Annotated in this window: 60 protein-coding genes and 2 tRNA genes (2 of these 62 running past the window's edge); 33 read left to right on the top strand and 29 right to left on the bottom strand. The window is 65.4% G+C overall.

The genetic code is table 11. The features are described from left to right. The 6 genes in view from LQ953_RS01175 to aroQ are tightly spaced (at most 37 nt apart) and all read right to left on the bottom strand, a layout consistent with a single transcriptional unit that may run on beyond the window. On the bottom strand, nucleotides 1-571 hold the 5' portion of the coding sequence (locus LQ953_RS01175; RefSeq protein ID WP_231028616.1) for a TIGR00266 family protein. The gene continues 263 nt to the left of window position 1, outside the view; the window shows 571 of its 834 coding nt (coding positions 1-571); it begins with the start codon at nucleotides 569-571; the stop codon falls past the left edge of the window. A 27-nt stretch (nucleotides 572-598) separates the two neighbouring features. After that, nucleotides 599-2,053 (bottom strand): phospholipase D-like domain-containing protein, encoded by a 1,455-nt coding sequence (locus LQ953_RS01170; protein WP_443026525.1) that lies wholly within the window; start codon nucleotides 2,051-2,053, stop codon nucleotides 599-601. Between the two features lie 10 nt (nucleotides 2,054-2,063). Then, nucleotides 2,064-2,399, bottom strand: coding sequence for an arsenate reductase (glutaredoxin) (arsC, locus tag LQ953_RS01165; RefSeq protein ID WP_231028615.1), 336 nt, complete (start codon nucleotides 2,397-2,399; stop codon nucleotides 2,064-2,066). Further along, the gene (accC, locus tag LQ953_RS01160) at nucleotides 2,396-3,748 is read right to left on the bottom strand and encodes an acetyl-CoA carboxylase biotin carboxylase subunit (RefSeq protein WP_231028614.1); all 1,353 of its coding nucleotides are present in this window, start codon (nucleotides 3,746-3,748) and stop codon (nucleotides 2,396-2,398) included. The genes arsC and accC overlap by 4 nt, the downstream gene beginning before the upstream one ends. 2 nt (nucleotides 3,749-3,750) lie before the next feature. Beyond that, nucleotides 3,751-4,233, bottom strand: a complete 483-nt coding sequence (gene accB, locus LQ953_RS01155) for an acetyl-CoA carboxylase biotin carboxyl carrier protein (RefSeq protein WP_231028613.1) — start codon at nucleotides 4,231-4,233, stop codon at nucleotides 3,751-3,753. 37 nt (nucleotides 4,234-4,270) lie between these two features. Next, nucleotides 4,271-4,705 (bottom strand): type II 3-dehydroquinate dehydratase, encoded by a 435-nt coding sequence (aroQ, locus tag LQ953_RS01150; protein WP_231028612.1) that lies wholly within the window; start codon nucleotides 4,703-4,705, stop codon nucleotides 4,271-4,273. Nucleotides 4,706-4,785: 80 nt separating this feature from the next. Between aroQ and thiS the strand changes: the two genes are divergently transcribed. The 3 genes from thiS to LQ953_RS01130 all read left to right on the top strand — a co-directional run bounded on the left by thiS (nucleotide 4,786) and on the right by LQ953_RS01130 (nucleotide 6,824). Beyond that, nucleotides 4,786-5,793, top strand: a complete 1,008-nt coding sequence (gene thiS, locus LQ953_RS01140) for a sulfur carrier protein ThiS (RefSeq protein WP_269141215.1) — start codon at nucleotides 4,786-4,788, stop codon at nucleotides 5,791-5,793. Continuing rightward, nucleotides 5,793-6,566 (top strand): alpha/beta hydrolase, encoded by a 774-nt coding sequence (locus tag LQ953_RS01135; protein ID WP_231028611.1) that lies wholly within the window; start codon nucleotides 5,793-5,795, stop codon nucleotides 6,564-6,566. The genes thiS and LQ953_RS01135 overlap by 1 nt, the downstream gene beginning before the upstream one ends. Nucleotides 6,567-6,653: 87 nt before the next feature. Next, the gene (locus tag LQ953_RS01130; protein WP_231028610.1) at nucleotides 6,654-6,824 is read left to right on the top strand and encodes a CsbD family protein; all 171 of its coding nucleotides are present in this window, start codon (nucleotides 6,654-6,656) and stop codon (nucleotides 6,822-6,824) included. Nucleotides 6,825-6,883: 59 nt separating this feature from the next. Here LQ953_RS01130 and LQ953_RS01125 read toward each other — a convergent pair whose 3' ends face one another. Further along, nucleotides 6,884-7,123 carry a hypothetical protein gene (locus tag LQ953_RS01125; RefSeq protein WP_231028609.1) on the bottom strand — a complete coding sequence of 80 codons (240 nt, stop codon included), beginning with the start codon at nucleotides 7,121-7,123 and terminating at the stop codon, nucleotides 6,884-6,886. A gap of 38 nt (nucleotides 7,124-7,161) precedes the next feature. After that, complete coding sequence (locus LQ953_RS01120; RefSeq protein ID WP_231028608.1) at nucleotides 7,162-8,814, bottom strand: thiamine pyrophosphate-binding protein; 1,653 nt, start codon at nucleotides 8,812-8,814, stop codon at nucleotides 7,162-7,164. 106 nt (nucleotides 8,815-8,920) lie between these two features. On the opposite strand from LQ953_RS01120, the gene LQ953_RS01115 reads away from it, so the two are divergent. From LQ953_RS01115 to nadC, 17 genes are all read left to right on the top strand, one after another. Next, nucleotides 8,921-9,628, top strand: a complete 708-nt coding sequence (locus LQ953_RS01115; protein ID WP_231028607.1) for a CoA transferase subunit A — start codon at nucleotides 8,921-8,923, stop codon at nucleotides 9,626-9,628. Continuing rightward, on the top strand, nucleotides 9,625-10,689 hold the full coding sequence (locus LQ953_RS01110) for an HAD family acid phosphatase (protein ID WP_231028606.1): 1,065 nt from the start codon (nucleotides 9,625-9,627) through the stop codon (nucleotides 10,687-10,689). Before LQ953_RS01115 ends, LQ953_RS01110 begins: the two co-directional genes overlap by 4 nt. After that, nucleotides 10,689-11,324 carry a CoA transferase subunit B gene (locus LQ953_RS01105; protein ID WP_231028605.1) on the top strand — a complete coding sequence of 212 codons (636 nt, stop codon included), beginning with the start codon at nucleotides 10,689-10,691 and terminating at the stop codon, nucleotides 11,322-11,324. The genes LQ953_RS01110 and LQ953_RS01105 overlap by 1 nt, the downstream gene beginning before the upstream one ends. 151 nt (nucleotides 11,325-11,475) lie before the next feature. Further along, nucleotides 11,476-11,778 (top strand): putative quinol monooxygenase, encoded by a 303-nt coding sequence (locus LQ953_RS01100; protein WP_231028604.1) that lies wholly within the window; start codon nucleotides 11,476-11,478, stop codon nucleotides 11,776-11,778. Between the two features lie 62 nt (nucleotides 11,779-11,840). Further along, nucleotides 11,841-13,283 (top strand): 3-isopropylmalate dehydratase large subunit, encoded by a 1,443-nt coding sequence (leuC, locus tag LQ953_RS01095; RefSeq protein WP_231028603.1) that lies wholly within the window; start codon nucleotides 11,841-11,843, stop codon nucleotides 13,281-13,283. A gap of 175 nt (nucleotides 13,284-13,458) precedes the next feature. Next, nucleotides 13,459-14,088, top strand: a complete 630-nt coding sequence (gene leuD, locus LQ953_RS01090; protein WP_231028602.1) for a 3-isopropylmalate dehydratase small subunit — start codon at nucleotides 13,459-13,461, stop codon at nucleotides 14,086-14,088. Next, nucleotides 14,051-15,049: an NADPH:quinone oxidoreductase family protein gene (locus LQ953_RS01085; RefSeq protein WP_231028601.1), complete on the top strand. Its 999-nt coding sequence runs from the start codon at nucleotides 14,051-14,053 to the stop codon at nucleotides 15,047-15,049. The genes leuD and LQ953_RS01085 overlap by 38 nt, the downstream gene beginning before the upstream one ends. A gap of 73 nt (nucleotides 15,050-15,122) precedes the next feature. Further along, nucleotides 15,123-15,446 carry a DUF1476 domain-containing protein gene (locus tag LQ953_RS01080; protein WP_231028600.1) on the top strand — a complete coding sequence of 108 codons (324 nt, stop codon included), beginning with the start codon at nucleotides 15,123-15,125 and terminating at the stop codon, nucleotides 15,444-15,446. Continuing rightward, nucleotides 15,447-15,686, top strand: coding sequence for a BolA/IbaG family iron-sulfur metabolism protein (locus tag LQ953_RS01075; RefSeq protein ID WP_231028599.1), 240 nt, complete (start codon nucleotides 15,447-15,449; stop codon nucleotides 15,684-15,686). 5 nt (nucleotides 15,687-15,691) lie between these two features. Then, nucleotides 15,692-16,024, top strand: a complete 333-nt coding sequence (gene grxD, locus LQ953_RS01070) for a Grx4 family monothiol glutaredoxin (RefSeq protein WP_231028598.1) — start codon at nucleotides 15,692-15,694, stop codon at nucleotides 16,022-16,024. Between the two features lie 492 nt (nucleotides 16,025-16,516). Next, nucleotides 16,517-16,885: a BlaI/MecI/CopY family transcriptional regulator gene (locus LQ953_RS01065; RefSeq protein ID WP_231028597.1), complete on the top strand. Its 369-nt coding sequence runs from the start codon at nucleotides 16,517-16,519 to the stop codon at nucleotides 16,883-16,885. Further along, a complete protein-coding gene (locus tag LQ953_RS01060; RefSeq protein ID WP_231028596.1) occupies nucleotides 16,882-18,492 on the top strand; it encodes a M56 family metallopeptidase in 1,611 nt (536 codons plus the stop codon). Before LQ953_RS01065 ends, LQ953_RS01060 begins: the two co-directional genes overlap by 4 nt. Nucleotides 18,493-18,642: 150 nt before the next feature. Next, the gene (locus tag LQ953_RS01055; protein WP_231028595.1) at nucleotides 18,643-19,500 is read left to right on the top strand and encodes an MBL fold metallo-hydrolase; all 858 of its coding nucleotides are present in this window, start codon (nucleotides 18,643-18,645) and stop codon (nucleotides 19,498-19,500) included. Next, complete coding sequence (locus LQ953_RS01050) at nucleotides 19,482-20,189, top strand: DUF4230 domain-containing protein (protein WP_231028594.1); 708 nt, start codon at nucleotides 19,482-19,484, stop codon at nucleotides 20,187-20,189. The genes LQ953_RS01055 and LQ953_RS01050 overlap by 19 nt, the downstream gene beginning before the upstream one ends. Before the next feature lie 70 nt (nucleotides 20,190-20,259). Further along, nucleotides 20,260-21,264 carry a quinolinate synthase NadA gene (gene nadA / locus LQ953_RS01045; protein WP_231029221.1) on the top strand — a complete coding sequence of 335 codons (1,005 nt, stop codon included), beginning with the start codon at nucleotides 20,260-20,262 and terminating at the stop codon, nucleotides 21,262-21,264. 60 nt (nucleotides 21,265-21,324) lie between these two features. Continuing rightward, a complete protein-coding gene (locus tag LQ953_RS01040; RefSeq protein WP_231028593.1) occupies nucleotides 21,325-21,879 on the top strand; it encodes a DUF1003 domain-containing protein in 555 nt (184 codons plus the stop codon). Nucleotides 21,880-21,910: 31 nt separating this feature from the next. Then, nucleotides 21,911-22,756: a carboxylating nicotinate-nucleotide diphosphorylase gene (gene nadC, locus LQ953_RS01035; protein WP_231028592.1), complete on the top strand. Its 846-nt coding sequence runs from the start codon at nucleotides 21,911-21,913 to the stop codon at nucleotides 22,754-22,756. Here nadC and LQ953_RS01030 read toward each other — a convergent pair. Continuing rightward, complete coding sequence (locus LQ953_RS01030; RefSeq protein ID WP_231028591.1) at nucleotides 22,743-23,168, bottom strand: DUF4112 domain-containing protein; 426 nt, start codon at nucleotides 23,166-23,168, stop codon at nucleotides 22,743-22,745. The genes nadC and LQ953_RS01030 overlap by 14 nt on opposite strands. Before the next feature lies 1 nt (nucleotide 23,169). Continuing rightward, the gene (locus tag LQ953_RS01025) at nucleotides 23,170-24,609 is read right to left on the bottom strand and encodes an ABC transporter substrate-binding protein (RefSeq protein WP_231028590.1); all 1,440 of its coding nucleotides are present in this window, start codon (nucleotides 24,607-24,609) and stop codon (nucleotides 23,170-23,172) included. A gap of 193 nt (nucleotides 24,610-24,802) precedes the next feature. On the opposite strand from LQ953_RS01025, the gene LQ953_RS01020 reads away from it, so the two are divergent. Beyond that, entirely contained in the window at nucleotides 24,803-25,036 is a 234-nt protein-coding gene (locus LQ953_RS01020) for a hypothetical protein (RefSeq protein WP_231028589.1), read from the top strand. A 13-nt stretch (nucleotides 25,037-25,049) separates the two neighbouring features. Here LQ953_RS01020 and LQ953_RS01015 read toward each other — a convergent pair. Further along, nucleotides 25,050-25,135, bottom strand: a tRNA-Leu gene (locus tag LQ953_RS01015). Between the two features lie 337 nt (nucleotides 25,136-25,472). Between LQ953_RS01015 and LQ953_RS01010 the strand changes: the two genes are divergently transcribed. Further along, complete coding sequence (locus LQ953_RS01010; protein ID WP_231028588.1) at nucleotides 25,473-28,526, top strand: TonB-dependent receptor domain-containing protein; 3,054 nt, start codon at nucleotides 25,473-25,475, stop codon at nucleotides 28,524-28,526. Nucleotides 28,527-29,252: 726 nt separating this feature from the next. Here the strand turns inward: LQ953_RS01010 and ihfB are convergent. The 4 genes from ihfB to aroA form a co-directional block, all read right to left on the bottom strand. Beyond that, the gene (gene ihfB, locus LQ953_RS01005; protein WP_231028587.1) at nucleotides 29,253-29,534 is read right to left on the bottom strand and encodes an integration host factor subunit beta; all 282 of its coding nucleotides are present in this window, start codon (nucleotides 29,532-29,534) and stop codon (nucleotides 29,253-29,255) included. A 160-nt stretch (nucleotides 29,535-29,694) separates the two neighbouring features. Then, on the bottom strand, nucleotides 29,695-31,407 hold the full coding sequence (rpsA, locus tag LQ953_RS01000; protein ID WP_231028586.1) for a 30S ribosomal protein S1: 1,713 nt from the start codon (nucleotides 31,405-31,407) through the stop codon (nucleotides 29,695-29,697). Between the two features lie 274 nt (nucleotides 31,408-31,681). Then, nucleotides 31,682-32,299, bottom strand: a complete 618-nt coding sequence (cmk, locus tag LQ953_RS00995) for a (d)CMP kinase (RefSeq protein WP_231029220.1) — start codon at nucleotides 32,297-32,299, stop codon at nucleotides 31,682-31,684. 5 nt (nucleotides 32,300-32,304) lie between these two features. Beyond that, nucleotides 32,305-33,639 (bottom strand): 3-phosphoshikimate 1-carboxyvinyltransferase, encoded by a 1,335-nt coding sequence (aroA, locus tag LQ953_RS00990; protein WP_231028585.1) that lies wholly within the window; start codon nucleotides 33,637-33,639, stop codon nucleotides 32,305-32,307. Nucleotides 33,640-33,740: 101 nt separating this feature from the next. On the opposite strand from aroA, the gene LQ953_RS00985 reads away from it, so the two are divergent. The 5 genes from LQ953_RS00985 (at nucleotide 33,741) to LQ953_RS00965 (ending at nucleotide 36,623) form a co-directional block, all read left to right on the top strand. Further along, nucleotides 33,741-34,064: a TIGR02300 family protein gene (locus tag LQ953_RS00985; RefSeq protein ID WP_231028584.1), complete on the top strand. Its 324-nt coding sequence runs from the start codon at nucleotides 33,741-33,743 to the stop codon at nucleotides 34,062-34,064. A gap of 86 nt (nucleotides 34,065-34,150) precedes the next feature. Continuing rightward, a tRNA-Ala gene (locus tag LQ953_RS00980) sits at nucleotides 34,151-34,226 on the top strand. A 131-nt stretch (nucleotides 34,227-34,357) separates the two neighbouring features. Next, nucleotides 34,358-34,621: a hypothetical protein gene (locus LQ953_RS00975; protein ID WP_231029219.1), complete on the top strand. Its 264-nt coding sequence runs from the start codon at nucleotides 34,358-34,360 to the stop codon at nucleotides 34,619-34,621. A 45-nt stretch (nucleotides 34,622-34,666) separates the two neighbouring features. Next, entirely contained in the window at nucleotides 34,667-35,470 is an 804-nt protein-coding gene (locus tag LQ953_RS00970) for a transglutaminase-like domain-containing protein (protein WP_231028583.1), read from the top strand. A gap of 145 nt (nucleotides 35,471-35,615) precedes the next feature. After that, a complete protein-coding gene (locus LQ953_RS00965; protein WP_231028582.1) occupies nucleotides 35,616-36,623 on the top strand; it encodes a LacI family DNA-binding transcriptional regulator in 1,008 nt (335 codons plus the stop codon). A 555-nt stretch (nucleotides 36,624-37,178) separates the two neighbouring features. Here the strand turns inward: LQ953_RS00965 and LQ953_RS00960 are convergent. Then, on the bottom strand, nucleotides 37,179-39,116 hold the full coding sequence (locus LQ953_RS00960) for a beta-N-acetylglucosaminidase domain-containing protein (protein ID WP_231028581.1): 1,938 nt from the start codon (nucleotides 39,114-39,116) through the stop codon (nucleotides 37,179-37,181). 196 nt (nucleotides 39,117-39,312) lie between these two features. Between LQ953_RS00960 and LQ953_RS00955 the strand changes: the two genes are divergently transcribed. Continuing rightward, a complete protein-coding gene (locus LQ953_RS00955) occupies nucleotides 39,313-39,480 on the top strand; it encodes a hypothetical protein (protein WP_231028580.1) in 168 nt (55 codons plus the stop codon). On the opposite strand, the gene LQ953_RS00950 is transcribed toward LQ953_RS00955, so the two are convergent. Further along, on the bottom strand, nucleotides 39,477-40,769 hold the full coding sequence (locus LQ953_RS00950; RefSeq protein ID WP_231028579.1) for an MFS transporter: 1,293 nt from the start codon (nucleotides 40,767-40,769) through the stop codon (nucleotides 39,477-39,479). The two genes, LQ953_RS00955 and LQ953_RS00950, sit on opposite strands and share 4 nt — an antisense overlap. 116 nt (nucleotides 40,770-40,885) lie before the next feature. Here LQ953_RS00950 and pgsA point away from each other — a divergent pair, with 116 nt between their 5' ends. From pgsA to LQ953_RS00935, 3 genes are read left to right on the top strand one after another with little or no spacing between them, the layout of a single operon-like run. Then, a complete protein-coding gene (gene pgsA, locus LQ953_RS00945) occupies nucleotides 40,886-41,440 on the top strand; it encodes a CDP-diacylglycerol--glycerol-3-phosphate 3-phosphatidyltransferase (protein ID WP_231028578.1) in 555 nt (184 codons plus the stop codon). Next, nucleotides 41,440-41,691, top strand: a complete 252-nt coding sequence (moaD, locus tag LQ953_RS00940; protein ID WP_231028577.1) for a molybdopterin converting factor subunit 1 — start codon at nucleotides 41,440-41,442, stop codon at nucleotides 41,689-41,691. The genes pgsA and moaD overlap by 1 nt, the downstream gene beginning before the upstream one ends. Beyond that, a complete protein-coding gene (locus LQ953_RS00935; protein ID WP_231028576.1) occupies nucleotides 41,688-42,128 on the top strand; it encodes a molybdenum cofactor biosynthesis protein MoaE in 441 nt (146 codons plus the stop codon). Before moaD ends, LQ953_RS00935 begins: the two co-directional genes overlap by 4 nt. Nucleotides 42,129-42,137: 9 nt before the next feature. Here LQ953_RS00935 and LQ953_RS00930 read toward each other — a convergent pair whose 3' ends face one another. The 4 genes from LQ953_RS00930 to LQ953_RS00915 form a co-directional block, all read right to left on the bottom strand. Then, on the bottom strand, nucleotides 42,138-43,037 hold the full coding sequence (locus tag LQ953_RS00930; RefSeq protein WP_231028575.1) for a hydrogen peroxide-inducible genes activator: 900 nt from the start codon (nucleotides 43,035-43,037) through the stop codon (nucleotides 42,138-42,140). A gap of 129 nt (nucleotides 43,038-43,166) precedes the next feature. Then, nucleotides 43,167-44,744, bottom strand: a complete 1,578-nt coding sequence (gene ahpF / locus LQ953_RS00925; RefSeq protein ID WP_231028574.1) for an alkyl hydroperoxide reductase subunit F — start codon at nucleotides 44,742-44,744, stop codon at nucleotides 43,167-43,169. 91 nt (nucleotides 44,745-44,835) lie between these two features. Then, nucleotides 44,836-45,399, bottom strand: coding sequence for an alkyl hydroperoxide reductase subunit C (ahpC, locus tag LQ953_RS00920; RefSeq protein WP_231028573.1), 564 nt, complete (start codon nucleotides 45,397-45,399; stop codon nucleotides 44,836-44,838). Nucleotides 45,400-45,530: 131 nt separating this feature from the next. Beyond that, nucleotides 45,531-46,310 carry a sulfite exporter TauE/SafE family protein gene (locus LQ953_RS00915; RefSeq protein ID WP_231028572.1) on the bottom strand — a complete coding sequence of 260 codons (780 nt, stop codon included), beginning with the start codon at nucleotides 46,308-46,310 and terminating at the stop codon, nucleotides 45,531-45,533. A 154-nt stretch (nucleotides 46,311-46,464) separates the two neighbouring features. Between LQ953_RS00915 and epsC the strand changes: the two genes are divergently transcribed. Then, entirely contained in the window at nucleotides 46,465-47,160 is a 696-nt protein-coding gene (gene epsC / locus LQ953_RS00910) for a serine O-acetyltransferase EpsC (RefSeq protein WP_231028571.1), read from the top strand. Between the two features lie 48 nt (nucleotides 47,161-47,208). Then, the gene (locus LQ953_RS00905; protein ID WP_231028570.1) at nucleotides 47,209-47,544 is read left to right on the top strand and encodes a DUF2794 domain-containing protein; all 336 of its coding nucleotides are present in this window, start codon (nucleotides 47,209-47,211) and stop codon (nucleotides 47,542-47,544) included. A 113-nt stretch (nucleotides 47,545-47,657) separates the two neighbouring features. Here LQ953_RS00905 and LQ953_RS00900 read toward each other — a convergent pair whose 3' ends face one another. The 8 genes from LQ953_RS00900 to LQ953_RS00865 form a co-directional block, all read right to left on the bottom strand. Then, a complete protein-coding gene (locus LQ953_RS00900; RefSeq protein ID WP_231028569.1) occupies nucleotides 47,658-48,014 on the bottom strand; it encodes a hypothetical protein in 357 nt (118 codons plus the stop codon). 74 nt (nucleotides 48,015-48,088) lie between these two features. Further along, nucleotides 48,089-48,781, bottom strand: coding sequence for a phosphate regulon transcriptional regulator PhoB (gene phoB / locus LQ953_RS00895; RefSeq protein ID WP_231028568.1), 693 nt, complete (start codon nucleotides 48,779-48,781; stop codon nucleotides 48,089-48,091). Nucleotides 48,782-48,790: 9 nt separating this feature from the next. Further along, on the bottom strand, nucleotides 48,791-49,480 hold the full coding sequence (gene phoU / locus LQ953_RS00890; protein ID WP_231028567.1) for a phosphate signaling complex protein PhoU: 690 nt from the start codon (nucleotides 49,478-49,480) through the stop codon (nucleotides 48,791-48,793). Further along, on the bottom strand, nucleotides 49,480-50,247 hold the full coding sequence (pstB, locus tag LQ953_RS00885; RefSeq protein WP_231028566.1) for a phosphate ABC transporter ATP-binding protein PstB: 768 nt from the start codon (nucleotides 50,245-50,247) through the stop codon (nucleotides 49,480-49,482). The genes phoU and pstB overlap by 1 nt, the downstream gene beginning before the upstream one ends. After that, nucleotides 50,247-51,488 carry a phosphate ABC transporter permease PstA gene (gene pstA / locus LQ953_RS00880; protein ID WP_231028565.1) on the bottom strand — a complete coding sequence of 414 codons (1,242 nt, stop codon included), beginning with the start codon at nucleotides 51,486-51,488 and terminating at the stop codon, nucleotides 50,247-50,249. Before pstA ends, pstB begins: the two co-directional genes overlap by 1 nt. Nucleotides 51,489-51,546: 58 nt before the next feature. After that, the gene (gene pstC, locus LQ953_RS00875; RefSeq protein ID WP_231028564.1) at nucleotides 51,547-52,923 is read right to left on the bottom strand and encodes a phosphate ABC transporter permease subunit PstC; all 1,377 of its coding nucleotides are present in this window, start codon (nucleotides 52,921-52,923) and stop codon (nucleotides 51,547-51,549) included. Nucleotides 52,924-52,933: 10 nt separating this feature from the next. Then, entirely contained in the window at nucleotides 52,934-53,959 is a 1,026-nt protein-coding gene (locus tag LQ953_RS00870; RefSeq protein ID WP_443026534.1) for a substrate-binding domain-containing protein, read from the bottom strand. A gap of 79 nt (nucleotides 53,960-54,038) precedes the next feature. Next, on the bottom strand, nucleotides 54,039-54,959 hold the 3' portion of the coding sequence (locus LQ953_RS00865; RefSeq protein ID WP_231028563.1) for an ATP-binding protein. 288 nt of this gene lie beyond the right edge of the window; only the last 921 of its 1,209 coding nucleotides appear in the window; the start codon falls outside the window, past its right edge — the gene reads right to left on this strand; its stop codon occupies nucleotides 54,039-54,041.

Below are 54,959 nucleotides of genomic sequence, written 5' to 3'. Positions count from 1 at the left end.
CATGGAGTTCCTCCCCAGCCTCTAGCACACGCTCTACTACAGTGCCGCCCATCTGGACGAACACCCAGCCATCGCCCTCCAGCCGCTGCATGACGAAGCCTTCGCCGCCGAACAGGCCGGTCATGATCCGGCGCTGGAAGTGGATGCCGATCGACACGCCCTTGGCGGCGGCCAGGAAGCTGTCCTTCTGGCAGATCAACGCCCCACCCAGCGTATCCAGCTTGATCGGCAGGATCGCGCCCGGCGTGGGCGAGGCAAATGCCACGCGTGCCTTGCCGCGCCCTTCATGCGTAAAGACGGTGGTGAACAGGCTCTCGCCGGTGACCAGCCTTTTCCCGGCGCCCAGCAGCTTGCCCATGAAGCCGCCGCCCTGGCCGCCGCTGCCGTCGCCGAACACGGTGGCCATGGTCACCGGCGCGTCTTTCCACACCATGGCCCCGGCTTCCGCCACGGCGCTCTCGCCCGGATCTAGTTCGATCTCGACGAACTGAAGCTCCTGTCCCTTGATCTCGAAATCGATATCGTCGGCCAGACCGGTGTTGCGATGATGCTGCCAGGGACTCGGGGGCATTCAGAGGCTCCTTGTTGGTGCCCCTTCTTACCTCGGCTTGCGCAGGCGACGAAAGAGGCCGCCGCTCGCCACCGGCTCGAACAGGTCGTCCGGGTTTTCAGGGTCGAGCGCCTCGTTCTCCGCAAGCCAGCCGGAAACGGCGGTGAGGTCGGGCGTCTCGTACGGGCGCAGCGTGCGCCCCGGGCGGGTTCGCAGTGCCTCGATCGCTGCGACCAGCGACCCCCTGGCCTCTATCGTCGCGGCGACTTCCTCCGGCGTGGTGCCGAGATGCTCGGCGAGCAGACCGTCGCGGATACCCTGAATGCTCGTTCGCATGTCCGCATCGCGGGCCTCGACCGTCACATCGCATTCGGTATCCAGGCGGAGCGAGCGGTTGTTGAAGTTGGATGAGCCGATGCGGAGCACCTGATCATCGACCACCAGCACCTTGGCATGAACGTAGATGGACTGCCCGGCCGCGGTGAAGGGATGATAGAGCCTGAAGCGGCCGTGGCGATCACGCTGGCGCAGTGCCTCGAACAGCCGCGCGCGCGCCGTGTCCATGGCGAGTTGTTCGAGCCAGCCGTCCGCCTTTTCCGGATTGACGATGACGATCTCCGGGCCGTCCGGCTCGTCCAGTCGGCGGGCGATCGCCTCGGCGATGCGGCGGGAGGCGAAATACTGGCTCTCGGCGTAGATCGTGCGCCGCGCGCTGGCAATCAGCGCAAGGTAGAGGCGCTCGATCTCGTGGACGGGCGTCTCTCCGTCCATTTCGGGTTGGGTACGCGAGATACCGGCCTGGATGTTCTCGAAATGCGGAGTGAGCCGTTCGGGCCAGCACAGATCGGTCTTGGGCGGCTCGGGGATCTCAGGCCCTCCGGAGAGCGACCAGCGGGTGCGGGCGAGTTCGCCCAAAGCCTTGGCGATCGGTCCCTGGAGCGCAGTGGTCGCGTCGTGCCAGGGCCCATGCTGCCGCCATTCCGGATTGGCCCGTCGCGGATCGTCGTCGCGATGCTCGCGCGTGTCCCAGCGGCCAATGGTCATGTCGATGCCGCCGCAAAAGGCGAGGCAATCGTCGATCACCACGATCTTCTGGTGATGCGAAGCGCCTGGTGGATGGTGGCCGTCCAGCCGCGGATGTATGCGCGGGTGCAGCATCCAGCGCGCAATGGTCGCTACGGTCTTTGGCCGCAGGAGGGACTTTAGCGCACCCATGTCCCATCGCAGCAGGTAGATGTTCAGCGACGGTGTCCGCCTGGCGAGCCAAGTGAGGAACGGGCCGACCTGCTCTGGCGCATCGGGCGCCTCTTCGCATGCCTGGGCTAGCCGGATACGCGCATCGAAGTCCCAGCCGATCAGCAATATCTGGTGCTTGGCCTCGAGCATCGCGTCGCGGACGGCACGGAAATAATCCTCCGCATCCACGATCACCGACACGCGAGTCGCCTGTTCGATCCGCCAGGCGGTATCGCCAGGCCGTGCGATCGCCTCGGGCTGACTCACCGCAGCGCGATCACAGGATTTCGCGCACCTTTTCAGGAGGCCGGCCGAGACGCACGCCCTTTTCGGTTTCCACCAGCGGCCGCTCGATGAGCATCGGATCGACGGTCATCGCGTCCAGGATGGTGTCGGCGCCTGCATTCTTCAGCGGCCGTGCAGCATCCTCCGCCACGCGCAAGCCAGCCCGGGGCGTCATGCCCGCGCGGGCATAAAGCTCGGCCAGCTTGGCGCGGCTGGGCGGGGTCTTCAGATACTCGATGACCTCCACCTCGGCGCCGGCATCCTGGAGGATTCCCAGCGCCTCGCGCGACTTGGAGCATCGCGGATTGTGATAGATGCTGGCCTTCACGCGTCCTGCTTCGCCAGCCACTCTTCCAGCCACTTGATCGTGTAGTTGCCGGACTGGAAGTCCGGCTCGTCGAGCAGCGCCTGGTGGAGCGGGATGGTAGTCTTCACGCCTTCGATAACGAACTCCTCGAGGGCGCGGCGGAGGCGGCGGATACAGCCTTCGCGAGTGCGGCCGAAGACGATCAGCTTCGCGATCATCGAGTCGTAATAGGGGGGGATTTTATAGCCGGCATAAATGCCGCTATCGACGCGCACGTGCATGCCGCCCGGCGCGTGGAACGCAGTGATTTTGCCAGGTGAGGGCGCGAAGGTCTTCGGGTCCTCGGCGTTGATGCGGCACTCGATCGCGTGGCCGCGAAACTCGATTTCATCCTGCGTGACGGAGAGCGAGTGGCCCTCGGCGACGCGGATCTGTTCGCGGACCAGGTCCATGCCCGTGATCATCTCGGTCACCGGATGCTCGACCTGAAGCCGCGTGTTCATCTCGATGAAATAGAACTCGCCGTCTTCCCACAGGAACTCGATCGTGCCCGCGCCGCGATAACCCATGTCGGCCATCGCCTTGGCGACGATCGCGCCCATACGTTCGCGATCTTCCGGCGTGATGACCGGCGACAGCGCTTCCTCAAGCACCTTCTGGTGACGGCGCTGAAGCGAGCAGTCGCGCTCACCCAGGTGGATCGCGTTGCCGTTGCCGTCGCCAAACACCTGAAATTCGATGTGCCGCGGGTTGCCGAGATATTTTTCGAGATAGACCGTGGCATCGCCGAACGCGGCTTTCGCCTCGCTGCCCGCCTGGAGCATCTGGGTCTCAAGCTCGGCAGGATCGTGCACGACCTTCATGCCGCGCCCGCCGCCGCCCGAAGCCGCCTTGATGATCACCGGATAGCCGGCCCGTTCGGCAATGGCCTTGGCTTCCGCAATGTCGCTGATCGCGCCATCCGAACCGGGGACAAGCGGCAGGCCAAGTGCACCCGCGGTGCGCTTGGCTTCGATCTTGTCGCCCATGGTGCGGATATGCTCGGGCTTGGGCCCGACGAACCTGATCCCGTGCGCTTCGACGATCTCGGCGAACTGGGCGTTCTCGGACAGGAAGCCATAGCCCGGGTGGATCGCGTCGGCGCCCGAGATTTCGGCGGCCGAGATGATGTTCGGGATGTTGAGATAGCTCTCGCCCGCGGGGGGCGGCCCGATGCAAATTGCCTCATCCGCCAGCCGCACATGCATGGCGTCCGCATCGGCGGTGGAGTGCACCGCGACCGTCTTGATCCCCATTTCATGGCAGGCGCGATGGATGCGCAGCGCGATCTCGCCGCGATTGGCGATCAGCAGCTTCTTGATCTGCGGCATGCTTACTCGACGACCACGAGCGGCTGGTCGAACTCGACGGGCTGGCCGTTCTCGACCAGGATCGCGCGGACCGTGCCGGCGGCAGGCGCGTTGATGGTGTTCATCACCTTCATCGCCTCGATGATCAGCAGCGTGTCGCCGGCCGCGACCTTGTCGCCCACGCCGACAAACGCCTTCGCCTCAGGATTGGGCTTCAGATAGGCAGTGCCGACCATCGGCGACTTCACTGCGTTCTGCGTCGCAGCAGGGGCAGGCGCGCCGACTTCGCTCGGAGCGGCAGCAGGCGAGACTGGTGCCGGCATCGCCACGGGCGGCGCCATGTGCATCATCGCCGGTGCGGCCTGCACCTTGCGCGCGACGCGGACGCGGCGGGTGCCGTCCTCCACTTCGATTTCGGTGAGTTGCGTATCGTCGAGCACGGCAGCGAGTTGGCGTACCAGCTCGATATCTACCTGCATTGCCCCGCTGTTGTTGTTCTCGGCCACAGACGACCCTTCTGTACGAATTAAACCGCGCCCTCTGTCAGAGTCGCGCGGCGGCTTCAAGCGCGAGCATGTAGCTGAGCGCGCCAAAGCCGGCGATGGTTCCGCGCACGGCACGTCCGACAAGGCTGATGTGCCGGAAGTCCTCGCGCGCATGCGGATTGGAGAGGTGCACCTCGATCACTGGCGTTTTGATGCTCTTGATGGCGTCATGAAGTGCGACCGAAGTGTGGGTAAAGCCGCCGGCGTTGAGCAGAACAGCCCTGGCGCCGCGCGCCTGCGCTTCGTGCAACCAGTCGATCAGATGCCCCTCGTGGTTCGACTGGCGCAGGTCGATCTCAAGGTCCAGTTCGCGCGCCCGGTCCTCCAGCTGACCGGCAATGTCATCCAGCGTGTCATGGCCATAGATCTCCGGCTCGCGCAGCCCCAGCAGATTGAGGTTGGGACCATTGAGGACGTAGATCGTGTCGGCCAAGAACATGCCTTTCGGTTGCGGCGTCAGCGCGGGGGACCCTATATGACCCGGCGTCCCCGATCAAATTTCAAGGCTGGTTCATGCACACCGACGGTACCGTCTCCATCAGCGTCAATGGCGAGCACAAGCGGGTGACCGCCGGGCTTACGATCCTCAAGCTTGCCGAGGAGTTGGGGCTGGTGCCCGAAAAGATCGCCGTGGAGCGCAACCTGGAGGTTGTGCCGCGCTCGACCCTGGGTGAAGTGCTGGTCGAGGACGGCGACGAGCTGGAGATCGTGCATTTCGTCGGCGGTGGTGACCATGCCGGCGCGGTGACCGCGGACGACAGCTGGAGCGTGGCGGGCAAGACCTTCCGCTCGCGGCTGATCGTCGGCACCGGCAAGTACAAGGATTTCGCGCAGAACGCCGCGGCGGTGGAGGCTTCCGGCGCCGAGATCGTCACTGTGGCGGTGCGCCGCGTGAACGTCAGCGATCCCACTGCGCCGATGCTGACCGACTATATCGATCCCAAGAAGATCACCTACCTTCCCAACACCGCCGGCTGCTTCGACGCCGACAGCGCGATCCGCACGCTGCGACTGGCGCGTGAGGCTGGCGGCTGGGAACTGGTAAAGCTTGAAGTGCTCGGCGAGGCGCGCACGCTCTATCCGGACATGGTCGAAACACTGCGCGCGACCGAGATCCTGGCCAAGGAAGGCTTCAAGCCGATGGTCTATTGCGTCGACGATCCCATCGCCGCCAAGCGGCTGGAGGATGTCGGCGCGGTGGCGATCATGCCGCTGGGTGCGCCGATCGGGTCAGGGCTGGGCATCCAGAACCAAGTGACGATCCGCCTGATCGTTGAGGGTGCCAAGGTGCCGGTGCTGGTCGATGCGGGCGTCGGATCGGCATCGGACGCAGCGGTCGCGATGGAACTGGGTTGCGACGGCGTGCTGATGAACACTGCCATTGCGGAGGCCAAGGACCCGATCCTGATGGCGTCGGCGATGAAGGCCGCGGTCGAGGGGGGGCGGCTGTCTTACCGGGCCGGGCGCATGGCCAAGCGCCGCTATGCCGATCCGTCGAGCCCACTTGCCGGCCTGATCTGATGCGCGCGGCGGTGCTCGCCGGGCTGCTGGCGCTCGGAGGCTGTGGGCCTCCGGGGCAGAGCACCGCCAATCAGGCATCGCCCGGCCGCATCTCCGCCGAGCCTGTCACGCTCACCACCGCAGACGGCGTGAAGATCGACGGCGTCTACACCCAGGTCGAGCATCCCCGCGCGCTGATCCTGCTGTTTCACCAGGACCGGTCGGGCAAGGACGAATACGCGCTGATCGCACCGCGACTAGCCCAGGCGGGCTATGCCTCGCTGCGCATCGACCAGCGCGTGGGCGGCGACTTGTTCGGCGGCAATCTCACTGCCCAGCGACTTGGCAAACGCGTCGGTTATCTCGAGGCGAAGCCGGACCTGATCGCGGCGCTGGACTGGGCCAAGACGAAGAAGTTGCCGGTGATCCTGTGGGGCAGCAGCTATTCGGCATCGCTGGCGCTGCTGCTTGCGAGCGAGCGGCCGCAAGAGGTCGCGGCGGTGCTGGCCTTCTCGCCGGGCGAGTATTTCGATGACAGGCAATTGCTCGCACGCGCCGCGGCGAAGATCCGTGTACCGATCTTCGTCACTTCGGCGCAGGACGGGCGGGAGATCGATGCGGCACGCGCGGTGATCGATGCTGCCCCGGCTGAAACGGAGGTCCACTTCGTCCCGAAGCTTGGCGGCGTGCATGGCTCCTCCACGCTGTTGCGCGAACGCAATCCGGAAGGTGCGGAGCCGACTTGGAAGGCCGTGCTCGCTTTCCTGGACGATGTGCCGGCACCGACGCGTTAGGAACCCCGCGCATCGCGGGCCGTTATCTTCTGCAACGGGATGCAAGAGCGCCGACACGGTGCCGGCCCCGCAGCCAGGAGAACGAGCATGGGTGAACTTACCGACAAGATCAAAGGCAATGTCAACGAGCTCACCGGCAAGGTGAAGCAGCAGTCGCCGAACCCGGCCACCCGCGACGAAGGTGCCGCGCAGGAGCTCAAGGGCAAGGGCGAGCAGTTCGTGGGCAAGGTCAAGGGCGCGCTCGGCAACGACATCTGAGCCGATACAAGCTTACGCAGGGGAAGGGGCGGTTCGGAAACGGGCCGCCCCTTCTCGTTTCAGTCGTTTACGTAGAACGCCCAAAGCCGGCTCGGCAGCCGCGCGGCGGCAAAGCGCACCGGGCTGCGCGTCGAACCGACTTCGCATACTGAGAACGACTCGGTCTGCGACGAATCGAGCGGGTTGGGCAGGCGCACGGTCTGGCCGTTGATCCAACGCCATTCCTGCTGCCACACCTTCACGCCCTTCAGCGCGAACTGATCATTTTCCTTGCCGATATGTACGCTACGCCACGACATGCGGATCTCCTTCCGCGCGCACTGTAGCGACCGAGGGTTCAGCGATTCCTAATGGCAGTGATCGTGGTCGCCGCAGTGATCACTTCCACATCGGTCTTGAGGTGGAGCAGTCGGACGCCGCTTTTGTTCAAGGCGCGGCCGAGCGCAGGCGCGAAATCCTCGGTTCGCTCGACTGTTCCCGCCCAGCAGCCAAAGGCCCGCGCCAGTGCGGCGAAGTCCGGATTGTGCAGCGTCGTGCCCGACAGGCGCGCGGGAAACTCGCGCTCCTGGTGCATGCGGATCGTGCCATAGGCGCCGTTATCCACAACGATCACGATCAGATTCGCGCCGTGCTGCACGGCCGTGGCAAGTTCCTGCCCGTTCATCAGGAAATCGCCATCGCCCGCCACCGCGACCACCTGGCGATCCGGCGCGCGCAGCGCCGCGGCGACTGCGGCAGGCACGCCATAGCCCATCGCGCCGGCGGTGGGCGCAAGCTGAGACGGCTGCACCCCGTAATGCCAGTAGCGATGCCACCAGCCCGAGAAATTGCCCGCGCCATTGCAGATGAGCGTGTCGCCCGGCATCAGCTCGCGCATCGCCCCGACGCACATGCCCAGGTCCAGCATCACGCCGTTGCGCGGCTTGGGGGTGGACCATTCGAGCCATTCCGCGTGCGCTTCGGCAGCGTCGGGCCGCGGCTGCTCGGGATGATCGGCGCAGGCGAGCATGTCGGCGAATTCATAGACTCCGGCGCACACCGGTATGTCCGCGCGGTAGACCCGGTTCAGCTCGTTGGCGTCGGGATGGACATGGATCAGCGTCTGCCCCGGATGATCCGGCGTGATCAGGCTATAGCCATCGGTGGTCGCTTCCCCCAGCCGCGCGCCGACAACCAGCAACAGATCCGCTGATTTGATCCGCTCCACCAGCTTCGGGTTTGGTCCATAGCCGAGATTGCCCGCCCAGACCGGCGAGTGATTGGGAAGCGCGTCCTGCCGGCGAAAGGCGCCCGCCACCGGAATACCCCAGTTCCGTGCGAAGGCATTGAAGGCGCCCGCGGTCGAGCGGCTCCAACCAGCGCCACCAACGATCGCTACCGGCCGCTCGGCGCTACGCAAGCATTCGAACACCGCGTCATAGGCAGCCTTGCCAAGCTCGCCGGTCAAGCGTTCGATCCTCGGCCGATCGACTGCTGCCACCCTGTCGCACAGCATGTCCTCGGGCAGCGCGATCACCACCGGCCCGGGACGGCCACTGGTTGCGACGCTCCATGCCCGCGCGACATATTCCGGAATGCGCGCGGCATCCTCGATCCGTGTTGCCCACTTCGCCAGCGGCGCGAACATCGCCGGCAGGTCGACTTCCTGAAAGCCCTCGCGATCGCGCATGCCCCGGTCGACATCGCCGACGAACAGGATCATCGGCTGCGAATCCTGCATCGCGACATGAACGCCGATGCTGGCATTGGTCGCGCCCGGCCCCCGGGTGACGAAGCAGATGCCCGGCCGCCCGGTTATCGCACCGTCGGCGCAGGCCATGAACGCGGCTCCGCCTTCCTGACGGCAAGTCACCAGGTCGACCTGCGGCATGTCGTGCAGCGCGTCGAGCACCGCCAGGAAGCTCTCGCCGGGCACATGGAAGATGCGGTCGCACCCCTGCGCCACCAGATTGTCGAGAAGGATGCGGCCGCCGGTGCGAAGCTCAGTCATGCCCCTTCCTAACCCGCACCCCCTGCGAAACGGAAGGGGGCGTGCCGTCGCTTGACGCTGGCTTGGGCGGGGGCTTATCGCCGCCTGAGTTCAGGAGACGATGGCGATGAAGAAGCTTTACCCGGACGCAGCCGCCGCGCTGGAAGGGGTGCTGTTCGACGGCATGACGATCTGCGCGGGCGGGTTCGGCCTGTCGGGCATTCCCGAGCGGCTGATCGACGCGATCCAGGCAAGCGGGGTGAAGGACCTCACCATCGCCTCCAACAATGCCGGCATCGACAATGAAGGCCTGGGGAAGCTGCTGCGCTCGCGCCAGGTCAAGAAGATGATCTCGTCCTATGTCGGCGAGAACAAGGAGTTCGAGCGGCAATATCTGAGCGGTGAGCTGGAGGTGGAATTCTGCCCCCAGGGTACGCTGGCCGAGCGTTGCCGCGCAGGCGGGGCAGGGATCCCCGGCTTTTACACCAAAACCGGCGTCGGCACCCTGGTGGCCGAGGGCAAGGAAGTGAAGACCTTCGACGGCGAAGACTATATCCTTGAACGCGGCATCCGCGCCGACCTGTCGATCATCAAGGGGTGGAAGGCCGACGAAAGCGGCAACCTCCTGTTCCGCAAGACCGCGCGCAACTTCAATCAGCCCATGGCGACCGCCGGCAAGATCTGCGTTGCCGAGGTGGAGGAAGTGGTGCCGGTCGGCAGCCTCGATCCCGACGCGATTCACTTGCCGGGCATCTATGTGAAGCGGATGATCGTCGGCGCGCCCTACGACAAGAAGATCGAGTTCCGCACCGTGCGGCCGCGTGAGGCGGCATGAACGTAGTTCGACTTTCAGCGCTGCTGGCCAGCGCCGGGTTCGTGTTGTCGGGCTGCATCGCGGCGGCAGTGCCCGTCGCGGCGGCTGGTGGGCTTTACAAGGCGCAGCAGGACGGATCGAATAAGCGCGAGCGCCGCGCCAAGGGTGATCGCAAGGCGCAGGCGTCACAGCCCGGCCAGATCGTCACGACGCCCGATGGGCAGCGCGTGACGGTCACCAGCCTTAACCAATTGCCAGCGCCCGACGGCAGCGTCGCGGCACCTGCCGCGTCAGGCAAGGTCCCGCCGGAAATGCAGTTCCTCTACGGCTCGGGCGAGGCGGCGGCGCTCAGCTACCAGGCCTATCAGGCGCTGTGGAATTATCTGCGGGTCGAGATCAGCTATCTTCGGGACAAGACGCAGGCCAGGTCGGTGATGCTCTCGCCCGGCTCCACGCTGGACAATCCCAAGTTCGAGACCTGCGGCAAGCGGCCCCAAGCGGTGGTGCTCGATGTCGACGAGACAGTGCTTCAGAATCTGGGTTACGAGGCGGACGCTGCGCAGCGCGGCAACGACTTCGACGCCGGGCGCTGGGCGCGCTGGGAAGAAACCGGCGTGACGCAGGTGCTTGCGGTGCCTGGTGCTGCCGAGGCTTTGGCCGCCGCGCGGCGCGAAGGCTTCACCGTGATCTTCAATTCGAACCGCTCCACCGCAACCGCGGCGCAGACGGCCGCGGCAATCAACCATGCCGGCCTGGGGCCGGCGGTGCTGGGCGAGACGCTGTGGCTGCGCGGGCAGGGCGAGCCGAGCGGGAAGGACGCGCGGCGCGCGCAAATCTCACAACGCTACTGCATCGTCGCCATGGCGGGCGACCAGTTGGGCGACTTCAGCGACTTGTTCAACGCGCCTGAACTGGGCGTGCAGGCCCGCCGCAGCAGTGCGGGCGCCAGCCTGATCGCGCCGCTCTGGGGCGCCGGCTGGTTCATGCTGCCGAACCCAGTTTATGGCACGGGCCTGAAGGGCGGCATGGACGACGTGTTCCCGCCCGCCGTGCGCTGGACCGACCCACAGGAGAAGAAGTGATGCCCTGGACGCGGGACGAAATGGCGGCGCGCGCCGCGCGCGAGCTGCAGGACGGCTTCTACGTCAATCTCGGCATCGGCATTCCGACGCTGGTCGCCAACCACATTCCGCCAGGCGTGGAGGTGACGCTGCAGTCGGAAAACGGCATGCTCGGCATCGGCCCTTTCCCGTATGAGGGCGAGGAGGATCCTGACCTGATCAACGCCGGCAAGCAGACGATCAGCGAGCTGCCGCAATCGGCCTATTTCGGGTCGGAGCAGAGTTTCGCGATGATCCGCGGCGGGCATATCGACCTGACCGTGCTCGGCGCGATGGAAGTCAGCGAAAGCGGCGACATCGCCAACTGGATGATCCCGGGCAAGATGATCAAGGGCATGGGCGGCGCCATGGATCTGGTGGCGGGCGTCAAGAAGATCATCGTGGTGATGGAGCATACCTCCAAGAACGGCGACCCCAAGTTCATTCCGGCCTGCACGCTGCCGCTGACGGGGAAGAATGTGGTCGACATGATCATCACCGACCTGGCCGTCTTCCAGCGCACCGACCACGACAGCCCGTTCCGCCTGATCGAACTGGCGCCCGGCATCACGCCGGACGAAGTGGCCGCCAAGACTACCGCGCACTACGTCGCCTGATCGTGCCTTTGCAGGCTCTGGAAAGTGGCCTTCCTGCCCAGCCAGTTTCCGGTAGAGTGAAGCCATGGGCATAGAGCGACGCGCTTTCCTGGCCGGAACGGCGGCGTTTGCCGCTGTTGGGCCGGCAGCAGCAATGGACAAGGGACCCGCGATGTACGGCCTGATCGGGAAGATGACCGCACAACCTGGCAAGCGCGATGCGCTCGCCGCCATCCTTGTCGACGGCGTGGCGGGCATGCCAGGCTGCCTGAGCTATGTGGTCGCCAACGATCCTGCCGATGCTGAGGTCATCTGGATCACCGAAGTGTGGACGTCGAAGGACGCGCATCAGGCATCGCTCGCGCTGCCTTCCGTGCGCGAAGCGATCAGCAAAGGTCGACCGTTGATCGCGGGCATGGAGCGGATCGCGGAAACCGTGCCGATTGGCGGCTCGGGCCTCACTGCCGGAAAATAGCTTTATCGGCAGAAAGTTGCGTAGCGGCTTGCCCTAACGATCTTTTCTATTAAAGCGCGCGCATGTCTAATGCACCGCGCACCTTGTACGAGAAGATCTGGGCCAACCATGTGGTCGAGCGCCGGGATTACGGCACCTGCCTGATCTATATCGACCGCCACCTGGTCCATGAAGTGACCAGCCCGCAGGCTTTTTCCGGGCTCCGTGCCGCCGGGCGCCGGCTGCGCCGCCCCGACCTTACCCTTGCGGTGCCTGACCACAACCTGCCGACCACCGCGCGGGTCGATGCGTCGGGCCAGCCGCTGCCGATCTCCGATCCGGCGAGCGCGGGCCAGCTTTCCGCACTGCGTGCCAACGTCGCCGAGTTCGACGTCCCGTATATCGACGCGCTCGATGCCCGGCAGGGGATCGTCCATGTCGTGGGGCCCGAGCAGGGCTTCACCTTGCCAGGCACGACGCTGGTCTGCGGCGACAGCCATACCTCGGCGCATGGCGCGCTGGGCGCGCTGGCGTTCGGCATAGGCACGTCCGAGGTCGAGCATGTCATGGCCACCCAGACGCTGCTGCTCGCCCAATCAAAGACGATGGAAGTTCGCGTCGACGGCACGCTGGGCTTCGGCGTCAGTCCCAAGGACGTGGTGCTTGCGATCATCGGCAAGATCGGCGCAGCCGGCGGCACCGGCTATGTGATCGAATTCACCGGCGAGGTGATTCGCAGCATGTCGCTCGAGGGTCGGCTGACCGTGTCCAACATGTCGATCGAGGGCGGCGCCCGCTCAGGCCTGATCGCGCCCGACGACACGACCTTCGCGTACCTCAAGGGCCGGCCGATGGCGCCCAAGGGTGCGGCATGGGACAAGGCCCTCGCCTATTGGCGCTCGCTGCCAAGCGATCCGGGTGCCCGCTACGATGCCACCGTGCAGCTTCAGGCGAGCGACATCGCGCCGTCGCTGACCTGGGGCACCAGTCCCGAGGACGTGGTGCCGATCACCGGCGCGGTCCCGGACCCGGAGAGCTTCGCCGATCCTTCCAAGCGCGTCGCAGCCCAGAAGTCGCTCGACTATATGGGTCTGACGCCCGGCATGCGCATGCAGGATGTCGGCATCGAGCATGTCTTCATCGGATCGTGCACCAACAGCCGCATCGAAGACCTGCGCGCCGCTGCGGCTGTGGTGAAGGGACATCACGTTGCCGACCGCATCCGCCAGGCGCTGATCGTGCCGGGCTCGGGGCTGGTGAAGCGCCAGGCCGAGGCCGAGGGGCTCGACCGCATCTTCACCGAGGCCGGCTTCGAATGGCGCGAGCCGGGCTGCTCGATGTGCCTGGCGATGAACCCGGACAAGGTGCCGGCCGGCGAACGTTGCGCTTCCACTTCGAACCGCAATTTCGTAGGGCGGCAGGGTCCGGGCGCGCGGACGCACCTCGTCTCGCCGGCCATGGCCGCGGCGGCGGCGGTGACCGGGCGCTTGACCGACGTCAGGGACTTGATGGCGGCGGACGCGTGAGGGGGTTTAATCATGAAGCGGGCGCTGTACGCACTCATCATCGGCACCGTGCTGAGCGGCTGCGCCGCGGCCTATGCCTCGGCGCAGAGCAAGCGGGCACCCGCACCCTCGGACACGTCCGCCATTCGCTGATTTCCGTCGGGCTTCGCGCCACGGCGCTTGCAGGAGCCTGACCATGGAACCCGTTCGCCAGGTCGAGGGGCGCGCCTATCCATGGGGCGCTAAGAATATCGACACCGACATCATCATCCCCGCGCATTGGCTCAAGACCACGACGCGCGAGGGGCTGGGCAGGGGCGCATTCGAAACGGTGCGCGCGCAGCCGGGCAATGTGTTCGACGATCCGCGCTATGCCGGCGCGCCGGTGCTCGTCGCCGGCGACAATTTCGGCTGCGGGTCCAGCCGCGAGCATGCCGCCTGGGCGCTGGCCGACCTGGGTATCAAGGCCGTGATCGCGCCCAGCTTTTCCGACATCTTCTCGGGCAACGCCTTCAAGAACGGCATCGTGCCGGTGGTGCTGCCGCAGGACGCGGTGGACCGGCTGGTCGAGGTCGCAAAAACTGATCCGATCACCGTCGATCTGGAGACGATGACCGTCACCACGCCCTATCAGGACCGCTTCACCTTCACGCTCGATCCGTTCCGCCGCCAATGCCTGCTGGAAGGGCTGGACGAGATCGGCCTGACGCTGGCACAGGATACCGCGATTTCGAAATATGAGTCCGGTGTCGCGCAAGCGCGGCCCTGGACCAGCGTAGGAGCGGGCGATGAAGGCGTTGTTGTCGAAGGCACCGGGCGGACCTGAAACTCTAACGCTGGACGAGCTGCCAGATCCGATGCCTGGAAAAGGGCAGGTGATCGTTGCCGTCCATGCCTGCGCCATCAACTATCCCGACGTCCTGATCATCGAGGACAAGTACCAGTTCAAGCCGGCACGCCCCTTTGCACCCGGCGGCGAGATCGCCGGGGAGATCGTTGCGCTCGGCGAGGGCGTTACGGACTGGGCAGTGGGCGACCGCGTCATCGCCGTCACCGGTCATGGTGGCCTGGTCGAGAAGATCGCGATCGACGCCGCGCGGCTGTTCCGTCTTCCCGAAGGCCGCAGCTTCGAGGAGGGCGCTGCGCTGCTGCTGACCTACGCCACCACCATTCACGCACTGCTCGACCGCGGGCATTTGGGCGAGGGGCAGACGCTGCTGGTGCTCGGCGCCGCAGGCGGGGTCGGGCTTGCCGCGATCGAGTTGGGCAAGGCGTTCGGCGCCACCGTGGTGGCGGCGGTATCCTCGGACGAAAAGGCCCAAGCCGCGCGCGCGGCCGGTGCCGACACGACCTTGGTTTACCCTCGGGCTCCCTTCGACAAGGAGGCGTCGAAAGCACTCAGCGAAAGCTTCAAGGCGGCGGTCGGCCCCGCCGGTGCGCAGGTGATCTTCGACCCCGTCGGCGGCGACTATGCCGAGCCGGCGCTGCGAGCCGTCGGCTGGGAAGGGCGCTATCTGGTGGTCGGGTTCCCCGCAGGAATTCCCAAGCTGCCGCTCAACCTGACGCTCTTGAAGAGCTGCGACGTCTGCGGCGTGTTCTGGGGCGCCTTTGCCGCACGCGATGCCCGGGCAAACGCCGCCCATGTCGAGCACCTGTTCCGGCTGTGGGAGGAAGGGCGGATCGCCCCCAAGGTGACGGAGGTGTTCGCACTGGCCGACGCCGGCCAGGCAATAGCCCGGATGGCGGCGCGCCAGGCGATCGGCAAGCTGGTGGTGCGCCTGGCCTGAGTGCAACGCCGGTTGCCTTGGTCTCGCCCCGCTCCTATCTCGAACGAAACAACCGTTTAGGGGCTACAAGGCAATGACCACGTTCGACAACCGCGAACAGGCGTTCGAAGCGAAGTTCGCGCGCGACGAGGAAATGGCTTTCCGCGTCATCGCCCGCCGCAACCGGCTGGTCGGCCAGTGGGCCGCCGCCAAGATGAAGCTGACCCCGGCAGAGACCGATGCCTATGCCAAGGCGGTGGTGCAGGCCGATTTCGAGGAAGCCGGCGACGAGGACGTGATCCGCAAGCTGATGGGCGACCTGCTGGCGGCTGGAATCGAGACCGACGAGGCGGAGGTTCGCCGGGCGCTGGAGGAGCAGACCGTCGAGGCGCGCCGCCAGCTGATGGAAGCCCAATAAATGGGCATGGCCGCGACTGAAATCGAAGCGCTGATCGTCGCGGGCATCCCCGACGCGCAGGTCGAGATCACCGATCTTGCCGGCGATGGCGACCACTATGCAGCGCGGGTTGTCGCCCCCATGTTCAAAGGGATGCCGCGCGTGCGCCAGCACCAGGCGGTTTATGCGGCGCTGGGCGGGCGCATGGGCGGCGTGTTGCACGCGCTCCAGCTGACCACCGAAGCGCCTGTCGAGGAGTGAAACAAGTGACTGATGACGTACAGGGCCGGCTTGCAAGCCTGGTGAGCCAGAACGACGTGCTGCTGTTCATGAAGGGCAGCCCGCTCTTCCCGCAATGCGGCTTCTCCAGCCGGGCGGTGGCGATCCTCAACCATCTGAACGTCGAGTTCGAAAGCGTCGACGTGCTCCAGGACCAGGGTATCCGCCAGGGCATCAAGGCGTTCTCGGACTGGCCGACCATCCCGCAGCTCTATGTGAAGGGCGAATTTGTCGGCGGATCGGACATCATGATGGAGATGTACGAGAGCGGTGAGCTCCAGCAGCTGCTGAGCGAAAAGGGTCTGGCCGCACAGGCCTGAATCACCGCTTCCTCTTTCCGTGCACCCCGGCGCCGCGCCGGGGTCACTTCATGCTTCGCTCTGCCGCTAGAACATGGCAGCTGCCCCGCCACGCCGGGGACTGCGAGCGCCAAGACTCCCCCTTCGTCATCCCGGCCTTGAGCCGGGATCCCGCTTCTTCTTCTGCTGATTGAATGCAGCGCCATGCAACCCTGCACACCCGCCGAGTCGCGCATCACCAATGTGGAAACCCGGGGCGGGTGGGCCGACGCGAAACCGGAGAGCTGGTCGACCCACCCTATTGAAGCGTTGAACGCTCGGGTGCCTTCTTCTCTGCACGCGCCGTGCCAACTCGCACAACCTACGCTTTTTCTAGGGGGTTAGTAGTTAACGGGTTCTTACCCGAATGCTCGCTTGTAAACTGCACCGACATATCGCCGCGCCGGCTGCAAAAATCCTGCTTGACTACGTCTGTAATCGTGGTTGATTACACGTGTAATCAAAGAGGGTGCCATGACCGAGCGTATCAGCGAAGCCGAACATGCCGTGATGGAGGTGTTGTGGGAGGAAGCCCCGCTCACCGCCCAGGAAGTCGCCGAGCGCGTTCCCGACGCACGCGGCTGGAGCGCGAACACGGTCAAGACGCTGCTCGGTCGCCTGCTCGCGAAGAACATCATCGCGCATGAAGAGGATGGCCGCCGCTACCGCTATCGCCCGCTGGTGGTGCGCGGCGATTATGTCGCGGGCGAATCGCGCCGCTTGATGGACCGGCTGTTCGGGGGCAAGCTGACCCCGCTCGTCGCGCATCTGGCCGAGCGCGACCAGATCACCGACCAAGACATTGCCGAGATCGAAGCCCTTTTGAAGGAGCTGAAGTCATGATCGCCTGGGCTCTTGAAACCTTTGTCGCCACGACCCTGCTGATGCTGCTGGTGCTGGGCCTGCGCGGCCCGGTGCGACGGCATTTCGGACCTCACATGGCCTATGCCTTGTGGGTGCTGCCAGTCGCCCGGCTGGCGTTGCCCCCGCTGCCGGGCGATTGGCAGCTGACCCGCCTGTTCGCGCCGCTCATGCGCCAGGCCGAAGCGGCGCAGGGCGTGACGGTAGGCCTGATCAACCCGGAGACACTGCCTCCCGAACTCGTCCCTGACATCACAACGGCGACGCTGGAGGTCGGCAGCCATTCTGCGTCGCTGGCATTCGTGCCGCCGAGCGTGGTCGCCGGCGGGCCGAACCCGCTGCTCCTGCTGCTCGGCCTGTGGGCCCTCGGCGCTCTCGCGTTCCTCGTCTATCATCTCGTCGCGCACAGCCGCTATTGCCGCCACTTGCTCGCCCGCGCGCGGGTCGATCGCACCGTGGCGCAAGGCAAGGTGCGCGTGGTCGAAACCGACGCGGCGCACGGGCCGCTCGCCTTTGGCGTGTTCCGCAAATATGTCGCTTTCCCGCGCGACTTTGCCGAGCGCTATGACGAGCAGGAGCGCGATCTGGCGCTCGCCCACGAGCTTGGCCACCATGCCCGCGGCGACCTGCTCGCCAACTGGGTCGCGCTGATCGTGCTCGCGCTGCACTGGTTCAATCCGGTCGCCTGGCGGGCGTTCCGCGCCTTTCGCGCCGATCAGGAAATGGCCTGCGACGCCCTGGTGCTCGCCGGCCGCGCCCAGGCGCTGCGCCACGCCTATGGCCGCGCCATCGTCAAATCCGCCCATGGCGGCGCCGTCTCTGCGGCGTGTCACCTGCACACCATCAACGAAGTCAAAGGGAGGCTCAGAATGCTTGCGAAGACGCACGAATATTCTTCACGCCGCATTGCGAGCGGTGTCGCGGCGATGGGCGTAATCGGCCTTAGCGCGCTCGGCCTCACGGCGTCGGGCACGGCTGCCGCGACACGGATCACGGAGAAAGTGACCTCGGTGACCGGCATCACACTGGATCAGGACGCGCCCGTACCACCGGTTCCCCCCGCGGCACCTGCCGCGCCTGAGGCTCCGGAAGCTCCGGAAGCACCCGAAGCGCCGACCCCGCCCGCTGCACCTGAAGCGGGCCCCGGCAAGTCAAACCGCCAAGTCTACCACTATAGCAGCACCAAGGACGGCAAGCGTATCCAGAAGGTCGTCGTGACGCAGGCTGACGGCACCGAGCACGTGGCGATGGTGCCCCCCATTCCTCCGATCCGCGTCGACATTCCCGAGATCCGCGAAGGCAAGTGCGGCACCGGGGGCGACCGCGACACACTCGTCCAGCGCCAGGAGAATGGCCGCAGGATGACGATCATCTGCACTGACCGGATCGCAGCGATCACCGAAAACGCGACCCGCATGGCGATGCACAGCAAGCGCATGGGCCTGGAGGGTGCGCGCATGGGCATCGAGACCGCCCGCCGCGCCATCCAGCGCGACCGCAACATCGGTGAGACGGAGCGCGCCAACGCGCTTAGGGAACTCGACGAAGCCATGGCAGAAATTACCAAGGAGTTCGCCAGCAAGGATTGAGTTGGGGGAGGGGCGGTGCGCGGCTTGCCTGCGTTCGCCGCGCATCGCCCTTCATTGGGGGCCGGCCGCTTACTCCTTCGCGGTCGGCCCTTTTTGCCTGCGAAGTCGGCCGCTCTTGCGTTCGCGCCGCCCGCCCGCCACATCGCGGCGATGAACGAGGCAGCAACCGGGGTCGCGATGGCGGTCGATCCGCTCGTCACGCGGATCCTGGCACCGAACTCGTCGCCCTATACCCACACCGGCACCCAGAGTTACCTGGTCGGCACCACCGATCTGGCGGTGATCGACCCCGGCCCCGACGATCCCGCCCATGTCCAGGCGCTGCTCGACGCGATTGCCGGGCGCCCAGTCGTCGCGATCCTGTGCACCCACACCCATCGCGACCACAGCCCCGCCGCCGCCTCGCTCAAGACGGCGACCGGCGCACCCGTGATCGGTTGCGCCCCGCTCACCATGGACGATGCCGGCCCTCGCGCCGACGCCGCCTTCGACACTGCCTATGCCCCCGAGCGGATCCTGCGCGACGGTGAAAGCGTGACCGGCACCGGCTGGACCCTGGAAGCCATCGCCACACCCGGCCACACCTCCAACCATCTGGCCTTTGCGCTGCCAGAGGCGCAGGCGCTGTTCAGCGGCGATCATGTCATGGGCTGGTCGACCACGGTAGTGGCGCCGCCGGACGGCGACATGGGCGCCTACATGGCCAGCCTGGAAAAGCTCATGGCCCGCAATGACCGCATTTATTTCCCCGGCCACGGGGACGCGGTCGAAAACCCGCAGCGTTTCGTCCGCGGCCTGCTCGGCCACCGCAAGCAGCGCGAAGGCCAGATCCTGCGCCTGCTGCGCCAGGACGTACACCGCGTCGATGCGATGGTCGCACGCATGTATGTCGGGCTCGATCCCCGCCTGACCGGCGCCGCCGCCCGCTCGGTGCTCGCCCATCTCCTCGACCTGCAAAGCCGCGGAAGCGTGGAAGAGGAGGCCGGCCAGTGGAAGATCGCCGCGTAAGAAACTGGGGCTGCGCGAAGTTCGCCGCGCTGCTGATCACCCTGTTGCTCGCGGTCGGCGCCGGCTTCTGGTTCCTGGGTCAGAGCGTCAAACAACAATTCACCGGCCCCGATCCGGTCACCGTCGCCCAAGCCAGCCTCCAGGGCCTGCGCGAGCAGAACCGCCTGTCTACGTTCGCGGCGCGCTATGTCGCGGTGGTAACCTCCAAGCAGAGCCGGTTGGGCATGAGCGCGCAGAAGACGCTGATCATGCCCGGCATGGTCCGCTACGAGATCGACATGGCCAAGCTCGAGCAGAAGAACGTGCAATGGGACGCCAACGCCAAGCGGCTCACGGTGACGCTGCCCCCGGTCGAGATCGTCGGCCCTGAGATCGACCTCAACGCCATGCGCGAATATGACGCCGGCGGCCTCCTGATGCGCTTCACCGATGTCGAGGATCGCCTCGATGCTGCCAACCGCAAGGCCGGGCAAGCCGAACTGGTCCGCCAGGCACGCGAGGCCACGCCGATGAAGCTCGCCAAAGACGCCACCCGCCGCGCGGTGGAGCGAAGCTTCACCATGCCCCTGGAAGCCGCCGGCATCGACGCCAGCGTGCAGGTCCTTTTCCCCGACGAACGCACCGACACCCGCCGCGAGCGCTGGGACAGCTCGCGCAGCCCCGCAGAGGTTGTCGGCAACCGCTGGTAACCGCGCGGGCTTGATCCCTGCCGCGCGCAGGGCCATGTCGCCCCCGAACACCACGGGGTTGAACAAGCACATGGACGCACGGCTGGGGCAGGGGATGGCAGGGCTGGACCTGCGCGCGGAGATCGAGCGGCTGCGCAAGGAGCGCAACGCCGTCATCCTGGCGCATTATTACCAGAAGCCCGAGCTTCAGGACCTGGCAGATTTCGTCGGCGACAGCCTGGACCTCAGCCGCAAGGCCGCTGAAACCGACGCGGACGTCATCGCGTTCTGCGGCGTCCGCTTCATGGCCGAAACCGCCAAGATCCTGTCGCCCGACAAGATCGTCGTGCTGCCCGACATGAACGCGGGGTGCAGCCTGGAAGACAGCTGCCCGCCCGAGCAGTTCGCCGCCTTCCGCGCGCAGCACCCCGATCACATTGCGCTCACCTACATCAACTGTTCGGTGGAGGTGAAGGCGCTCAGCGACATCATCGTCACCAGCTCCTCGGCCGAGCGCATCCTCGCGCAGATCCCGCCCGAGCAGAAGATCATCTTCGGCCCCGACCGCAACCTTGGCGGCTACCTCACGCGCGTCACCGAGCGGGAGATGCTGCTGTGGCCGGGCGTCTGCATCGTGCACGAGGCGTTCAGCGAGACCGAACTGCTCAAGCTCAAGGCGCAGCACCCCGGCGCGCCGATAGCCGCGCACCCCGAATGCCCGCCGCACATCCTCGACCATGCCGATTATGTCGGGTCGACCCGCGGCATCCTGGAGTTCGCGCAGAGCTTCCCCGGCGACACGCTGATCGTCGCGACCGAGCCGCACATCATCCACCAGATGGAAAAGGCGCTCCCGGGCAAGAACTTCATCGGCGCGCCGGGCGCGGACGGCAACTGCAACTGCAACATCTGCCCCTTCATGGCGCTGAACGACATGGAAAAGCTGTACCTCGCGCTGCGCGACTTGAACCCGCGCATCGAGATTGAGGAAGACATGCGTCTGAAGGCCAAGAAGAGCCTCGACCGCATGCTCGAACTCGCCAGCTCCAGCGTCGGATATGGCGACCTCGGGCCGGTGCGCGTCACGGGCGATTAAGGATCTGAACGCGCGGGCTGCTCGTGCGTTGCCGCCGCTTACCCTTTGAGGAACAAGCGGTTGCAGCAGGAAGATCATCCAAACGGCCCCGCGCGGCTTCGCTCCGGCACGCTTAACAGCGCGCTTCTGCGCAACATCGAAGTGTTGACCGAGCGCCGCCATGCCGAGGCGGCGCAGGCCGGCCTGCAGGAACGGATTGCCGACAGGATCACCGGCTTCACCGGATCGATGGCGTTCGTCTACCTGCACCTCGTTGTCTTCGGCTTCTGGATTACGGCCAATCTCGGCTGGATACCGGGCGTGCCGCAATGGGACCCCAGTTTCGTGGTGCTGGCGATGGAAGCATCGGTGGAGGCGATCTTCCTCTCCACCTTCGTGCTCATCAGCCAGAACCGGATGATGACCGCCGCCGACCGCCGGGCCGATCTGGACCTCCAGATCAACCTGCTGACCGAGCATGAGGTGACCAAGCTTGCCGGCATGGTCCGCGCCATCGCCGAGAAACTCGACATCGCGCAAGCGCATGACGACGAAGTGCGCGAGATCGAACGCGATGTGGCGCCAGAGGCCGTGCTCGACGTTATGGACGGAAAGCAGGAGGGCCAGCCGGGCTGACAAGCGCCCGGCCGCCGATTAGGAGGGCACCATGACCTTCCAGCTCGACCGCTTCAATCTCGACGCCTTCCTGCGCTCCACCCTGGACGAGGATCTGGGGGATGTCGGCGATATCACCTCCGCCGCAATTATCCCGGAGGATGCGGTGTTCACCGGCGTGATGGACAGCCGCGACGCGATCACGGTGGCCGGGCTGCCGATCGCCGAAGCGTTCTTCCGTGCGCTCGATCCCGAAGTACGGCTGGAGCGGCTGGTGGAAGATGGCGACCAGGTGCCTGCGGGTACCGAACTGCTGCGCCTCCACGGTCGCGCCCGCGCCATGCTGACCGCCGAGCGATCGGCACTCAACACGGTGCAGCATCTCTCGGGCATCGCCACGCTGACCGGCCTCTATGTCGATGCAATCACGGGCACCGGCGCCACCTTGCTCGACACCCGCAAGACCCTCCCGGGCCTTCGCGTACTGGAGAAATACGCCACGCGCATGGGCGGCGCGAAGAACCACCGCATGGGCCTGTGGGACGCGGCGATGATCAAGGACAATCATGTCGCAGTCGCAGGATCGGTGGGGGAGGCGGCCCGCCGTGCCGCCGCCGCCGGCATCGCTACCATCATCGTCGAAGTCGATCGGCTGGACCAGATCGCCCCCGCGCTCGACGCCGGGGCTACGCACTTGCTGCTCGACAACATGGACCCTGCCACACTGCGCCAGGCGGTGGAGCAGGTCGCCGGCCGCGTGCCGACCGAAGCCTCGGGCGGCGTGCGCCTCGACACGATCCGCGCCATCGCGGAGAGTGGCGTCACCTATGTCAGCGTCGGCCGGCTCACCCAGTCCGCGCCAGCCGCCGATATCGGGCTCGATTTCAGCGCGGGGTGATCGTCACCGTCGAGGGGTGATGCTTGTCCAGGTGCCGCCGGATGATCTTCAGGTTGCGCGTGTTGGAACGGAAGAAGAAGTCCGGAATGGCGCCTACCCAGGGGATCAGCCCCAGCGCCCAGTCCACGCCGACGTTGCCGGCCATTCGCGCGATCGCGGTCTTGGACATGCCGAGATTGCGCGCCTCCCACGCCATGTAGAGGCCCATCCCCGCCGCGACGGTGGTGCCGATGCCGGGGATCAGGTCCAGCATCACGTCCAGGCCAAAGGTCTGCTTGGTACCGGGAATGGTGAAGCCGCGCTCGAGCACCTTTTCCATCGCCTCGACACGCGCACGCACGGCGGCGGGATCCTTGCCGATCGGCACGCGGCCCATGCCGCTGGGATCCATCCGCGTCGTCTTTGGCACCATGCTACTCCTTGTCGTTGCGCAGATGATTCAACGGGTGCCATGCGCGCGTGTTCCTCTGCCAGGCGTCGAGCCGCAGCGCCACCGCCGACCAGCGCAGCGGCTGGGCGAGCGGGATAAACGCCGCGTCGCGGGTAAGCTCGGCATCGGCTTCGGCGATACGCTGCGCCCGCTGCGCAAGATCGGGTGCCTCGCGCCCTGCCGCGATCAGCGATTCCGCCTCAGGGGAGCAAGCCGCGCAAGCCGTGTTCACATACCAGCGTCCGCTGTCATAGGGCGCCACTTCGTCGATCAGCCGCAACTCGGCCTGCGCATCGGCGGCGACGCGCACCGGTGACAGCCCGATCCGCAGCATCGCTTCGGCCAGGTGTCCCCAGACCAATGTGGCGCCAGGACCGGAGGGAAGGGCGATGCGGATCGTCACAGGTCCTGCATGCATCTGCTGCCACAACCGGACACGCGCCCGCGCCGCCTCGCGTCGCGCGTCGAGCGACATGATGCTCCAGGTCGGCAATGCCGGCGGCACCGCCGAGTCGAGCTGCGCTGGCAGCAGGGTTTCAGTGGGGGCCCAATCGGGCATCACTGCGCTGGTAAGCCGAGCGCGGTCCACTGCCATGGAGATCGCGGCGCGATTGCCTGCGTCGGCCAGGAACCCTTCACGGCGCACCACTGCCAGCCCGAACAGCCCTCGCGCGGGATCGATGTGGAGATTGGCCGGGTTGATACCAACGCCCGCAGTAATCGGCCAATCGCGGAAGCTCCCGCCCAGGATCAGGTCGGACTGGCCGGCGCGAAAGCGTGCGATCGCCACTGCCGCGCGCTCGCCAAACAGGCGCAGGCTGTTTTCCGGCGTGGCATTGGCATCATCGTCGCCGGGGCCCGGGATGGCGCGCAGCATCACCCCGGCGCGCGTTGCCTCCGCCCGAAATGGGCCGCTGCCGCTCAGCGAGCTTGCGCGAAGCACTGCCAGCTCTGGCTGCGCAAACAGTTTCAACAGATCGGGGCGCGGCCGTTTCAGCCGCACTTCTATGATTTGCGGCGTCATCTCAACGATTTGGTCAATCACAGCAAGATAAGGCGTGAGCGCATTGCGGCTCCCCGCCGCCGCCGCGCGGCGGAGCGACCGGACTACTTCGTCGGCACTCACGGGGCTGCCATCGGACCAATAGGCCTCGCGCAGGCGAAAGATGTAGCTGCGCCCGTCGTCGATCACGATCCAGCGCTCGGCCAACCCCGGCTCGATCCCGCCTGCGGCATCGAAGCGCACCAGCCCCTGCGCCGTCGCATCCACCAGCACGCGCTGCGCAAAGTCGAGCCTGCCACTGCTGGGGTCGCGCAGCGCCGCCGCGCCGCCAATCGTGCTCGCGACCACCGGCACATTCCCCTGCCGCCGCGGCGCCTGGCCGCAGCTTGGCAGCGTCAGCAGCAGCATCAAGGCAGGCACAATGCGGATGATCTACGCTCCGGGCGGTGAACGCTTTGTCGTCTATGGTGCTCCGATGCCCGTGCCAACCCCAGACCTAGGTTGACGACCCCAGGTGTTAGGCCGATAATTACTGCGGCGCACCAATATTTGCCGGAACTGTTTACCGGGGGATGGGTTGTGCGCTTGGCTTAAGCCCCAAGGGAGTTACTCCATGCGTATGATTTCTAAGACTGCTGCAGCTGTTGCAGCCCTCACGCTTGCTGCGGCGCCTGCCGTTGCAGCTGGCAACGCTTCGAAGCTGTCGCTTCGCAGCTCGACCTCGTCGGAAGAGTCGGAAGGCCTCGTTGCCGGCGCTCCGATCATCGCCGTCCTGGGCGTTGCCGCCGTTGTGGCTGGCGTCGTTGTGGTCGCGACCGAGAACGACGACGAGCCCGACAGCAACTAAGCTTCGGCTCGGCTGGTACGGACGGCGGGACTCGAACCCGCACGCCCCGAAGGGCAGGGGATTTTAAGTCCCCGGCGTCTACCATTCCGCCACGTCCGCACGCGCGTACGGACAAGCGCATGGCGGGGCTGTCGTCAAGCCAGTGAATTGGGAAAGCCCGGCAAGGACGTCCTTGCCGGGCTTTTCTGTGCGCGCTCCGGGCAATGCGACATGATGGCGGTGCCCATCAGCCACAATCAGAAACATTCGCGTACCAATGCGACGAAGAGGTATTGTTTTGGTGACCTCTTTATGACAGCATCAATATTACCGGCGTTGGGGAACGGTGTGCGCGGAATTGGACAGGTAGCCAAACGCGTGTGTAGCGGTTTGATCGCATAAGAAGCGGCCAACCGATTTGATCCCCGGCGCTCTGGGAGCGAGATAAGGGGACGTAATGATGTTGCTGAAGGAATTACTGGCCACGACGTGTTGCGTGGCTGCGCTGGTCGCAGTGCCCGCCGCCGCGCAGGAAGCGCCCGTCGCCGCGGGTGACCCGGTAGCTGCGGCCGAACTGGCCAGCCAGACCGATCGCGCCGATGTTCGCGCGGAGAGCACCGAAGACGTCGTCGTCACCGGCACCCGCATCCAGCGCCCGAACAACCGTTCCGCCGCGCCGATCGTCACCACCACCTCCGCCGAAATCGCTGCCCAGGGCGCGACGACGATCGAGGAAGTGCTCAACCGCCTGCCGCAGGTGCAGGTCAATTCCGAACAGAATTTCAGTGACTCCGAAGGCCGCCAGCGCATCAAGCTGCGCAGCCTGGGCTATGAGCGCACCCTGACCCTGATCGACGGCCTGCGCGTCGGTCTGGCCAACACCGTCGACGTCGGCATCATCCCCACCGCGCTGGTGGACCGCATCGACGTGCTGACCGGCGGCGCTTCCTCCGTGTACGGTTCGGACGCAGTCTCGGGCGTCGTCAATTTCGTGCTGAAGAAGAACTTCGAAGGCATCCGGATCGACGGCAACTACAGCTTCTTCAACCACGACAACCGCGCCGGCGACGTGACCGACGCCGTTCGCCGCGCCGGCTTCAACTCGGCAACCGGCATGGCCAATGACGGCGGCCGCACCGATGTCAGCCTCGCGGCGGGCAAGAACCTGTTCGACGACCGCGTCAACATCAGCGGCTTCGTGAACTACCGCCAGTCGGATATCGTGCGCCTGCGCGACCGTTCCTTCTCGCAGTGCGAAGTGGTTCAGCCGACCAATACCTCGGTGCTGTCGTGCTCGCGCGCCAGCTTCACGCCGGCCGGCACCATCATCCCGCAGGCGGGGCCGTCGGCAGGCCAGATCCTGGTCAACAACCCCAACGGTAACGGCACCTTCATTCCGATCAACAGCGGCCCTGCCGCCGCCTCGGCGAACCCGTATGACGATTGGGCGTTCCAGCGTCCGTTCGAGCGCATCAATGCCGGCGGCTTCCTGACCGCCGATCTGGCTGACGATGTCGAGTTCTACGCCACCGGCCTGTATTATCAGGACAAGTCGTACAACACGCAGCTCAACCGCACCTTCAACTTCGGCGCCTATGGCACCGATCCGTTCCGGGTGAACTGCGACAATCCGTTCCTGTCGCCGTCGCAGGGCGCCACGCTGTGCGGCGCCAATGCCGGGGTCGCCGGGCAGTTCGCGCCGATCGACGTGCGCTATCGCTTCGATGGCCTGCCGCTGGTGCAGCAGAAGTTCACCAACGAGGGCTATCGCATCGTCGCAGGTCTGCGCGGCCGCGGTTTCGACGACGTCTGGTCCTATGACGTTGCGGGCATGATCTCGCGCGCCAAGCTCGACACGATCGACGTGCCCTTCGCGCAGTTCGACAAGATCAACCGCTCGCTCGACGTGGTGAACGTCGGCGGCCGTCCGACCTGCCGCTCGGTGGTCAACGGTACCGACCCCAGCTGCGTACCGTTCAACGCGTTCGCGCCGTTCAACCAGGACCGCGCGCTAAACGAGTATCTTTATGGCGGCGCCACTGGCGGCATCAGCACGCGCATTCCGCGCCTGCTGCAGTTCGTCGGCACCGTCAGCGGCGATCTCGGCAAGTACGGAATCACCTCGCCCCTCGCCGAGCAAGGCGTGGCGATCGCACTGGGCTCCGAATATCGCGAGGAGATGGAGCGCACGATCGTCAACGAGATCTACATCCAGAACAATGGCGGCCAGAATCAGCGCTTCACCCAGAGCATCCTGGAAGCGAACGTCGAAATCCAGGCGCCGCTGGTCGAGAACCAGTCCTGGACCAAGCTGCTCCAGCTGAACGCGGGCTACCGCGTGTCGAAGTACAACCGCCTGGAAGGCAAGTTCGACACCTGGAAGGTCGAAGGCGTGTGGTCGCCGGTCTCGGACATCATCTTCCGCGGATCGTACAACAAGTCGCAGGCGGCGCCGGGCGTCGGCGCGGCGGCCGGCGCGGCCAACATCTTCTGGAACCAGGGCTTCTACGCCGATCCCTGCGCACCGCGCGTCAACCCGGCCAATCCGGGCGGCCCGCGCCTGGCCCCCAGCGCCACGATCGAGCAGTGCCGCAACACTGGTCTGCCCGACAATCTGTACGGCAGCGCCTCGCTGATCTGCCCGGACGATCGCTGCACTGTCCGCGAGGGCGGCTTCGGCCTGACGCCAGAATCGGCATACACCACCACCGTCGGCGTGGTGCTGCGTCCGCGCTTCATCCCTGGGCTTACCGTCTCGGTGGATCGCTGGCTGATCGATCTTGAGGACCAGCTGACGTTCCTCAATCCCTCGGATTGGGTCAACGAGTGCCTTGCCACCGGCAACGACTATTTCTGCCGCGGCATCGTGCGCGCCCCCAACGGCACGCTGTCGAGCTCGCCGGCGTCCAGCCCGTCGAGCGGCTGGGTCTCGCGCGGCTCGGTCAACGGCTACAAGTCGCAGTCGCATGGCTGGGATTTCCAGGGTCAGTACAACGTCAGCCTCGGCGGCGCCGGTACGCTCGACATGGGCTTCAACGGCACCCTGATGACGCGCGTCGGCAGCCAGGGCGCTCCCACCGTCGATCCGCGCGACTGCACCGGCTATTTCGGCAATGGCTGTGGCGAAAGCATGCCCACCTGGGCACACCAGCTCCGCACCACCTGGACCACGGCCGACCGTGTCGCCAGCGTGTCGCTGAACTGGCGTCACCGCAGCGGCATGCCGATGACGGTCTATGCCCCTGCTGAGACCGGTATCCCGGCGCTGCCCGAAAGCGATCGCCGCGATCAATATCCGGGCATCAAGGCCTATGACTGGTTCGACCTCGCGGTCAGCTTCGACATCAACAAGCAGATGACGTTCCGGGTCGCCGCGAACAACATCTTCGATCGTGATCCGCCGCTGGTCCCCGACAGCCGCGCGCGTATTGGCCTGCTGCGTGGCAACACGATCATGGGCTACGACCTGCTGGGTCGCCAGATCGTCGCGGGCGTTTCGATCCGTCTCTAATCCCGGCGCCTAGCCGAAACTCGACGCCCCCGGATGCAAATCCGGGGGCGTTTTTGTGTGTGCTGCTTGTGAGCCGAAACCCCGGCGGCGGCGGGCGAGGGGAAGAGCCTCTCACCGTCAGAATGTATCGACCTCCAGCGCCTAAAACGCTCCTGCCTTAAAGGTGGGGAGAAACCTCAATCTCGACACAAACGGGATCCCCGGCGAAGGCCGGGGCCCAGCTACGGTGCACTCTGAAATGGCATCTCACCTTAGCGACTCACCGCAACTGGGACTGCGTCCGCCGGTGTCGATCGCTTCCCGAGAGCGGAAAGGCCGGCGCGCTGTTCACCCGTCCGGCCGTCGACAGCCAGCATTCCACGCTCCCCTCCCTGTAAGGGAGGGGCTGGGAGCAACAGGTCGGCCATGCCCCCGGCATGACCTGAACAGCGCGGGGCGCTGTTCACCTGATGCTGGTGCGAGCGCAGCGAGCCCGACACGCTGCTCGGAAGGGAAAAGGCCGGGCATCGAGCCCGTCCTTTTCCTACCCACCCCTAACCCCTCCCTGGCAGGGAGGGGAACGTGAACAATAACGGCGGGGAGCATGCGCAAAGCACGGCCACGTGGCCCGAAAGCCGCCCAGAGGCGCGTCCCCCAAACCCAGCGCCACGCCATCCCAACCAGGCACGAAAAAGCCCGGCAGGATGTCCTACCGGGCTCAATCTCGTTTCACGCAGGAACGTCGTCTTACGACACGTTCAGCCGCACGCGCATTTCCTTGCCGGGCTTGAAATAGGGGACGCGCTTGGCGTCCACATCGACCGACTCGCCGGTACGCGGGTTGCGTCCGGTGCGGGCATCGCGCGCACGCGTGGAGAAAGCGCCGAAGCCGCGAAGCTCGACCCGACCATCCTGGCTCAGGCGGCCAACGATCTCGTCGAAAAACACCGTCACGACCTTCTCGACTTCACGGACCGAAAGGCCCGGATTTTCCTCGACAAGCATCCGGACCAGTTCCGAACGGATCATCCGCATTCCTCCAATGGAACGCGGGAAAAAGCTTTCCCGCGCAACACATTCCCCGGCGTGCATCCTAGACCCAGCAAAGCTCGGTCAGCAACCGGAACATGTGTGAAGTCGTGAATATTCAAGCGAAGGGGGGAGCGGCATCGCCACTCCCCCAAACAGCTTACGCCTTCTCGTTGCGGGCCTTGAGGGCCTCGCCGAGAATGTCGCCCAGCGATGCGCCCGAGTCGGACGAACCGTACTGCTGAACGGCCTGCTTCTCTTCGGCGATCTGCATCGCCTTGACCGAGAAGGTCGGCTTCTTCGAACGGTCGAAACCGGTGACCATGGCGTCGAACTTCTGGCCGACCTGGAAACGCTCCGGACGCTGCTCGTCGCGGTCGCGGCCCAGATCGGTGCGCTTGATGAAGCCGGTGGCGCCATCGTCGCCAACCTGAACCTCAAGGCCCGCGTCGCGGACTTCCAGAACGGTCACGGTGACGACCTGGTTCTTGTTCAGGCGGTCACCAGCACCTGCCGAGGTGGCTGCCGACGGGCCGCCGCGCTCGAGCTGCTTCATGCCCAGGCTGATGCGCTCCTTGTCGGGCTCGATCGCCAGAACAACGGCCTGAACGGTCTCGCCCTTGCGGTGCAGGTTGAGCGCGTCCTCGCCCGAGATGCCCCATGCGATGTCGGACATGTGGACCATGCCGTCGACGTCGTTGTCCAGGCCGATGAACAGGCCGAACTCGGTGGCGTTCTTGACTTCGCCTTCCACGGTCGAGCCGACCGGATGGGCTGCTGCGAAGGCATCCCACGGGTTCGACTGGGCCTGCTTGAGGCCAAGCGAGATGCGGCGCTTTTCCTGATCGACCTCGAGGATGACCACGTCCACTTCCTGCGAAGTCGACACGATCTTGCCCGGATGGACGTTCTTCTTGGTCCAGGACATTTCCGAAACGTGGACCAGGCCTTCGATGCCAGCTTCCAGTTCGACGAATGCACCATACTCGGTGATGTTGGTGACGCGGCCGGAGACGCGTGCGCCCACCGGATACTTGGCGCCGGCGCCTTCCCACGGATCGCTCTCGAGCTGCTTCATGCCCAGGCTGATGCGCTGCGTGTCGCGGTTGATGCGGATGATCTGCACCTTCACCGTCTGGCCGATCTCAAGCACTTCGCTCGGATGGTTGACGCGCTTGTAGCTCAGATCGGTGACGTGCAGCAGGCCGTCGATGCCGCCCAGGTCAACGAACGCACCGTAATCGGTGATGTTCTTGACGACGCCGTCGATCACCTGGCCCTCGGCCAGGCTCTGGATCAGGCCCGAACGCTGCTCGGCGCGGGTCTCTTCCAGGATCGCGCGACGCGACACGACGATGTTGCCGCGCTTGCGGTCCATCTTCAGGATCTGGAAGGGCTGCGGGATGTCCATCAGCGGGGTGACGTCACGCACCGGACGGATATCGACCTGCGAGCCCGGCAGGAACGCCACGGCGCCCGACAGATCGACGGTGAAGCCGCCCTTCACGCGGCCGAAGATCACGCCTTCGACGCGTGCGGTGCTGGCGAATTCGGTTTCCAGCTTGTCCCAGGCGGCTTCGCGGCGGGCGCGGTCGCGGCTGAGCATCGCTTCGCCATTCGCGTTCTCGACGCGGTCGACATAGACTTCGACTTCGTCGCCAACCTTGAGGTCCGCCTTCTGACCCGGCGCTGCGAATTCGCGCAGCGGCACGCGGCCTTCGGACTTCAGACCGACGTCGATGACGGCCAGATCATTTTCGATGCCGGTGACCGTACCGATTACGACGCGGCCTTCGAAGCCGTCCGCCGAACCGAAGGTCTCATCCAGCATTGCCGCGAAATCATCGCGTGTTGGGTTTGCCGCAGTGGCCATGAATTAGAGTTCCTGTCTTACGTTTTTCCGGCCAACCGGTTGGATCCGGCGGTCTTGGAGGCCAGAATTGCCGCGGCGGCCTCATGCCGGTCGCGGCATCCATCGGGCGCTTGCAAGCGGAGGAACAGACGCGGTTCTAATGCGAAAAGGGCGCGTAAGAGTCACCTCTCCGCGCCTTCCTCCGCGAGCTTGCACTCGCCGGACGCGCGCGCTTTAAGCTAAACGCATAATTTTCGCAAGAAGAAGCGGGCAGTCCAGGCCCGCCCTCCTCAAGTCAGCGCTGCGTCTCGACCAGTTCGACTGCCCGCTGCACTGCGGCCTCGATCGACAGGGTGGTGGTGTCGAGCAGAACCGCGTCCTGCGCGGCCACCATCGGTGCGTCGCTGCGGCTGGAGTCGCGCTCGTCGCGGGCGCGGATATCGGCCAGCACCGTGTCCATGTCGGGGGCGAGCCCGGCCTTTTGCAGTTCCCGGTGGCGGCGCTCCGCGCGGATTTCCGGCGTCGCCTGGATGAACAGCTTGGCGTCGGCGTCCGGTGCGATCACCGTGCCGATGTCACGCCCGTCGAGAACCGCGCCGCCCGGCTGCGTAGCAAAGGCCTTTTGGCGCGCGAGCAGCGCCGCGCGCACCCGTGGATGCGCCGACACGACCGAGGCGATCTTGCCGACATCGTCCGTGCGCAGCCACGCATCGGCGAGCAGCTCGTCTTCGAACCCGCATGCGCTCACGGCATCCGCCTCTAGCGTTGGATCGAGCCCACCGCGCAGCACTGTCGCCGCCACCGCGCGGTACAGCAGCCCGGTATCGAGGTGCGGCAACCCATAATGCCGCGCCAGTGCCCGCGCGATGGTACCCTTGCCCGAAGCCGCCGGACCATCGACGGCAATAACCAGCGCGCTCACGCAGCACCTCCGGTCAGCGCGTCGAGCGTCTGGAAGAAATCGGGATAGCTCGTCGCCACCGGACCCACATCGTCGATCGCGATGGGCTTGGCCGCGGCCAGTCCCGCCACCGTCATGCTCATCGCGATACGGTGATCCAGCAGCGAAGCAACCGCGCCGCCGCCGGGGAGCGGCGCACCGCCCGATCCCTCGATCGCCAGTCCGTCCTCGAACTCCTGGCACCGCACGCCTGCAGCCTCCAGCGCCGCGCGCATCGCCGCGATCCGATCCGACTCCTTGACCCGCAGCTCATGCGCGCCCCGCGCCACCGTCCGCCCCTGGGCCATCGCCGCCGCCACGAACAGGATCGGATATTCGTCGATCATGCTCGGTGCCAGATCGGCGGGCACCTCGATGGCCTTCAGGGTCGCATGCCGCACCTGCAGGTCCGCCACCGGCTCCCCGCCGACCTCACGCGCCTCTAGTTCGACGATGTCCGCGCCCATCAGCTTGAGCGCAATGATCAACCCGGTCCGCGTCGGGTTCATGCACACATTGCGGATCACGATGTCGGAGCCCGGAACGATCGACGCCGCCACCATCCAGAACCCGGCAGAAGACGGGTCCCCCGGCACTTCGATCGCCTGCGGCCTGAGCTCGGCTTCCCCCCGGATGGAGATGATCTTGCCCTCTGGCCCATCCTCGACGGTGACCTCGGCGCCAAACCCCCGCAGCATCCGCTCACTATGATCCCGCGTAGGCACCGGTTCGATCACCCGCGTGATCCCGGGCGTGTTCAGCCCGGCCAGCAGGACCGCCGACTTCACCTGCGCCGAGGCCACGGGCAGCCTATAGGTGATCGGCACCGCCGGGCAGAGCCCGCGCACCATCAGCGGCAGCCGCCCGCCCGGGCTCGCCTGAATATTGGCGCCCATCTGCGACAAGGGCTCGATCACCCGTCCCATCGGCCGTCCCGACAGCGAGGCGTCGCCCGTAAAGGTCGCCGTGATCGCATGGCTCGACACCAGCCCCATCAGCAGCCGCGTCGACGTGCCCGAATTACCCATGTCCAGCGCCTGCGCCGGCTGGAGCAGCCCGCCGACACCCACCCCCTGCACCCGCCAGCTGCCATCGCCGTCGCGCTCGATCGTCGCGCCCATCGCGCGCATCGCCGCGGCCGTCGCCAGCACGTCCTCACCCTCCAGCAGTCCGCGGATCCGGCTTTCGCCCACCGCCAACGCCGAGAACATCAGCGCGCGGTGGCTGATCGACTTGTCTCCAGGCACGGTAAGCGTGCCCCGAAGCGGGCCGCGAGCGGAGACGGACAGGGGGCGGGGGGCAGGGTGCGACATCGCGGCGGCTTTGACAGCCGGCTTGTGCCGTGGCAAGGCGCCCCCCACTTTTCCGGGTCACACCCGAAAATCCTGATATCTTGAAAGGCAAGAGGCAACACATGGTGAAGCCGGAATGGGGCACCAAGCGCGCGTGCCCGAAGTGCGGGACGCGGTTCTACGATCTGCAGAAGGACGAGCCCGTCACCTGCATCAACTGCTCCTTCGCCTGGGAGCCCGAGCCGATCCTGAAGTCCAAGCAGCCGCTGCCGTTCGAGGTGGTGAAGTCGGATGCCGCCAAGAACAAGGGCGAGGATTCCGATCTGGGCGATGAGGATCTGGGCATCGGCGCCGATGACGAGGAGCCCTCGGCCGACGACGACGTCGATCTGGGCGGCGACGACGATCTGGGCGTCGAAACCGTCAAGGACGAAGACGAGCAGTAAAAGTTTTCCGGCAAGGGCAGAAAATGCGAAAACTGCCCTTGCCAACCCGGCGGAGCCCTTTTAGAGGGGCCGCCTTCCCGGGGTGTGGGGCCGTAGCTCAGCTGGGAGAGCGCTGCAATGGCATTGCAGAGGTCAGGGGTTCGATCCCCCTCGGCTCCACCATTTCCCCTTGCCTGTTGGATCAGGCGCGCAGGCCCAAAGCAGCCTGTTCCCGCCACTAGAGCGTGGCTAAACCTCTTCATCCTGTAACGCCCGACGGCCGCTATTTCGTGGTGAACGGTCGCCTGTGGCGGATGTCCGATCCGGCGCTTCCAGCGGAGCGGCGCGAGCAGTTGGTCGCCGAACTGATGACGGCTCGCCGCGCAGTCGGTGCGGCGCGAAAGACCAGCGACCCCGTCGCTGAGGCGCAGGCCCGCGCTGCGGTGGACGCGGCCAAGATCGCACTGGGCGAACGTGGACCGCCCTGGTGGGACGACGGCGCGCCCGATTACAATCGTCGCCTTGCCCGCAACACGCCCTATGCCGACTGGCACGCCGCGCTCCCGCCCGCAAAGTAACACGGTATATGGATCGCTCGGCACATCTGCCTTAGGCGCCACCAGGTGTATTTCGCCATCACCGCATCGCTGGATTATCAACTCTCGGCCCCCGCCGACCTCCTCCTGGCGCTAGAGGTCGCCCAGTTGGCCGACCAGCGGCTGGTTTCGGACAAGCTGACGCTCTGGGGCACAGGTCCGCTGACTCCGGTTGCGGCGGAGGAGGGGGTCGGCCGCCGTACCTGGGCGAGCGGCGCCGGCCGCATCACCGCGCACTACACTGCGCTGGTGGAGATCGATCGCCCCGTCATCGCCATGGCGGGGCTTCCCATTTCGCCGAAGCACCGATTGCCCGCCGAAGTCATCGGCTATCTCTGGCCCAGCCGCTACTGCGACTCCGACCGCTTCGAAAATTTTGTCGCGCGCTCGTTCGGCCACCTGACCGGCGGCGACAAGGTGCTCGCCATCGCCGCCTGGATAGCCACCCATATCGAATATCTACCCGGCGTCAGCGACTCCCGCACCTCCGCCTCCGACACCTATCTCCAGCGTCAGGGCGTGTGCCGCGATTTCGCCCATCTGCTGATCGCCATGGTGCGCGCCGCCGACATACCCGCCAGAATGGTTGGCGCCTATGGCTGGCGCGTGACGCCGCAGGACTTCCATGCCGTGGCCGAGGTGTGGCTCGACGGGGCCTGGCACCTCGTCGATGCCAGCGGGCTTGCCCGGCCCGAGCACATTATCCGCATCGGCGTCGGGCGCGACGCCACCGATGTCAGCTTCCTGACGATTTTCGGCCATGGCGGGCTGATCGCCCAGGCAGTCACCGTCGAGTCGGTACCCGCTCCGGAGCCCGCACAGGGCGCGTAGCGCCTCGATCGGCCCTGCATGGCTCCCGGACCTCGCGGTGAGGCCAGAGGGGTGCAGGGAGGGGCCTCAGGGGCTTGCGTGATACCCCGCCGCTCCAATATGCCGCGACACAAGCGGGCAGTTCGTTCCGTACAGGGGGAAAGCGATGTCCGGTCGGCCGACCATCAAGGAAGTGTCGAAGATCGCGGGGGTCTCGTTCAAGACCGTGTCGCGCGTTCTCAACAACGAAAAGCATGTCAGCGAAGAAACCCGCCGCAGGGTGGAGGAGGTTGTCGCCCGTCTCAACTTCCGCCCCAGCCAGGCGGCTCGAATGCTCGCCGGGCGCCGCTCCTTCCAGGTCGCGCTGCTCTACGACAATCCCAGCCCTTACTATGTGTATCATATCCAGACCGGGGCACAGCAGCGCTGCACCGATCTCGGCTATCGCCTGCTGCTCCAGCCCATCGACAGCCAGGCGCCGGACCTGGTGCCCGAGATCATGGCGCTGATCGACGAGGCGCATCTCGACGGGCTAATCCTGTCTCCGCCCATCACCGAAGTCGCCGCCTTGCTTGATGCGCTCGATGCGCGTGGCGTGCCATATGTGCGGATCGCGCCGGGCATTCGTGCGGGCGCCGGGATGGCGACCAGCATGGACGACATCGCCGCCGCTCGCGAAGTCACGCGCCACCTGATCGGGCTTGGTCACCGCGACATCGCCTTCATCCGCGGTCCCGAAAGCCACGTCTCCTCCGCAAATCGCCTTCAGGGATATCGCCTGGAGATGGAGGCCGCCGGCATCCCGTTCGATCCCGATCTGGTGGTGGCGGGTGACTACAGCTTCACCTCCGGCTCCCAGGCGGCACGCAAGCTGCTGGACCGCAAGCCCGCGCCCACGGCGATCTTCGCTGGCAATGACGACATGGCCGCCGGCGCGTTGGCGCTGGCGCATGAGCGTGACATCGCCGTTCCCGACCGGCTCTCCATCGCCGGCTTCGACGACAGCGACCTTGCCAAGGCGGTGTGGCCGCCACTGACCACGCTGCGCCAGCCGGTGCATGAGCTGGCCTGGGCGGCCGCCGATCTTATGCTGGGGGAGAACACCGCCGAACCGCAGCTGGTGCTCGATCACCAGCTCATGATCCGCGCCAGCACCGGCCCCGCCTTCCGATAGGCTCCATGTCATCTATTGGTCTGTAGCGCCGCCGCCACAAGCTTCGGCAAAGCGACGAAAGCACGGACGTAGCCCCGGCAAGGCTGATTGACCGCACCCGGCGCCGCTCCTAGCGTGCGCGCCAAGTCCAACCATATGGACGTTCTAGGAGGATGTCTCCGCAGACAGCCGCCGGGCCGATACGGGCTCGGCGGCTGGCGTTGCGAGGATCCAAGGTCATGCCGACCAGGCTGATCGCTACAGCGCCCACTCGGCCAATCCTAACGCATCAGCACTCCGCCACCACTCCTGCGTCCGCAATAAGCCCGATCCACCCTCTGAAAGCAGTTCCCCGGCGAAGGCCGGGGCCCAGCCTCAATGAACCCGGTGAGCTGGGACCACCCTCTCGAACAACGTGGCAACTGGGCTCCGGCCTTCGCCGGGGAACCGTTCGCTTCAAGCCACCCGATCAAGCCCTAGGCAGCGGCGAAGATCGCCACCCGACGAAGCACCTGACGTAGCCGTGCTCCTGCCGCACACCCGATAGCCAAGCGCCAGGCGCGCCGGGCCGCCCCCTCACTGCCCAGCGGGGACGGTCTGAAAGGCGATCAGGGTCGGCGCGTCGGCGATGAACCGGTCCAGCACGCCATCGGCGATCTTGATCGGCCCATCGAAGCGGGTCGCGCCGGGGATCGATTGCACCGCTGCGGCCTGCGCGGCGCGCTGCTTGGCGTCGGCGAAATACCGCCCTGCCGCACTGCTGCCGCGCTCGGCTGCGTCCAGTCCGGCAGCGGTCAGCTGAAGCGCACGGCCCCACATCTCCATCGCTTCCAACCAGGGGCGTGCCTGCGCGGCGAAGCCCGGGTCCACGGTGCCCGAGCGGATGATATCGGGCGCGTTGGCCAGCGTGTCCGCCTCGCGCGACAAATCGGCGATTGCCTGGCGCCGTGTGGAGGCATCGCCATGGTCGATCGCCCTGCGAACGTCGTCCAGCACCGCCTTCAACTTGGGCGCCTGTTCCTGCCATGCCTGGGTGCCGAAGGTCGGCGCAAGGTGCTGCGTGTCGAAAAAGGTCAGCAGCGCCGCCGTCGCGCGTGCGTCGCCGCCCGCCAGTTCGCGTGCGCTGGCGTGCCAGGTGCGTTCGGCATCGTAGCCCTTGTCGTTCCAAGCAAAGGCGACCACGCCCGTCACCGCCACGCGGCTCGGTGCCTCCTGGTTCATTGGGTTGGACAGGATGCCGGTCAACTCGCCCGCAAGCCCCGCCTCGCGCCGCGTATAGGGCGCCATCAACAGCCTTCCGGTGGTCTGCGCATAATCGTTGACCGGGTAATTGTCCCACAACAGCGTCTTGCGTCCGAACGCCTTGGTCGCGGCCTTGGCATCGGGGACGGAGATGGCGGGCGGTACCACGTCGGTGCCAGTCCATTGCACCACCACGCGCGGGTCGAGATACTTGCGCAGCGCCGCCTTGTAGGGCGTTTCCTTGGCGTCGTAATATTCGGTCGGCACCATGATCAGCGGGCGCGACGCGGGATCCCGCGCGACCAGGCTGGCCTGCACCGCGTTCAGCAGCTTGGACTGGGCGATGCCTGCGGCTTCGGCGCCGGACGGGCCGAACGCCGCCTTGTCGCCTTCACAATTCCACTTGGTGTATTCGATGTCGTCCAGCGCGACGTAGAAGCTGTGCACGCCGATGCCGCGCAGCGCTTCGAACTTGCGCTCCAGCGCCTGCTGGTCCTTGGGATCGGAGAAGCACACCGTCGGCCCGGGCGAGATCGCATAGACGAAATCGACATGGTTGCGCCGCGCCGCGCTCACCAGCGTGCCGAGCGAGCTCAGCGTCGCGGCGGGATAGGGCTCGCGCCACCGGTCGCGCGCGAACGGATCGTCCTTGGGGCTGTAGACATAGGTGTTCGCCTTCACCGTGGCGAGGAAGTCGAGATGCTTCGCCCGGTCCGCCATGGTCCAGGGCGCGCCGTAAAAGCCCTCGATCGTGCCGCGGATCGGCATGGCTGGGTGATCCTGGATCACCAGCGCCGGCAGGGTCGGGCGCCGCACCAGCTGGCGGAAGGTCTGGACGGCATGAAACAGGCCGCTGGCGTCCGCACCGGCGAGCGTGACGACACCGCCGCCGCTGCCGCTCGCCATGCTGGCGATCGTATACCCTTCGGCATGGCCATCACGGGCCGTGCGGGTGCGGGCAAGCGCATCGCGGATGACCGCCGCATCACCGGTGCCCAGCACGATGTGCGGGCGCTCAGGGCTCTTCGGCAGCTGCCGGGCGGTGGTGATCGTCTCCACCCCCGCCGAGGCCAGGATGGTGCGCACTAAGGCAACGGTCTCGGGCTCAACCCCCGGCGCCACAACCAGCACCACGGACCTGCCCAGCGCGAACGAGCCCTTGCCCAGCGTGACCGAGACAGGTGCGGGGAACAGTTCGGGCAGGGTCACCGGCTGCGCCGCTGCCGGGCTCGCCACTGCACTGACCAAGCCTAGCGTCACGAGCGGGAACATGCCTCGGGTCATCCCTGGTCTCCGGTATCACATTGGTATCGTCACCGGCGTAGGGGACGGACTCCCCCAAAGCAAGCCACACCTCGGATTGCGAATTTCCGCGTCTACAAGATGCTGTCCATCTGTTCCGAAGCTGGACGCTGCCGCGGAAAACTACCGCTGGTCGAAATCGTAAACAAAGCGTTAACAATACACCATGCAGCGCCGCCTAGTGATCGAGGGCCATGCCCAACGCCACCCCTTCCGCAGCCATGTCCGCCGAGCCGTGGCCCGTGCCAGGATCGAGCGCGACGACAATGACGTGAAGCTCTTCGCTTTGAGCTTCAGCGCCTTCTTCGTCTGCTTCTACACGTTCCTGCTTTAGGGGATCAGGTCCGGGTCATGCGGCGCATGCTCGGCCTGCCGCAGCCGCCACGCGCACCAGGCTGATGCCAGGCACAGCGCCACCACCACCCACATGCAGTCCGCTACGCTGACGCCGGGAATGTTGGTGATGCCGAAAATGCCCACCGACCCGATCACCATCGCCCCTGAGTTCACGATGTTGTTCGCCGCCACCGTCCGCGCGGTCTGCGACTTCTCCACCGTGGTGGTCAGGAAGGCATAGAGCGGCACAACGAACATGCCGCCGGTAATCGCGATCATCGCTAAGTCTGCCAGCACGTGCCACGCCGCTGGATGGGCAATGAAGTCGGCGGTGTCGAGAAGCGGGCCTTCCCCGACCGGCCAGAAACGTGCGGTGAAGTGGAAGTCGATCACGAACACCGCCATCGCGAGCACCGATGCGACCGCGTACTTCGCCGACACTTCGCCCTTGAGCAGCCGGTTGATGATTACCGATCCGATCGCGATCCCGACCGAGAAGATGCCGAGGAACACGCTCGCCACATCCTTCTGCGCGTGGAACACGTTCTTCACCAGCGGCGGGAACAGGACGCCCAGCACTGCGGCGATCGTCCAGAACACGCTAATCGCAATGATCGCCAAATACAGCCTGCGGATGTGCATCGTCGCGGCGATCAGCCGGTAGGACGAGCGGAAGATGTTGTAGTCGATCTTCAGCTTAGTGAGCGGGGGCGCCGGCGGGATCTTCAAGGACGCAAGCCACCCGATGCACGCTACGCCGATGACGGCGAACGCGGCAAAGGTCGGGCTGATCAGCCCACCGGCGATCGTGCCGCACAGGATCGCGATATAGGTCCCGGCCTCCACCATCCCGGTGGCGCCCAGCACTTCGTCTTCCGCCATGTGCTGCGGGATGATCGCGTATTTGATTGGTCCGAAGAACGTCGAGTGAACGCCCATGCCGACGAGTGCGACCAGCATCAGCGGCAGGCTCTTGATGAAGATGCCAGCGGCGCCGACCAGCATGATGCCCACCTCGGCGGCCTTGATGATCCGCATGATCCGTGCCTTGTCGTAGCTGTCGGCCAGCTGTCCGGCTAACGCGGAGAACAGGAAGAAGGGCAGGATGAAGATGCCCGTGGCGATGGCGCTGAAGCGCGTCTCTTCCTCCACCGAGTTGAAGATCTGGTAGGTCGCGAAGAATATCATCGCGTTCTTGAAGAGGTTGTCGTTGAACGCCCCCAGGAACTGCGTCACGAACAGGGGGAGGAAGCGGCGCTCCTTCATCAACCCGAGCGCACCGATCATGCTGTACTTGCTCCCCAGCGGCGGTGTTCCGCCCGATGTTGCCGTGGCATACCGGTGCCCGCCCGTGGCAGCAACGGCTTATTCCGCTGAACGCCGGGCGGTGTTAGAGCGGCTGCATGTGGACGCTGCCGAACATCCTGACGCTCTCGCGCATTCTTGCGCTGCCGCTGCTGGTGGCCTTCCTGTGGTGGCCTGAATGGCCCGCCGGCTACGCCGTTGCGTTCGCACTGTATGTGGCGATGGGCGTGACAGATTATTTCGACGGGTACCTCGCCCGCACGCAGGGTACCGTATCCAAGCTGGGCGTGTTCCTAGACCCGATCGCCGACAAGATCATGGTGGCGGCGGTCATCCTGGTGCTCGCGGCCAAGGGTATCATCGCCGACTGGCACGTGATCGCGGCAGCGATCATCCTCGCCCGCGAGATTGCAGTGTCGGGGCTGCGGGAATTCCTGGGCGGCATTCAGGTGTCGGTGCCGGTCTCCCGGCTTGCCAAATGGAAGACCGCGCTTCAGCTGGGTGCCTTGGGTGCGCTGATCTTCACCGGGGCAGTGCCTGAATGGCAGTGGGTCGAGCCCGCCGCGCTGCTCGCGCTTTGGGCTGCCGCATTGCTGACTGTCATCACCGGCTGGGACTATCTGCGGGTCGGCCTGAAGCACATGGATAGCTGATGGAGCTGCTCTATTTCGCCTGGGTACGCGAACGCGTCGGCACCGGCCAGGAACGCATCGACCCACCTGAAGAGGTTAAAACTGTCGCGGACCTCGTCGCCTGGCTGGCCCAGCGCAGCCCCGGCCATGCAGAAGCTTTTGCCGAGCCCGAGCGGCTTCGCGCTGCCATTGATCAGAAGTTCGTGCCGCTCGATGCGCCGCTCGGCCGCGCCCGTGAAGTCGCGCTCTTCCCGCCGGTCACCGGCGGATGATCCGAGTAGTCGTCACTCCCGAACCTATAAATCTCGCCACCGAATTGGCGGCGATCGAAGCGAATGGGGCAGGGGGCATTGCCAGCTTTACCGGCATCGTCCGTGCGGACGGCGGCGTGACGGAGCTCGAGCTTGAACATTATCCCGGCATGACGGAGGCGGCGCTGACCGAGCTAGCTGAGATCGCAGCCGAGCGCTGGTCGCTGCTTGGCGCCACGATCGTCCACCGCGTCGGCCGGATGCGTCTAGGCGAGCGCATCGTTTTCGTCGGTACTGCCGCGCATCACCGGCAGGAGGCGCTGGAAGCTTGCGCCTTCCTGATCGACCGGCTGAAGACCGGTGCGCCCTTCTGGAAGCGCGAGCGTCGCGGCGATGCCGCGGAATGGGTCGCGGCAAAGGAATCGGACGACCATGCCGCCGAGCGCTGGGGCGGCTGAACTGCAGCCTCAGGCGGTCTGCTTCAACACCTCTGCCATCAGCCGGAAGTCGCGTTCGCGCGGACTCGCCTTGCGCCATACCAGTGCGATCCGCCGGGCGGCATTCTCCGCTTCCAGCGGGCGCGCGGTGACCGAGGTGTGCTCCAATATGCCCGCCGACACCGCCATCTCCGGCAGCATCGTTACGCCCAGGCCATTGTCGACCATCTGCACCATAGTGTGGAGCGAGGTGCCTAGCATCGTTGCCTCCGCCCGCAGTTCGGGCCGGTTGCACGCAGCCAGCGCATGGTCCTTCAGGCAGTGCCCGTCCTCCAGCATCAGCAGGCGAGTTTCGTCGATATCGGCGGGGCGAACCATCGGCGTCGGGTCCATCTCGCCTTCGCGAAAGGCGACGAACAGCCGGTCGTCGAACAGCGGCGCCGACTCCACATCGCCGCAGGAAAAGGGCAGGGCCAGCAATACGCAGTCGGTCCGCCCCTGGTGGAGCTGCTCGCACGCCTGGCCGCTGGTCTCCTCGCGCAGGTACAGCTTCAGCTCGGGATAGTCCTTGCGCAGCCGCGGCAGGATGCGGGGCAGCAGGAAGGGGGCGATCGTCGGGATGACGCTCATCCGCATCTCGCCGGATAGCGGCCGCCCGGCGGCGCGGGCAAGGTCACCTAGTTCCTCCGCCTCGCGCAGCACGCGCCGCGCCTTGTCGACGATCTGCTCGCCCAGCGGCGTGAACCGTACCACCCGCCGCGTCCGCTCGACCAGCACCACGCCGATCAGCGTCTCCAGCTCGCGGATGCCAGCGGACAGGGTGGACTGAGTCACGAAAGACGCCTCCGCTGCCCTTCCGAAGTGGCCGGCATCATGCAGCGCCACCAGATATTGCAGCTGCTTCAGCGTAGGTAGGTAAGTTTGCGCCACTGATCGTCCCTGTCGATTGAGGGTGCATCATAGATTGGTTTTGCCGATTTATCCAGGCCCGTGCAGATACGGAAGCGGCGGCCGGGACCCAAATCCCAACCGCCGCCGTCATTTACAAAGGCGTGCTGGTTACGCGGCCTCGGCTTCTATGTCGGCGGGCAGCCGGATCAGGTAATCGAACGCCGACAGGGCAGCGGTCGAGCCCGCGCCCATCGCGATCACGATCTGCTTGTACGGCACGGTCGTGCAGTCGCCCGCCGCGAACACGCCCTTTTGCGAGGTCTCGCCGCGGTCGTCGATCTCGATTTCGCCGCGGGGGGTCAGCCCGACAGCGCCCTTCAGCCATTCGGTGTTCGGCACCAAGCCGATCTGGACGAAGATCCCCTCCAGCTCGATCTCATGCGTCGTGCCGTGGTTGCGGTCCTTGTAGGTCAGGCTGGTCAGCTTCGACCCATCGCCCTTCACTTCCGTGGTGAGTGCCGAGGTGATGATCTTGACGTTGGGCAGCGATCCCAGCTTGCGCTGGAGCACCGCGTCGGCACGAAGCTGGCTGTCATATTCGATCAGGGTCACATGCGCGACGATGCCGGCCAGATCGATTGCCGCTTCGACGCCTGAGTTGCCGCCGCCGATCACCGCTACGCGCTTACCCTTGAAGAGCGGGCCATCGCAATGCGGGCAGTACGTCACGCCCTTGTTGCGGTACGCGTCCTCGCCCGGCACGTTCATCTGACGCCAGCGTGCGCCGGTCGACAGGATCACGGTGCGGGCCTTCAGACTCGCGCCGTTCGCCAGCACCACTTCATGCAGCCCGCCTTCGCGCTTCGCCGGGATCAGCTTGGCCGCGGCCTGCAGGTTCATGATGTCGACGTCATAATCCTTGACGTGCTGCTCCAGCTGCGCGGCCAACTTCGGGCCCTCGGTGTGCGGCACCGAGATGAAGTTCTCGATCGACATGGTGTCGAGCACCTGACCGCCGAAGCGCTCCGCGGCGACGCCGGTGCGGATGCCCTTGCGCGCCGAATAGATTGCGGCCGCAGCACCGGCGGGACCACCGCCGACTACCAGAACCTCGAATGGGTCCTTGTTCTTGATCTTCTCGGCAGCGCGCGCGGTGGCGCCGGTGTCGATCTTGGCGACGATCTGCTCCAGCTCCATCCGGCCCGAGGCGAACGGCTCGCCGTTCAGGTACACGGTGGGTACCGACATGATCTGCCGCGCCTCGACCTCGGCCTGGAACAGCGATCCCTCAATCGAGGTGTGCTTGATGCGCGGGTTAAGCACTGCCATCAGGTTCAGCGCCTGCACCACGTCCGGACAGTTCTGGCAGCTGAGCGAGAAGTAGGTCTCGAATTCGAAGTCGCCGTCGAGGTTCTTGACCTGGTCGATCAGGTCCTGCGCGGCCTTGGACGGATGGCCGCCGACCTGAAGAAGGGCGAGCACCAGCGAGGTGAACTCGTGCCCCATCGGCAGTCCGGCGAAGCGCACACCAATATCGGTGCCCTTGCGGCGGATCATGAAGCTAGGCGTCCGCTTGTCGGCGCCGGTAACGACGTCGATCTTGTCGGACAGCGCGGCGATTTCGTTGAGCAGCGTTTCCATCTCGCGCGACTTGGCATCGTCACCGGTGCTGGCGACGAGCTCGATGGGCTCGCGGATGTTGACCAGATAGGCCTTCAGCTGCTGCGTCAGATTGGCGTCGAGCATGGAGAATCCTTATGTATCAGACACAAAGCGGCCCGGGACGGACAGAGGTCCACCCCGGGCCGATTGTCACCCAAGGGGGCTGGGTAGAACTTTAGATCTTGCCGACCAGGTCGAGCGACGGGGCCAGGGTCTCTTCACCCTCTTCCCACTTCGCGGGGCAAACCTCGCCGGGATGCGCGGCGATGTACTGCGCGGCCTTGATCTTGCGGAGCAGTTCGGTCGCGTTGCGGCCGACGCCTTCCGACGTGATTTCGACCAGCTGGATCACGCCTTCGGGATCAACGACGAAGGTGCCGCGATCGGCCAAGCCCTGGCCTTCCCGCAGTACGTCGAAGTTCTTGGCGAGGACGTGGTTCTGGTCACCGAGCATGAAGTAGTTGATCTTACCGATCGCGGGCGAGGTGTCGTGCCAGGCCTTGTGGCTGAAGTGCGTGTCGGTCGACACCGAGAACACTTCGACGCCCATCTTCTGCAACTGCGGATAGATGTCGGCCAGGTCTTCCAACTCGGTCGGGCATACGAAGGTGAAGTCGGCGGGGTAGAAGAAGAACACGGCCCACTTGCCGCGCACGTCTGCGTCCGTCACGTCGACGAACTTGCCTTCCTTGTAGGCAGTGGTCGTGAACGGCTTCAGCGTGCTTCCAATAAGCGCCATGTGTGATTTCCTCCAGAAGGGGTGATTGGTTCGAGGGCGGATATAGGCACGGCTCGCTGCATTGCAAAACGCAGAGCTTCGCTTTCGGTGATCGATTTACTCGCTCAACGTAGATCGAGCGAGTCGTCCGTTCAGAGCCAGCCCAAGGCTCGCGACAGGCTGTAAACACTTGTCAAAGTCAGGACGATGCCGACCAGGGTCAGGAGCACCCGCGTTGGAACGCGCTTGGCAAACATCGCGCCGAACGGCGCTGCAACAACGCCGCCGACCAGCAGCCCGAGCACCGGATGGACGAACTCGGGTGTAAATCCTTCGGTGCCGATGTGGAACAGGAAGGATGCCGAGATGGTCAGCGTCAGGAAGAACTCGGTGGTGTTCACCGTGCCGATCGTGGTGCGCGGCTGTGCGCCCTGAACCAGCAGGTTGCTCGTCACCACCGGGCCCCAGCCGCCGCCGCCGGCTGCGTCCAGGAAGCCGCCTGCAAACCCGAGCGGCTCGACGATCTTGGGCTCGCGCTGCTTCGGCGGAAAGCGGGCAGCGCGGAACAGCAGGTATAGGCCGATGCAGGCCAGATAGCCCATCACGAACGGACGGGTGACGGAGGCGTCGAGCGACGTCAGCACATAGGCGCCGAGCACGCCGCCGATGATGCCCGGGATCAGCAGCCGTACGAACAGCTTCCAGTTCACATTTCGATGCAGCACATGGCTGATGCCGGACACGCCAGTGGTGAAGGTTTCCACGACATGGACGCCAGCCGATGCAGTGGCAGGGGCGACGCCTAGCACGCTCACCAGCAGCGTGCTCGAAATCACGCCGAACGCCATGCCAAGCGCGCCGTCGACCAACTGCGCTGCGAAGCCCGCGGCGATATAGGGGAGGAGTTCGCTGATGATCACGCCTTCGAACATTAAGCGCCTCTTGATTGCTTTGACGGCAAGGGGTGGCCGCGCCTTTGAACTCCTACAAGACAGATAGTGTTTAGGCCGCGCAAGCCTGGGAGCGGGCGCTTCTGGAATTCATGGCTCCGAACGATTAAATAGCCGCGACAAAAGGGGACCGGCCATGTTCCAGCGTCTGACGACGTATCTCGATTCAATCCGGGCGCGCGACCCGGCCCCGCGCAGCCGCGCGGAAATATTGCTGTATCCGGGCGTCTGGGCGCTTGGCTATCATCGCATCGCGAACCGCCTGTTCCGCGCGCGCTGGTTCTTCCTGGCGCGGCTGGTCAATCACTGGTCGCGCTGGATGACGGGCATCGATATCCACCCCGGCGCTAGCATCGGTCGCAACTTCTTTATCGACCATGGTTTCGTGGTGATCGGCGAAACGGCCGACATCGGCAACGATGTCACCATCTACCAATGCGTGACGCTGGGCGGCACCAGCCCGGACAATGGAGTGGGGGGCAAGCGCCACCCGACCCTTCGCGATGGCGTGATCATCGGCTCGGGCGCGCAGGTATTGGGGCCGATCGATGTGGGCGCCCGCGCGCGCATCGGCGCCAATGCGGTGGTCACCAAGGATGTGCCCGAAGGCGCGGTTATGGTCGGCATCCCGGCCAAGCCGACTCTGATCGAGGCGCAGGCCTGGCAAAGGGAATTCGTTCCTTATGGCACGCCGTGCAGCGAGATGTTCGATCCCTCAACGCAGAAGCTAGAATTGATGCGCTGCGAAATCGAGACGCTGCGCAAGCGGCTCGATGCGATGATCGAAGCCAAGGCTGAACCGGACAACGAGGGACGCCGCAACTTGGGTTGAGCGGGGTCGAACTTGCGAGGGGAGCGTTGCCTCCCTAACTCCGCGGTGATGGGAACCGTGACCCCGCTACCGATCGGCCGTCCGACTCAGGTCGGCTTCGATCGTCCCGAACTCACTCGCATCCTCGACCTTTACGGGCGAATGGTCGCTGCCGGGCATTGGAAGGATTATGCGATCCAGCTTGATGCGGATGCGGCGATCTTTGCCGCTTTCCGTCGCTCAGCCGAGCGGCCCGAGTACCGAGTCGAGAAGCGACCCGCCTTGCGGAATCGCCAGGGTATCTGGGCGCTCGTCAACGAGGCGGGCACCATTCTGAAGCGGGGCCACGAGTTAGGGCCAGTGCTGGCTCCCGTGGAACGCCGCCTGATGAAACTGGTGGAATAGTTCGCAGGAGCCGTACGCGCCGCTATCAGCGCGAGCTTTTAGATTAGATCAGCGAGGCGGTCCGCGGAAGCGGACCGCCTCTCCAAGTCAATGTGCCAGAGGCACTTGCGCAGTTAGCGGCCGCCGCGCTGGCGGCACTGGTCCGTGACGGTACGCGAGCAGACCGGATACGAAGCCTGCGCCGCCGGAGCGGGATTGTTCATCGCCGGGCCCATGGAGGTTGCGCCAGCGGGCGCACCCATCGGCGCGCTGTTCGTGGTGTCGGTCGTGCCGGCTGCGTCAGTCGCAGCACCAGCGCCAGTAGTGCCGGTCGGCGCCTGCGCGTCGGTGCTGGTCGCCGCGTCGGGTGTGGTGGTGGTCGACTGCGAAGTGCTGTCTTGCGTAGCGGTGGTGGTGGTCGTCTGCGGCGCTTCCTGGGCGACGGCGACGCCGCCCATGGCGAGTGCGGCTGCGAGTGCGATAAGCTTCATCGAGCTTCTCCTGAATAGTTGTCGGCACGCTTGCGCGCCTGTGCAACAAACTCAGAAGTTGCAGGATGGGTCCCTCAGTTCCCCGCGTCCAGCGAGTAGCCCGCCGACCGCACAGTCCGAATGATGTCCGGACGATCGCCGTGGTTGATCGCCTTTCGCAGCCGACGGATGTGGACGTCGACGGTGCGCGACTCGATGTCCGAGTCATGCCCCCACACTGCATCGAGCAGCCGCTCGCGCGAGAAAACCCAGCCCGGATGCTCCAGGAAATGCTTGAGCAGCCGGAACTCGGTTGGCCCGAGCGCGATCACTTCGCCGCCGCGCCTGACCTTGTGCCCCACCGTGTCCATCTCGATATCGGCATAGCTCAACGCTTCCCCGGCAAGGGCGGGGCGGACACGGCGCAGCACCGCGCCGACGCGCGCGACGAGTTCACGCGGGCTGAACGGCTTGGTGACATAATCATCTGCACCGGTTTCCAGGCCGCGGACACGGTCCTCTTCTTCACCCCGCGCAGTGAGCATGATGATAGGGACGTTCGCCGTTTCCGGCATGCGGCGCAGGCGCCGACATACTTCGATGCCCGACAGGCCTTCGACCATCCAATCGAGCAGGACGATGTCCGGCGCTGCTTCCTTGGCAAGCAGCAGTGCTTCCTCGCCATCGGACGTGTGCTTTACGTCGTAATCCTCGCGCTTGAAGTGCCAGGCGACCAGTTCGGCGATCGCTGCGTCATCCTCGACCAGCAGCATGTTTACTCGCGCCATGCGACTTCCTCAGCCCGCTGCCGCTTCGTCCGCCATGTAGCGTCCGGTTGCGGCGAAGTAGACCATCTCGGCGACGTTGGTTGCGTGGTCGCCGATCCGCTCCAGGTTCTTTGCCACGAACAGCAGATGCGCGACCTGGCTGACGGTGCGCGGATTCTCCACCATGAAGGTCACTAGCGTCCGGAAGATTGAATCGTAGAAATCGTCCAGTGCATTGTCGCGTTCGCAGATCGCCGCCGCCGCCTCCGCATCACGGGCGGAGAAAGCGTCGAGCACGTCATGGACCATGTCGCTGGCAAGCTGCGCCATCGCGGGCAGGATCGAGATCGCCTCGATCCGGTCCTCGCCTTCGGTGTGGATCATCGGCACACGCTTGGCGATGTTCTTGGCATAATCGCCGATGCGCTCGATCACGGCCGCGATCTTGAGCGCGGCGATCACCTCACGCAGATCGTCCGCCATCGGCGCACGGAGGGCGATCACGCGAACGACGAGCTTTTCCAGCTCCGCCTCGATCGCATCGATCTGCTTGTCCTTCTTACGGACTTCCTTTGCGAGCGCAGTGTCGCCTCGCGACAGCGCTTTCATCGCGTCATGAATGGCCTGCTCGGCAAGCCCGCCCATTTGCGAGATCAGCGCGCGAAGTTGACTGATATCCTGATCGAACGCCTTGACCGTATGTTCGTGACCGGTCGCCATTAGCCGTACCTTCCAGTGATATAGTCCTTCGTCCGCTCCTCACGGGGCGCGGTGAAGATGTTGTCGGTGTCGCCATATTCCACGAGATTGCCCAGGTGGAAAAAGGCGGTGCGCTGACTGACGCGCGCCGCCTGCTGCATATTGTGCGTGACGATCACGATTGCATATCGTCCGCGCAGTTCGTGGATCAGCTCCTCGATCTTGGCAGTGGCGATCGGGTCCAGCGCGGAGGCGGGCTCGTCCATTAGGATCACTTCGGGATCAACCGCGATCGCTCGCGCGATGCAGAGGCGCTGTTGCTGGCCGCCGGACAGGGCCGTGCCGCTGTCGTTCAGGCGATCCTTCACCTCCTCCCAAAGCCCCGCTCTGCGCAGGGAGCGGGCGACGATCTCCTCCAGATCAGCCTTGGAGGTCGCCAGCCCGTGGATGCGGGGGCCATAGGCGACGTTCTCGAAAATGGATTTCGGGAAAGGGTTCGGCTTCTGGAACACCATTCCCACCCGCGCACGCAGCTGCACCACGTCCATGTCCGGCGAATAGATGTCCTGCCCGTCGAGCATGATCTGCCCATCGACGCGCGCATGCGAGATGGTGTCGTTCATCCGGTTGAGGGTGCGCAGGAAAGTCGACTTGCCGCAGCCCGATGGGCCGATAAACGCCGTCACATGATCCATGTCGATGTCGATCGACACATTCTTAACGGCTTGTTTCTCGCCATAGAAGACGCTGACATCGCGTGCGGTCATCTTGTGCGGAGCGTCGTTCATCACCAGCGGGTCTCGAACTTGTTACGAAGATAGATGGCAAGTGCGTTCATGGCGAGCAGGAAGCACAGCAGCACAATGATCGCGGCGCTGGTCTTCTCGACAAAACCGCGGCTGACCTCGTCCGACCATAGGAAGATCTGGACGGGAAGCACCGTCGCCGGCTCGGTGAGTCCTGAAGGCGGTGTGACGATGAACGCGCGCATGCCGATCAGCAGCAGCGGGGCGGTTTCGCCAAGGGCGCGGGCCATGCCGATGATCGTGCCCGTCAGGATACCTGGCATTGCGAGCGGCAGAACATGGTGGAAGACCACCTGTATCGGGCTGGCGCCGATCCCGAGCGCAGCGTCGCGGATCGAGGGTGGCACTGCCTTGATCGCGTTGCGGCTGGCGATCACGATCACGGGCATGATCATCAGGGCAAGCGTCAGGCCGCCGACCAGAGCTGCGGAGCGGGGAAGGAGCGGACCAACTTTGTAGCCGAACACCGACCAGCTTCCGAGAAATACCGCAAGCCCGAGCAAGCCGAAGATGATGGATGGGACCGCCGCAAGATTGTTGATCGATACTTCGATCAGATCCGTCCAGCGGTTCCGCGGCGCGTATTCCTCAAGATAGATCGCCGACAGGACACCCACCGGAAACGCGATCAGGAAGGTGACGAACATCGTGAGCAGCGAGCCCTTGAGCGCGCCCCAGATGCCCACAGCCACCGGATCGGTCGAGTCCGACAGCTGAAGGAAGTCCGCGTTGAAGTGCCGTGAGATGCTGCCGGCCTCCCGGAGCTTGGCGGCAGCGGAGAGCATTTCCGGGGTCCCGCGTCCTGCCACGGCTTGGTCAAGCTCGCTGGAGGCGGGGACACGCATGCGAACCGCATGGTCGAGCACGGATGGATCGTGCTTGATCCGCTCGCGCACCTTGATCCAGGCACTTTCGGAAATGAGTTCTTCGCCACCTGGGCCGAAGCTTGCCGCGGCTGCGTCCTTCACCGCGTTTTCCAGACCGGCACCGGCGAGTGCCAAATCTGCTCCCGGCGTCGTCAGTTGTGCGCGGTCCACGCTCATGCCGCTTGCACGGAAATCGACCGGCAGCATGATTTCGGTACGCGTGAATCCACGCCAGCCTTGTGCGACCATGGTGACGAGCAGGAAGGCCAGGAAGGCGGCCGACAACGCCACCGCCGCCATGCCGAAGAAGCGAAACCGCCGTTCGGCGGCGTAGCGCCTGCGGATCCGGCGCTGCATCGCAGCCGTCTTCCAATCGGTTGGCGCACGCTCCTGAGGCTGCGTGGGAAGGGCGGCGTTATTCATAAGCTTCACGGTACCGCTTCACGACGCGAAGCGCGACGATGTTGAGGAGCAGGGTGATGACGAACAGCGTCAGGCCCAGCGCGAACGCCGCCAGCGTTTTCGGGCTGTCGAACTCCGATTCTCCGGTCAGCAGATCAACGATCTGCTTCGTGACGGTGGTCGCGCTCTCCAGCGGATTGAGCGTGATATTGGCAGCGCCACTGGCCGCCATTACGACGATCATCGTCTCGCCTATCGCGCGGCTGACCGCCAGGAGGATGCCGGCCACCACGCCGGGCAGTGCTGCTGGAATTAGCACGCGCGAGATGGTCTCGCTGGTCGTCGCCCCCATCGCCAGGCTGCCGTCGCGCATCGCAGTCGGCACCGCGGCGATCGAGTCGTCTGCCATGGAAGACACGAACGGGATGATCATCACGCCCATGACTAGGCCCGCAGCCAAGGCACTTTCCGAACTCGCATAAGGATAGCCTAGCGCCACAGCGACATCGCGCACCGCGGGCGCCACCGTCAGCGCGGCGAAATAGCCATAGACCACCGTCGGAACGCCGGCGAGGATCTCGAGGATCGGCTTCATCCAGCGCCTGACCCGGGGGGCTGCATATTGCGTCAGGTATATCGCACTCATCAGCCCGAAGGGGATGGCGACAATCATCGCGATCACTGCGCCGATGAAGAAGGTGCCCCAGAGCAGCGGCACTGCGCCCAGCGACCGGCCCGGCCGCTCGGGATCGATGACCTGCGGGCTCCAGTGCGTTCCGAACAGGAAGTCGGTGATGGAGACCTGGCTGAAGAAACGCAGCGATTCCCAAAGCAGCGACAGAAAGATGCCAAGCGTGGTCAGGATCGCAATCAGCGAAGCCACCAGCAGCAGCATCATTACACCACGCTCGACGCGGCTCCGCGCGGGGAAGTTGGCCCGAAGCCGTGTGAACGCGTAGGCGCCGCCCGCAAAGGCCAGCAGGATGGCAACCGCGGTGCCGATCCAGTTGTAGCGCGCCTTGGCGATGCGGGTCGGCGCGACAAGCTGCTGCGCGACAGGATCGAACGCAGTCGCTCCCGGTGCGTCCGCGACGCGATTGGCCTCTGCCAGAAGCGCGTCACGTTCGAAATCGAACGCGGGCAGCTGCGCCGCCGCGGAATGTTCCAGCACTGCCTCTTTGACCAGCGCCGGGGCAATTCCGCCCCAGGCGGCGACGAACAGCAGCGCGGGAAGCACGACCCAGATCGCGACATAGAAGCCGTGCTGCGCGGGAAGGGAGTGAAGGCGCTTGGCCCCGCCACGGTCAAAGCGTGCCGCGCGCGCGCGCGTCGTCAGCCAGCCGATCAGACCAAGCCCGGCAACGAGGAACAGGAGAGCCAAGGTGTTCACAACGCGAACCTCAATGCAGGTCTGCCGGGTTCAGCGCCAGCCGCTGCGCAACCACTTGGGCGGCATGGGCGCGAACCGCATCCGGCGCCGCGATTAGACCGCGCCCAGCCAGCCGGCCGTTCGGGTTCCACATGCTGGCGTAGAGCTGTAGGAAGTCGGCTAGGCCCGGCACTGCACGCAAATGCCGCTTCTTCACATAAAGGTACAGCGGACGCGCGCCAGGGTATTCTCCCGACGCGATAGTCTGATTGCTGGGGGCAACACCATCGATCGGTGCGCCTTCGATCCGGTCGGTATTTTCCTCCAGGTAGGAATAGCCGAACACGCCTAGCGCATTGGGATTGGCGGCGAGACCCTGGACAATCAGATTATCGTTCTCGCCCTTATCGATATAGGCGCCGTCGTCGCGGATGCGCTTGCACCGCTCGTCAAAGGCTGCCTGGCTCGTCTGCGCCTTCAGCGCCTTTGCCTGCGGGTCCACCGCAAGGCACCCCGGAGCCAGGATCAGTTCAACCAGTGCGTCCCGGGTGCCGCTGGTGGAGGGCGGGCCCATGACCTGGATGGGAATGGCTGGAAGCGTTGGGTTCACGTCCCGCCACATGCGCGCGCGGTTCGGGGCGCCCCGCGGATTGGCGGCAAGCGCCAGATAAAGGTCGCGTTTGGTCAGGCGGAGCCTGGGACCGTTCTTTGCCTCAGCGATAGCGACGCCGTCGATGCCGATCTGCACCTCCAGGATCTCGCCGACCTCATTGCGCTGACACAGCGCATATTCCGATTTCTTGATCTGCCGCGAGGCGTTGGCGATGTCAGGATATTCCCAGCCCACGCCAGCGCAGAAGCGCGCCATTCCGCCGCCCGTGCCGATTGATTCGACAACCGGCGCCTTGCGCTCGCCGCCCTGGTTCACGAACGCCTCGGCAACGGCGGTGGTGAAGGGGTAGACGGTCGAGGAGCCGACAACGCGGATTTCACGCGCCGTGTTGCTGTCACAAGCGGTCAGCGCGAGCGCGCCCGCTACGAGTGCCAGCCTGCGGATAATCGTCTTTCCCCCATGTCCACGTACGAGTCGTGCAACTGGCACGCGATAGGCGCTCTCTTGCAACACGGTTACGCCTTTATGACACTGGCTGGAGGGGGAGGAGGATGTTCACCGTCGTGCCCTTGCCCAGCAGGCTCGAGATCTCCAGCCGACCGCGGTGCCGCTCCACGACATGTTTGACGATCGCCAAGCCAAGCCCGGTGCCGCCAAGCGAGCGGCTTCTGCCGGAATCGACCCGATAAAAACGCTCGGTGAGGCGTGGGAGGTGCTGTTGGGCAATGCCTTCCCCTTCATCGGTTACGGTCAAGCGAGTCATCAATTCGCTCTCCGGCACGAGGCTGATCGTAACCGGGGAGCCTTCCCGCCCGTACTTCATGGCGTTGCCGATGACGTTGTGCAGCAGCTGACTGAGCTGAGCCGCGTCGCCGCGAACCGGCGGGACATCGGCTATCTGGGTGACCAGGTCAGCCGCGCGGGGGCTGCCAGCGAGTTCGTCGCACACCTGGCCGATCAGCGCCCCCAGCTCGATCGACTGGTTGGGCGCGCGATATTTCTCCGCCTCGATCCGGCTCAAGGAGATCAGGTCCTCGATCAGCCGCTGCATCCGACGCGCTTCGCCGAACATGATCTTCAGGAAGCGGGCACGCGTTTCAGGATCGTCCCCCGCATCTTCGCTGAGCGTCTCCACATAACCCAGGAGTGACGCCAGCGGTGTTCGGAGTTCGTGGCTGGCGTTGGCGACGAAGTCGACGCGCATGCGCTCCGCGGCATAACTGCCGGTCCGATTGATGAGGTGCACAACGCGGCGGCCATCATCGAGATTTCGGATGCGCATCTCCCAGCGCTGCTCGCGCGTGCCCAGCCCCACAAGGTGGATTGGGCGGCCGTTGACGCCATCCTGCGGGTCCATGAGCCGTTCGGCCGCGGCGGGATGGCGAATCGCCACGCGGACATCCTCGCCAAGGATGTGCTGGCCCAGCAACTCACGGGCGCCGGA

Source organism: Sphingomonas sp. IC-56, assembly GCF_021043375.1.
In the GTDB taxonomy this organism is placed as follows: Bacteria; Pseudomonadota; Alphaproteobacteria; order Sphingomonadales; family Sphingomonadaceae; genus Sphingomonas.
This window is presented reverse-complemented; position numbering and strand designations above follow the sequence as displayed.

Bases quoted from the DNA above. Each gene is read 5' to 3' on its own strand.
- LQ953_RS01110 (WP_231028606.1), top strand. From the start codon at position 9,625: ATGAACGTAGTTCGACTTTCAGCGCTGCTGGCCAGCGCCGGGTTCGTG.
- LQ953_RS01030 (WP_231028591.1), bottom strand. From the start codon at position 23,168: ATGGTGCCAAAGACGACGCGGATGGATCCCAGCGGCATGGGCCGCGTG.
- ihfB (WP_231028587.1), bottom strand. From the start codon at position 29,534: ATGATCCGTTCGGAACTGGTCCGGATGCTTGTCGAGGAAAATCCGGGC.
- ahpF (WP_231028574.1), bottom strand. From the start codon at position 44,744: ATGCTCGACGCCAATCTGACGCAGCAGCTGAAGGCCTATCTGGTCAAC.
- LQ953_RS00950 (WP_231028579.1), bottom strand. From the start codon at position 40,769: ATGATCGGTGCGCTCGGGTTGATGAAGGAGCGCCGCTTCCTCCCCCTG.
- LQ953_RS00985 (WP_231028584.1), top strand. From the start codon at position 33,741: ATGGTGAAGCCGGAATGGGGCACCAAGCGCGCGTGCCCGAAGTGCGGG.
- leuD (WP_231028602.1), top strand. From the start codon at position 13,459: ATGGAACCCGTTCGCCAGGTCGAGGGGCGCGCCTATCCATGGGGCGCT.
- LQ953_RS01060 (WP_231028596.1), top strand. From the start codon at position 16,882: ATGATCGCCTGGGCTCTTGAAACCTTTGTCGCCACGACCCTGCTGATG.
- LQ953_RS01130 (WP_231028610.1), top strand. From the start codon at position 6,654: ATGGGTGAACTTACCGACAAGATCAAAGGCAATGTCAACGAGCTCACC.
- LQ953_RS00975 (WP_231029219.1), top strand. From the start codon at position 34,358: ATGTCCGATCCGGCGCTTCCAGCGGAGCGGCGCGAGCAGTTGGTCGCC.
- LQ953_RS01065 (WP_231028597.1), top strand. From the start codon at position 16,517: ATGACCGAGCGTATCAGCGAAGCCGAACATGCCGTGATGGAGGTGTTG.
- LQ953_RS01100 (WP_231028604.1), top strand. From the start codon at position 11,476: ATGTACGGCCTGATCGGGAAGATGACCGCACAACCTGGCAAGCGCGAT.
- LQ953_RS00900 (WP_231028569.1), bottom strand. From the start codon at position 48,014: ATGAAGCTTATCGCACTCGCAGCCGCACTCGCCATGGGCGGCGTCGCC.
- nadA (WP_231029221.1), top strand. From the start codon at position 20,260: ATGGACGCACGGCTGGGGCAGGGGATGGCAGGGCTGGACCTGCGCGCG.
- LQ953_RS01105 (WP_231028605.1), top strand. From the start codon at position 10,689: ATGCCCTGGACGCGGGACGAAATGGCGGCGCGCGCCGCGCGCGAGCTG.
- LQ953_RS01085 (WP_231028601.1), top strand. From the start codon at position 14,051: ATGAAGGCGTTGTTGTCGAAGGCACCGGGCGGACCTGAAACTCTAACG.
- pgsA (WP_231028578.1), top strand. From the start codon at position 40,886: ATGTGGACGCTGCCGAACATCCTGACGCTCTCGCGCATTCTTGCGCTG.
- pstB (WP_231028566.1), bottom strand. From the start codon at position 50,247: ATGAACGACGCTCCGCACAAGATGACCGCACGCGATGTCAGCGTCTTC.
- LQ953_RS01135 (WP_231028611.1), top strand. From the start codon at position 5,793: ATGCGCGCGGCGGTGCTCGCCGGGCTGCTGGCGCTCGGAGGCTGTGGG.
- phoB (WP_231028568.1), bottom strand. From the start codon at position 48,781: ATGGCGCGAGTAAACATGCTGCTGGTCGAGGATGACGCAGCGATCGCC.
- aroA (WP_231028585.1), bottom strand. From the start codon at position 33,639: ATGTCGCACCCTGCCCCCCGCCCCCTGTCCGTCTCCGCTCGCGGCCCG.
- LQ953_RS00905 (WP_231028570.1), top strand. From the start codon at position 47,209: ATGGGAACCGTGACCCCGCTACCGATCGGCCGTCCGACTCAGGTCGGC.
- LQ953_RS01075 (WP_231028599.1), top strand. From the start codon at position 15,447: ATGGGCATGGCCGCGACTGAAATCGAAGCGCTGATCGTCGCGGGCATC.
- phoU (WP_231028567.1), bottom strand. From the start codon at position 49,480: ATGGCGACCGGTCACGAACATACGGTCAAGGCGTTCGATCAGGATATC.
- leuC (WP_231028603.1), top strand. From the start codon at position 11,841: ATGTCTAATGCACCGCGCACCTTGTACGAGAAGATCTGGGCCAACCAT.
- LQ953_RS01125 (WP_231028609.1), bottom strand. From the start codon at position 7,123: ATGTCGTGGCGTAGCGTACATATCGGCAAGGAAAATGATCAGTTCGCG.
- LQ953_RS00965 (WP_231028582.1), top strand. From the start codon at position 35,616: ATGTCCGGTCGGCCGACCATCAAGGAAGTGTCGAAGATCGCGGGGGTC.
- epsC (WP_231028571.1), top strand. From the start codon at position 46,465: ATGTTCCAGCGTCTGACGACGTATCTCGATTCAATCCGGGCGCGCGAC.
- LQ953_RS00915 (WP_231028572.1), bottom strand. From the start codon at position 46,310: ATGTTCGAAGGCGTGATCATCAGCGAACTCCTCCCCTATATCGCCGCG.
- LQ953_RS01080 (WP_231028600.1), top strand. From the start codon at position 15,123: ATGACCACGTTCGACAACCGCGAACAGGCGTTCGAAGCGAAGTTCGCG.
- moaD (WP_231028577.1), top strand. From the start codon at position 41,440: ATGGAGCTGCTCTATTTCGCCTGGGTACGCGAACGCGTCGGCACCGGC.
- thiS (WP_269141215.1), top strand. From the start codon at position 4,786: ATGCACACCGACGGTACCGTCTCCATCAGCGTCAATGGCGAGCACAAG.
- LQ953_RS01055 (WP_231028595.1), top strand. From the start codon at position 18,643: ATGAACGAGGCAGCAACCGGGGTCGCGATGGCGGTCGATCCGCTCGTC.
- LQ953_RS00960 (WP_231028581.1), bottom strand. From the start codon at position 39,116: ATGTTCCCGCTCGTGACGCTAGGCTTGGTCAGTGCAGTGGCGAGCCCG.
- LQ953_RS00935 (WP_231028576.1), top strand. From the start codon at position 41,688: ATGATCCGAGTAGTCGTCACTCCCGAACCTATAAATCTCGCCACCGAA.
- LQ953_RS01020 (WP_231028589.1), top strand. From the start codon at position 24,803: ATGCGTATGATTTCTAAGACTGCTGCAGCTGTTGCAGCCCTCACGCTT.
- rpsA (WP_231028586.1), bottom strand. From the start codon at position 31,407: ATGGCCACTGCGGCAAACCCAACACGCGATGATTTCGCGGCAATGCTG.
- accC (WP_231028614.1), bottom strand. From the start codon at position 3,748: ATGCCGCAGATCAAGAAGCTGCTGATCGCCAATCGCGGCGAGATCGCG.
- pstA (WP_231028565.1), bottom strand. From the start codon at position 51,488: ATGCAGCGCCGGATCCGCAGGCGCTACGCCGCCGAACGGCGGTTTCGC.
- LQ953_RS01010 (WP_231028588.1), top strand. From the start codon at position 25,473: ATGATGTTGCTGAAGGAATTACTGGCCACGACGTGTTGCGTGGCTGCG.
- LQ953_RS01115 (WP_231028607.1), top strand. From the start codon at position 8,921: ATGAAGAAGCTTTACCCGGACGCAGCCGCCGCGCTGGAAGGGGTGCTG.
- nadC (WP_231028592.1), top strand. From the start codon at position 21,911: ATGACCTTCCAGCTCGACCGCTTCAATCTCGACGCCTTCCTGCGCTCC.
- ahpC (WP_231028573.1), bottom strand. From the start codon at position 45,399: ATGGCGCTTATTGGAAGCACGCTGAAGCCGTTCACGACCACTGCCTAC.
- LQ953_RS01120 (WP_231028608.1), bottom strand. From the start codon at position 8,814: ATGACTGAGCTTCGCACCGGCGGCCGCATCCTTCTCGACAATCTGGTG.
- LQ953_RS00955 (WP_231028580.1), top strand. From the start codon at position 39,313: ATGCAGCGCCGCCTAGTGATCGAGGGCCATGCCCAACGCCACCCCTTC.